Here is a 57,671-nt window from a genome sequence, read left to right as displayed (position 1 = left end):
GGTGACCAGCCGGGAGTCAGCGCAGGTCAGGAAGAGCTGCGAGGGCGTCTGACCCTCGCGCGCGAGTCTGGCCAGCTCGGGGCGGACCAGAGGTGCGGTGTGTGACTGGAATCCGCGCACGCCACTGAGCAGGCGACGGTGCGGATCGTCCTCCTGGTCGATGCAGCGGTGGCCGACCCAGGGCGTCCAGGCGCGGCAACGGTGCGGACCGGGGTTGCCGGCCGAGCGCACCGTCCCGTCCGGGTCCAGCACCGCGCCCTCCTGGCGGACGGTCAGCATCGTGACCTGGCCGCCGCGCGCCAGGTGGTCGGCGCGCCAGGACTGCAGTGCCTCGTAGGCGGCGTGGTCCAGGAAGGCGCCGTCGTGCAGGATCGTCACCCGCGCCCCGGCCGGTGGCGCGGCCAGCGCCCTGGTCAGCCTCGGCACGGAGAGAAAGGTCAACGGGCCGTGCGTGCGCACCTCGTAGGAGCCGTCCGGCTGGACGCTCACCTCGAGGTGGGCACAGGCCAAGCGGCAGAGGGCGAGCAGCGCGGTCGCCGCCGCGCCGGTGGCGACCCCCAGCGGGACTCCGAGCAGGACCACCCCGAGGACAGTGGCGAGGTAGACCGCGAACTCGCGGTGCCGGTAGACCCTGCGGATGTGTGCGAAGCCGACCATCTGCATGCCGACCACCATGACCAGGGCGGCCAGTGCGGCGAGCGGGATCCAGCGCAGGCCGCCGGTCAGCGCGACGGCGGCCACCAGCAGCCAGCAGCCGTGCAGCACGGTCGACCATCGACTCCGGGCTCCGGCACGGACGTTGGCCGAGCCGCGGATCTCCCCGCCGGCGACCGGGAGACCGCCCAGGAGGCCGCTGACCAGGTTGGCGGCGCCCTGGCCGCGCAGCTCACGGTCGAGGTTGCCGGGCGTGCCGCTCTGACGGTCGACCGAGACCGCGCTGAGCAGGGACTCGACGCTGGCCACCGCGGTGACCGTCAGGACCGCACCGAGCAGCGCGAGCGGTGCTCCGTGGGGGAGGGCGGCGAGGTCGTGCCGGCCCCAGGCGAGCTCGACCCGCGCGAGCCGGAAGTCGAAGAACATGGCCAGCGCCGTACCGGCTGCCACCGCGACCAGCGCGGCGGGGACGCGCTCGAGCAGGCCGCCCAGCCGACCGGCCTGCCCGGGCAGCAGGTGGAGCCTCGGCCACCCGCAGAGGATGGTGATGGCCAGCAGGCCCACCATCAGCGCCGGCGGATGCGGACCCGACAGCTGGGCGGGCAGCGCCGCCAGGTTGGCCACCGTGGAGCCCTGGGGCGTACCGCCCAGCACCACGTGGAACTGGGCGATCGCGATGGTGATCCCGACACCGGCCAGCATCCCGTGGACCACGGCCGGGGACAGCGCCAAGGCCGCCCGGGCCACCCGCACCGTGCCGAGCAGCAGTTGGAGCAGCCCTGCCGCGAGGGTGATCGCACAGGTGGCCTGCCAGCCGTACCGCGTGATCAGCCCGGCGGTGATCACGGTGAGCGCGGCCGAGGGGCCGCTCACCTGGAGCGGTGTCCCGCCGAGCAGGCCGGCCGTGATCCCGCCGGCGGCGGCAGCGACCAGCCCGGCCGTCAGCGGGGCCCCGGCGGCCAGCGCGATGCCCAGGGAGAACGGCAGCGCCACCAGGAAGACCACCAGGGAGGCGGTCAGGTCCTGGGCGGCGGGGCGGCGGTGGCGTGCCGCTCCCGGCGCCGCACCGAGGGGCGGCGCGTGGCTGTCGCTGGAGTCGTCGGTGCGCGGCGGGGGAGGGGGTGTGTCGAGGGCCATGGCTTCCCGTCCTTCCGTGGAACGGACGCGGTCTGGTCCGTTGTCGCAGTCAAGTCCTCTGGTGGTGTGGGTGATCGGCTCGGCCGTCCTGCCGCCTGGAGCGGCTGGACGGTGTGTGGGACACGCCGGCAGGCGCGGGTGCGTCGCCCCGGCAGGAGTGGCGACGCACGGACCCATCCATCTCCCGCACCAAGAGTTGGTAAACGGTGAGTAATGGAAGCTTTGCATAGCGTAAGAGTGTGCGGGAGTCCTCGGGGCGATATTCACCCCTGAGAGTGGCCTGCGGCGGTCGTGCTGACGCATGGACGGCGGGGCCGGCGCTACGCGCCCGGTGCGGGTGCGTACCGTCGGCCCCGCCGTCTGGCGCCCCGGGGCGAGGCGGGTGGGGTGGCCGGGTGCCGTGTCAGACGGTGGCACCGGCCGGGTCGGCGGCGTCCTGCGCGGCCGATGCCTGGTCGGGCAGGCGTTCTTCGGTCCCGGGGTGCGGCGCGGCGGCCGAGCCCAGGACGAAGGACGGGTCGACCTGAGTCGCCAGATCCACGCCCGCCTTGGCGTTGCCCCAACTCTCCGCGTTACGCAGGTGGAAGTGGACGGCCTGCGCGGTGTACCGCCGCGGGTCCCGGAGCGGGAAGGCCCCGTCCGCCTCGGTGCGCAGCAGTTCCAGGACGGCCCGGTTCTCCGTCTCCAGGGAGCTGAGCGGGGGTTCGGCCCCCTGCTCCAGGCGGCGCACCCACTCCGAGTGCCCGAAGGTCGCCACCAGGTCCTCGCCCACCTCCCGGCGCAGGAAGTCCAGGTCGTCCGGGCCCTGGACCTTGTTGCCCACCACGCGCAGGTGTACGTCGAAGTCCCGCGCGTACTCCTTGTACTGGCGGTAGACCGAGACTCCCTTGCGGGTCGGTTCGGCCACCAGGAAGGTGAGGTCGAACCGGGTGAAGAGTCCCGAGGCGAAGGAGTCCGAGCCCGCGGTCATGTCGGTGACCAGGTACTCGTCCGGGCCGTCCAGCAGGTGGTTGAGCAGTAGCTCCACCGCACCGACCTTGGAGTGGTAGCAGGCGACCCCGAGGTCCTCCTCGGTGAAGGCGCCGGTGACCAACAGGCGCACCGAACCCTCGTCCAGCGCCACCGGGCGGGCGCAGCCGGCGTACACCGGATTCTCCTCGACGATGCGCAGCAGTCGGGAGCCCCGGCCGGGCGGCGTGGTCTTGATCATCTCGGCTGCGGAGCCGATCCGGGGGTTGCTGCCGCGCAGGTACTCCTTGATGGCCGGCAGCTGGGCGCCGAGGGCGGGCAGCTCGGCGGCCTGGTCGTCGGTCAGCCCGAGTGCGGGGCCGAGGTGTTGGTTGATGTCCGCATCCACCGCGATCACCGGACGTCCTGCGGCGGCTAGATGACGGATGAACAGGGCCGACAGCGTGGTCTTGCCGCTGCCGCCCTTGCCGACGAAGGCGATCTTCATCTGGACTCCCGGCTCTCGCGCCGTCGACCGTCGCGTGGGCCCCGGCGGACTTGTTGATAATCGTTATCGTCTCCGATAGCGGTCATAGTAATCGTGGTTTGGTCCACCGCGCCGGAGGGAAGTGCGGATTGCCTCGAACGGGTGATGACGGGGTTGCTGTGCGGCCCGGACTGCCTGGGTCGTTACTCTCGGGTAGGTGAGCACTGGAACTGATCCGCTGGCCCCGCTGGCCGAGCTTCCCGGGGTGTCCGAGTCCGTCGCCGAGGTCCGCAAGGCCGTCGACCGGCTCTACGGCCACCGCGTCATGCGCCGCCGTGCGCCCGAGGTCACCGGGGAGGCCGCGCTGCGCGGAGCCCGCGCGTCGGCGGCGCTGTCCGGCGCGGACTGGCCGCTGGAGGAGGTCCGGCGGCGCAGCGACTTCAGTGCGGGCGCCGAGGAGCGCACGGTCGGTGGTGCGCTGCGGATCTCGGCGGAGGCGGGTCAGCTGCTGAGCGTCTGGCGGACCTCGCCGCTGCAGGTCCTGGCGCGGCTGCATCTGCTGGCCGCGAGCGACCCGGGCGCGGCTGCGGGCCCGGGCGCCGCCACCGCGGCGGCCGGCCGGCCGCGGCGGGCGGGCGAGTCGCCCGAGGAGCTGTTCCCGTCGGAGCTGAGCCCTGTGGAGGGCGTGGCGGCGGCCCCCGGCGATCCGCTGCTCGGAGAGTTCGAGCCGTCTGCCGATCAGGGCCAGCGGGGGGTCGGGGCGGCCCTGCCGCCCGCGCCGCCGGCGGACGAGGTGGCGGCCAGGCTCGACCAGCTCGCGCAGCTGTTGGCGACGCGGCCGTCGGGTGCCCAGGGTGGCGCTCCCGCGCTGGTGACCGCGGCCGTGGTGCACGGCGAGCTGCTCGCGCTGCGGCCGTTCGCGAACTACAACGGACTGGTCGCCCGGGCCGCCCAGCGCATCGTGCTGATTGCCGAAGGCCTTGACCCCAAGGCGATCTGCCCGGCTGAGGTCGGTCTGGTCGAGCTGGGCACGGCCGCCTACCGCGAGGCGCTGGCCGGCTATGTCTCGGGTACGCCGCAGGGGCTGGCGCGCTGGATCGCGCACTGCGGCCTGGCGTTGCGGCTCGGTGTCCGGGAGAGCACGGCGGTCTGCGAGGCGATGCAGCGCGGGATGGTCTGATCGGAGGCCGGCGGCACCGCCTTCGGCAGGCAGGGCCGGCGGACGGAGTTGCGGCGACATCCCGACTGCTGATGTCGCCGCTGGTACAACGATTCGGGTGACCATGCGTGCACCGGATTTGCCCATCAGGCGGGGATCCTGCCCGTTCGCCTGGTGCGGCGGCCCGATCGCGGGTCGGCTGCACGTGGGTGCTCGAAGGCTGTACGCGGTCCGTGGGCCTGAACTGCGGTGTCGGTCTGACCTCTTCGGGTCCTTCCGGGTCTCGCGGGCCGTGAGTCCTTTGTATCTCGGAATCAGGGCAAAGGGAACTCGAAGGGCGAATTCTTTACCTTTGCCCGATTTGGCATGAGCTGAGCGGCCCGCCCGGTCGGTGGCCGGACCACCCGCCGCTCAGGCGACGGGGCGCTGCCGCTTGGCGAGTTGCCAGACCAGGCCGGCGCTCAGGCAGGCGGCACCGACCGCGACGGCGGCCAGTACACCGCGGCTGGGCGTCTTGAACTCGGGCAGCCGGCGGTGCAGTTCGATGGGGCGATCGAAGACCAGGATCGGCCACTCGCGGGCCGCGGCCTCCTTGCGCAGGCCGCGGTCCGGGTTGACGGCGGAGGGGCGGCCGACGGCCTCAAGTAGCGGCAGGTCGGTGATCGAGTCGCTGTAGGCGTAGCTGTCGGCCAGGTTGTAGCCCTTGCGTCCGGCCAACTCGCGGATCGCGGCGGCCTTGTTCTCCGCATACGCGTAGTACTCGATCTCGCCCGTGTAGCAGCCGTCCTCGATCGCCAGTCGGGTGGCGATCACGTGGTCGGCGCCGAGCAGGGTGCCGATCGGCTCGACCACTTCGGCCCCGGAGCTGCTGACGATCACCACATCCCGCCCGGCGGCGTGGTGTTGCTCGATCAGGGCCGCCGCCTCCTCGTAGATGAGCGGGTCGATCATGCCGTGCAGGGTCTCCGCGACGATCTCGCGGACCTGCTGGACGTTCCAGCCCCGGGTCAGCGCGGAGAGGTACTGCCGCATCTTCTCCATCTGGTCGTGGTCCGCGCCGCCGACCAGGAAGACGAACTGGGCATAGGCGCTCTTGAGAACGGCTCGACGGTTGATCAGGCCGCCTTGGTAGAAGGGCCTGCTGAAGGCCAGCGCGCTCGACTTGGCGATGATCGTCTTGTCGAGGTCGAAGAAGGCAGCGGTGCGGGCCGGGCCGAGTGGCGAGGGTCCGGCGACGGTCCGGGGTGCGCCGGCGTGCCCGGCGCCGGCCTCGGCAGGCTGATCGGCGGCGTCCGCCGCGATGACCGGAGCGGCCTCGGGGGGCTGCTCGGGTGTCTGCGGGACAATCGGGCTACCGCTCGGCGCGGGATTCGGCGCGGCCTGCGGCCCGGAGTTCTCGGCACCGTTGGCGATGTCGGCGTTCTCGGTGGTGTCCACAAGAACCGAGGATAGATGGCGGTCTCACGGGCGCCGCCATTCGGTGGACCCGGGGGCGTGCTGGTTTGTGTTTCTGGCCGGTCGGGTACACCATGGAAGTCACGGATCGTTCGCGACCGTGCTAACCCGGTCCGGCTCCTCCCCCCCGAGTCGGGCTGTGGATAGACGACCCCCGCTCTCCCCCCCGGCGGGGGTCGTCGCATGTTCAGGGCCATTCTTCGGGCCTCTGGCGGGGGGTGCCCAGCACGTGGGCGAGGGTGAGCATCCCCTCGGGCGATCTGATCGGCAGGCTCATGCCAAGCTATTTTCGTCACTCTATGTAGCTGGTCGAGTGGTACCTGCTTACGTGTTCAGAAGCGCGTCAATTTCGCTGTTGCGGACTCCTCGCACGAGTGAAGTAGGAGCCAATCGGGCGAGCGTGGATATCCACATGGGCCGGGTTATCCACAGCAAATGATGAGTCGCTGACGCAATTGGAACGAGGCGGCACGGTTGGGGCCGAGCCGAAGCCGTGGGCCCGGACCGATGAGGCACAGAGCGCCGATCGAGACGCCGGCGCACGGTCGAGGTCCCATCGTCCTCGCTCGCCTCGTACCGCTCTCCCGGAGCCCGCCGTCCGACGCCTCGCGCGTCGGTCCGACGGGCGCGGCCGACGGTCCGTCAGCGGGCATCCCTTCCGGGGAGGCAGCCATGCCGGCACTCACCATCGACCAGTACGGATCGGCGTCCGACGATCCCGGCGCCGCCGGGCCCCTCATCCTGACCGAGGACGAGGCACTCACGGAGCAACTGCTCCGGCTCTGCGCAGCCGCCGGTGCCCAGCCCCAGCTGCTGGGCGGGGCACCACCGCTCCCGCGCTGGGAGACCGCGCCGCTGGTCCTGGTCGGCGACGACCAGTCCAAGCGGTGCGCGGAGCTCCCCCGACGGCCCGGGGTGGTGCTCCTCGGCCTTGATCTCGACGACTGCGAGATCTGGGTCCGGGGCGTCCAGCTCGGCGCCGAGCAGGTGGTCTTCCTGCCGGACGCGCAGGCCTGGCTGCTGGACCGGATCGCCGACGCGGTGGAGGGCTCTGCCAGTCCGGCGCTGACCGTGGCCGTGCTCGGCGGTCGGGGCGGCTCCGGGGCCTCCACGCTCGCCTGCGCACTGGCCGTCACAGCCGCCGGAGCGGGCCACCACACGATGCTCATCGACGGGGATCCGATGGGCGGCGGGCTCGACGTCCTGCTCGGCGGGGAGAGCGCCGATGGGCTGCGCTGGCCCGACCTGGCCGGTACGCGAGGCCGGGTCAGCGGCGCCGAACTCGCCGCCGCGCTGCCGAGGTTGCACCAGATCAGCGCACTGTCCTGGGATCGGGGCAGTCCGCTGCAGATCTCGCCGATCGCGATGCACAGCGTGCTCGCCGCGGCTCGGCGCCGCGGCGGGCTGGTGGTCCTCGATCTGCCACGACATCTCGATCCGGCCGCCGCCCACGCGCTGGAGCAGGCTGACACCGGTCTGCTGGTGGTGCCCGCCGAGCTGCGCGCGATGGCGGCGGCGGGCCGGGTCGCGGCGGCGGTCGGCATGCGCCTGGCCGACCTGCGGGCCGTGATCCGGTGGCCGGGGCCGGTGGGCCTGCGGGGGACGGAGATCGCCCATGGCCTGGGCCTGCCGCTGGCCGGCGAAATCACCCACGAAGCGGGCCTGACGGTCGACGCGGAGCGCGGCAGGCCACCGGGGGCACGGGCTCGTGGCCCGCTCGCCCGGTTCTGTTCCGCGTACCTGGCCGCGGTTCTGCCCAGCACGTCCGTCACCGAAGGAGGAATGGCGTCATGAGCACCCGCACGACGTACACCAGGAACGACCTGGGCCGGCCTGCCGACTGGGGCCCGAGGCCGCACCGGCCGCGAGCGGCCACCGCGGCGGTGCGACGGCACTCCACCACTCCGGCCGCCGCGGCGGCGTCGGGGGTGACGGCGGCGGGGCGCGCGACGGCCCTGCTGGATGCCGTTCGGCTGAGGCTGGCCGAGGCGGGCGCGGTGCCCACGGCCACCGAGGTCACCGCCGCATTGCGCTCCGAGCGGCTGCCGCTGGGTGGCGACGACCTGCTCGAGACCGTCAGCACGCTCCGCTCGGAGCTGGTCGGTGCGGGCCCGTTGGACGCCCTGCTGAGCGCGCCGGACGTGACGGATGTGCTGGTCAACGGGCCGGACGAGGTCTGGGTGGATCGCGGCGGCGGGTTGTGCCGGGAGAACTCCGTCGGTTTTCCCGATGCCGAGGCGGTGCGTCACCTCGCGCATCGGCTCGCCACCGCGGCCGGCCGCCGGCTCGACGACGCCCGGCCCTGGGTCGACGCCCGCCTCCCCGACGGCACCAGGCTGCATGCGCTGCTCCCGCCGATCGTCAGCGACTGCACGCACCTCTCGTTGCGGATCGCTCGCCAGCATCCCTTCACGTTGGACGAGTTGGTGGCGGCCGGGGCGCTGCCGCCGGGGGGCGCCGAGTTGCTCGCCGGCATCGTCCGGGCCCGGCTCTCGCTGATGATCAGCGGCGGGACGGGCGCCGGCAAGACATCCTTGCTGGCCGCGTTGCTGGGCCTGGTCGGGCACCAAGAGCGGATCGTCATCGCCGAGGACTCTGCGGAGCTGCGGCCGGCTCATCCGCACGTGGTCCGGCTGCAGGGGCGGCCACCCAACCAGGAGGGGATCGGTGAGCTGACCCTGCGCGATCTGGTGCGGCAGGCGCTGCGGATGCGCCCGGACCGCTTGGTGGTCGGGGAGGTGCGTGGCGCGGAGGTGACCGAGTTGCTGGCCGCCCTCAACACCGGCCATGAGGGCGGTTGCAGCACCGTGCACGCCAATACGGCGGCCGACGTGCCGGTCCGCCTCGAAGCGCTGGGGTCGATGGCGGGCCTGGACCGCTTCGCCCTGCACAGCCAGCTCCGCGCCGCCCTGGACGTGGTGATCCATCTGGTCCGCGATCAGCGGACCGGGCAGCGACGGGTCGCCGAACTGCACACGCTGGCCGAGGATCGCGCCGGTCACGCCGCCACCGTTCCCGCGGTGGCCTTCGGCCCGGACGGTTCGATCGCACGGGGGCCGGGCTGGGAGCGGTTGGTGCGGCGCTGTGCCGAGCGCGGCGTCGCCGTGGAGCGGGGGCGGCGATGACCGGGCGTCAGGTGGATCTCGGGCTGGCCCTGCTGCTCGGCGCGATCGCGACAGGCGCGTGGGCCTGGCTGAACCGGCGGGTGCGGCTGCGGCGGCGCTTCGGGGCCCTGTTGCCGAGGCGGCCGAGCGGTCCCGCGGTGCTGGTCAGGATCGGCCTGCGACGGCTGCGCTGGTTCTACGGCTGCGGCTGGCCCCGGCCACGCTGGCTGGTGGTCGAGCTCTGGCTGCTGCCAGTCGGGTTGGCCATCGGCTACGGCGCCCGTTCGCCGATTCCAGCGGTGGCCGCGGTACTGCTGATCTTTCCCAGCTGTCGGTGGCGGGAGCGGCACGGGGCGATCCAGGAGGAGCGCTCGCGGGCAGCCGCCGTCATCGAACTGTGCGCCGCGCTGGCGGGCGAACTGCGCGGTGGCGCAACGCCCGAGCAGGCGCTGGAGACGGTGACTGCCCCGGGCCGGGCGGCTGGGAGCGTCTTCGGCCGGCTGGGTGACGAGGCGCTGGCCCGTCTGGCGGCCGGCCGGTACGGCGCGGATGTACCGGCGGCGCTGCGCTGGCTCGGGACCCTGCCCGGGGGTGCCGGGGCCTGCGCGATCGCGGCCTGCTGGCAGGTGACCGCGGACAGCGGCACGGGGCTCGCCGCGGCCCTCGACCAGGTGGCCGAGGCGCTGCGGGCCGATGGTGCGCTGCACGAGGAGGTCCGGAGCGAGCTGGCCGGGCCGCGGGCCACCGCGGGCCTGCTCGCGGCTCTCCCGGCCTTCGGGCTCCTGTTGGGCGCCGCCCTCGGGGCCCGGCCACTGTCGGTCCTGCTGCACACCCCCTTGGGGTGGGGGTGCCTGCTGGCAGGCCTGCTCCTGGAGGTCGCCGGGCTGCTGTGGACCGGGCGGATCGTGCGCGCGGCGCTGGCCGACGTGGGCGCTCCGGCCGGGGCCGTGGCCCGACCGCCGGGGCAGCGGGCACGGCCGGAGCGACCGGGGACGGCTGCCGCGCCGCGGTGGTCCTGCCGGGCGGGTGGCGGCGGGCCTGGGGGCCCGCACACGCGGCGGCCCCGGGCGGTCCCGTCGGCCCGGCGGCGGTCGAGCACGACGGTACGGCGGCGGGATTGCACGGGGTGGCCGACGCATCGGGGGCTGCCTCCGGTCGGCGAGGGCGTGCTGGGGGCGTCGTGGTGAACACGGTGTCGAGCCTGGCCCAGGCGCTGCCGGTGCCGTTGCCGCTGGTGATCCTGACGGGGGCGTTCACGCCGGTGCTCGTGCTGGTGGCAACCGCTGGCCGATTGCTGCGGCGTCGGGCCCAGCGCCGCCGGGCGGCTCGGGTGGGGCTCTTCGGGGAACGGGAAGGAGATCGGCCGACCCGGGCCGCCGGCGGCACCGGGCGTGGCCGGCCGAGGGGCCGCTGGCGGATGAAGGCAAGGGGCGGGGTGCCGCTGCTCGTCGGCGCGCTGGTGGCTGCACTGGTGCCTGGCGCGGTGGGCGTGCTGGGGGGAGTGCTGGCGGCGGTGCTGCTGCTGTGGCGGGGGCCGCCGGTGTTCCGCTCGGGCCGCGCCGGTCGGGCGTCGGGCGAGCCGGGCGCGCTGGTGGCTCAACTTCCCTTGACCGCGGACCTGCTGGCCGCTTGCCTCGGGTCGTCCGCCTCCCCGGCGCAGGCCGCCGAAGCCGTCGCGCGGACGATCGGTGACCCGATGCGGACACGGCTGGCCGCCGTGTCGGCGGAGTTGGCCCTGGGAGCGCCGCCGGCGCAGTGCTGGCAACGGCTGGGCGCTGACTGCCCGGCGCTGGCCCCGCTGGCCCGATGCCTGGTGCGCGCCACCGTCAGCGGCGCGCCGCCGGCCGCGGTGCTCGCCGGTCTGGCCGTCTCCCAGCGGTCAGCGGCGGCTCGCGCCGCGCACACCCGGGTGCGTCGTGCAGGAGTGCTGGCGACCGCGCCGCTGGGTCTGTGCTTCCTGCCGGCGTTCGTACTGATCGGCATCGTGCCCGTGGTCACGGGCCTGGCGGCGGCGTTCGGTCGGCGGGTGTGACTGGCAAGTCTCTTGCTGGAAGCAGCAAGTGACGTGACGTCAGACATGAAATCGAGAACTCCTCAACGGAAGGCAGTGAGAACGATGAGTGGAACGAACGGAGCCCGTGGCAGGCGCAGGGCCAGCGCGATGAACCGTGGTGCCGGTCGGGGCGGTCCGGTGGTGACCTTCATCGCGTCGCCGTCGCACGAGCGGTCGGGAGAGGGCCGAGCGGCGACCGGTGGACTGGCGGCCGTCCGGCGCCTGCCCGTGCCGTCGGCGGTCGGGCCGACGGCCGAAGTCCCGGATGAGGTGCGGTCCCTCGGGCGACCGGGGCGGGCCGGGCCGGCGTCCGCACCCACGCACCGCAGGCCGCGGCGGCGGGTGCGCGAGTCCGTCCGCTACGCGTTGCACCGGTTCCTGCGCCTTCTTCGTCGCAGCTTCGTCGACGCCGGCGACGAAGGGATGTCGACCGCCGAATACGCGATCGGAACGGTGGCGGCCTGCGGGTTCGCGGCCTTGCTGTACAAGGTCGTGACGAGTGATGCGGTGACCACCGCGCTGACCGAGCTGGTGAATCGGGCGCTCCATGTGGTCTGACGGGCCGGGGCCGCCGGTTCGGCGTCGGCGGCTCACCGCCCGGTGGCGCCGCGCGCTCCTCGGCCGTGTCCGTGCCAGGCGGGCCGGGCGGGCCGGGCGGGCGGGCCGGGCTGCCCACGAGGCGGGGTATGTGACCGCGGAGACGGCGGTGGTGGTGCCTTCACTGGTGCTGCTGCTCGCGATGCTCCTGTGGGGCGTTCTGGCCGGGGCCGCGCAGCTCCGGTGCATCGACGCCGCGCGGGTCGCGGCCCGGACGGCGGCACGGGGTGACGCCGACGCTGTCGCCAAGGCCGCCGTGGTCGCCCCGCCGGGGGCGACCATCCAGGTGCTCGCGGGCGGCGACACGGTCTCGGTCCTGGTGGAAGCGAAGTGTCTCGGGGTCGGGCGGCTGGCATCCGCGCTCTCGGTGACGGTCTCGGCAACAGCCGTGGCCGCACGGGAGGACCGGATCGGAAGGGAGGTGGAGTGATGCTGTCCGACGGACCGGCGCCGGCCGGTGTCGGTGCTCGGGACGGGTGCTCCGGGCGGGGCCGGGGCCGTGGGCCGGGCGGTGGCCGGTGCCGGGATCGGGATCGGGACCGCGGGTCGGCGACGATCTGGCTCTCGGGGTTGCTGTTCCTCGGGTGCGCGGTCTTCGGGCTCGCCCTTGCCCTGGGGTCGGCGCTGGCCGCCAGGCATCGCGCCGAGTCCGCCGCCGACCTGGCGGCGCTGGCGGCGGCGGACCACCTCCTGTTGGACGCCGACGGCGGGTGCGCCCGGGCCGCGGCGCTGGCGGCGGCCCAGCGAGCCCAGCTGGTCTCGTGCGTGGTCGACCTCGGCACGGACAGCGTCGAAGTGGCCGTCCAGGTCCCGGTGCGGGGCGTCCGGATCCCGGTCGGACCGGCGACCGCACGGGCGCGGGCCGGGCCGGTCTGGGCCCCGGAGGGGGTGGACGAGGCGGCTCCGGCCCCGCCCGCCCCGCCGACCGCGGCGGCCCTGGCGATCCGTGGCGGCGCGCCCGTCGGGTGGGGCGCCCGTCGGGCGGGAGCCGGGATCGCCCGGCGTCAGGCGCTACCCGGGTTCGACCTCGGCACCGGGCTCCTCCCCGGCACCGGGCGCGCCGGCGAGGAGCGCGGTCAGCAGCCGGACGGCCCCGGCCTTGTCCAGCGGGTCGTTGCCGTTCCCGCACTTGGGCGACTGGACGCAGGACGGGCAGCCGCGCTCGCACTCGCAGGAGGCGATGGCCTCGCGGGTTGCGGTCAGCCACTGCACCGCGCGTCGAAATCCGTGCTCGGCGAAGCCGGCCCCGCCGGGGTGGCCGTCGTAGACGAAGACGGTCGGCAACTGGGTGTCCGGGTGCAGCGGCACCGAGACGCCGCCGATGTCCCAGCGGTCGCAGGTCGCGAAGAGCGGCAGCAGACCGATCGAGGCGTGCTCGGCCGCGTGGGCGGCGCCGGGCAACTGGTCGTAGGGGATCAGCGCGTCCAGCAGTTGCTGCTCGGTGACGGTCCACCAGACCGCCCTGGTCCGCAGCGTCCTGGGCGGCAGGTCGAGCTTGGTCTCACCGAGGATCTCGCCGGTGGAGATCCGCTTGCGCAGGAAGCCGACCACCTGGTTGACGACCTCGACCGAGCCGAAGTTGAGGCTGCCCTCGCCCCAGGCCACGGTGCGGTCGGTGGCGAGGATCGAGATGGCCGTGGTGTCGCGGGCCGAGGTGGTGTACGAGGGGTTGGCGAGTTCGACCAGGGCCGCCGAGGCCTCCAGGTCGAGGGCCCGGACCAGGTAGGTGCGCCCCTGGTGGAGGTGGACGGCGCCGGTGTGCACCGTGGTGTGCGCGGCGGCCGCGTCGACGGTGCCGAGCAGTCGCCCGGTGGACGCCTCGACGATCTGGACCGGATTGCCGCCGCTGCCGCGCAGGTCGACCGCGTCGACCGCTCGTTCACGGCGGGTCCAGTACCAGGAGCCGTCGGTCCGGCGACGCAGCAGCCCCCGCTGTTCCAGCACCGGCAGCAGCTGGGCGGTCGTGGGACCGAACAGCTCCAGGTCGTCCGGCCCGAGCGGGAGTTCGGCGGCGGCGGCGCACAGGTGCGGAGCGAGCACGTGCGGATTGTCGGGATCGAGCACCGTCGCTTCCACCGGGCGGGCGAAGAGCGCCTCCGGGTGGTGCACCAGGTAGGTGTCCAACGGATCGTCGCGGGCGATCAGGACGGCCAGCGCCCCCTGGGCCTCGCGCCCGGCCCGTCCAGCCTGCTGCCACAGGGAGGCGCGGGTGCCGGGGTAGCCCGCCATCAGCACGGCGTCCAGGCCGGAGACGTCGACGCCCAGCTCCAGCGCCGAGGTGGAGGCCAGACCGAGCAGCCGTCCGGAGTGCAGGTCGCGCTCCAGGGCGCGGCGCTCCTCGGGCAGGTAGCCGCCCCGGTAGGCGGCGATCCGGTTGGCGAGCGGTGCGTCGAGGTTGTCCTGGGCCTGCAGCGCGACCAGTTCGGCGGCGCGCCGGGAGCGTACGAAGGCCACGGTCCTGGTGCCGGCCGCCACCAGGTCGGTGAGCAGATAGGCGGCCTCGGTGGTGGCGGTCCGCCGGACCGGGGCACCGTGCTCGCCGACGTGTTCGGTGAGCGGCGGCTCCCAGAGGGCGAAGACCAGGGGGCCGCGGGGCGAGGCGTCCTCGGTCACCGCGACCGCGGGCAGCCCGGTGAGCCGTTCGGCGGCCGCGGCCGGACCTGCGGTGGTCGCGGAGGCGAGCAGGAAGGCCGGGTCGGAGCCGTACCGGCGGCAGAGCCGGCGCAGTCGGCGCAGTACCTGGGCGACGTGGGAGCCGAAGACGCCGCGGTAGCTGTGGCACTCGTCCACCACCACGTAGCGCAGCGCCTTCAGGAAGGAGGACCAGCGGGGGTGCGCGGGCAGGATGCTCCGGTGCAGCATGTCGGGATTGGTCAGCACGTAGCTCGCGTACTGGCGGACCCACTCGCGCTCCTGCGGCGGGGTGTCGCCGTCGTAGAGCGCGGCGCGCACCCGGTCCGGGGCGAGCTCGGCGGCCCGGCGGCGCTGGTCGGCCGCGAGGGCCTTGGTCGGGGCGAGGTAGAGCGCGGTCGCGCCGCGGCCGTTCGGCGCCTCGGTGCCGTCCAGCAGATCGCTCAGCACCGGTGCCAGGTAGCCGAGCGACTTGCCCGAGGCGGTCCCTGTGGCGATCACCACAGTTTGGCCCTCCTTGGCCAGATTCATCGCCTCGGCCTGGTGCGCCCAGGGCCGGGAGACACCGAGCTCCGAGGCGGCGGCGCGGATCTCGGGGCGAATCGAGTCGGGCCAAGGGGCATAGCGCGCCTCGCGCGCGGGGAGATGCTCCGTATGGGTGAGCCGGTCCGAGCGGCCCCGGCTGGCGACCAGGGTGTCGAGCAGGGCCTCGGGCAGGCGATGGCTGGGCGGCATGGAGACCCAGTGTGTCACTGGAGTGACGGACAATCGCGGCAAGCCATCGTGCGGGCATGCTGCCAGGTGGTTGAATGATGCGGTGGCGGCCAGCTGGCCGGACCGGCGGCACCTGGGCCGGTTGCTCGGCCATGCGGTGGAGACCGGTTCAGACGGCGCAGGCCGGCTGGCACGGTGGAGATCGCTGGTCGGGAGCGGTGGCCGAACGGCCGATGCCGCCCGACTCGCCGTAGAACGCAATAGACGTAGCAAGGCAAGGTGCTGGAGGTTCCGTGGACCTGTCCCTGTCGACCCGTACAGTCGGCGACCGCACGGTCGTCGAGGTTGGCGGCGAGATCGATGTGTACACCGCTCCTAAGCTTCGCGAGCAGCTGGTCGAGCTCGTCAACGACGGCAGCTACCACCTGGTCGTCGATATGGAGGGTGTCGACTTCCTGGACTCGACCGGGCTGGGCGTGCTGGTGGGCGGCCTGAAGCGGGTCCGTGCGCACGAGGGTTCGCTGCGCCTGGTCTGCACTCAGGAGCGCATCCTGAAGATCTTCCGGATCACCGGTCTGACCAAGGTCTTCCCGATCCACTCCTCGGTGGACGAGGCCGTCGCCGCGACCGACTGATCCGGCTGGCCCGGGGCCGTCCCGTTCAGCGGGGCGCCCCCGGTGCCCGGCCGCATGAGTTTTCCTGGCCGCACGCGGTTCTGTCGCGGCCTCATGTAGTCCGGTGCGTCCGCTGCGGTGCGTCGGCCGGTGATTGGCGCCCCCTCAGGGTGCTCGCGCCGCAAAAGTGGTGGCGTCGCGTCAGGATGCCGGGTCATGGTGCCGGTTCTGGTGCCAGGGCGGCGGCCGTTGGCGAGTGCCGAGCCGCGGCTTGGCGGCAGTGTGCCCCTGGAGACGACCCCGAGAGGGAGAGATGGCAACCGTCGAACTGCGATTCAGCCCCCTTCCCGAGCACGTGCGGACGGCACGGCTGGTGGCGGCGGCGGTGGCCAGACGCGCGGGCGTGGACGAGTCGGTGCTGGACGAGCTCCGGCTGGCCGTGGGCGAGGCCTGCTCCCGTGCCGTGGGCCTGCACCAGCGCGGCGGCCTCGCCGGCGCCGTGCGGGTCGCGCTGACCGACCAGGAGAAGCGTTTCGTCATCGAGGTCGGTGACGGCGCCGGCGAGCTGAGCGAGTTGGCCGCGCCCACCGACGACGACTCGGGGGACGGCTCCGACGACACCCTCGGCCTCGCGGTGATCACCGGACTGGTGGAGGACGTCGAGGTCGGCCGGGACGACGCCGGCGGCCTGATCCGGATGGCCTGGCCGGTCCACCCGGCATAGCGGTGGTTCAGGAGGCCCAGTGCGGCCCCTGATGTACCCCGCACGTGAAGTGACAAGAAAAAGAATCATGGGCGGCCCCGAAAACCAAGGTTTTTCGGGGCCGCCCATGATTCTTTCTGTTCTGTGCTGCACGCGGTCTATATCAATCCCGCGTTGATTCCTACACTCGCTCCTGGATATCCGGTCGGACCGACTGATCCGGTCCGGTCGCCTGTGCCACCAGAGCCACGTGCGCGCCGTCCGGACCGTTCGGCGTGCCGGTTTTCGGGGAGGACGCATGGCGGGAATCACGATCATCGCGACTGCTTCAAGCGCTATCGGCGCACTCACCTCCGCTCCAGCCACTCCAGTTCCAGCTCTCTCCGCGCCAGCCTCGCACGCGCTTTCAGCCTCGTCCGCGCCGCTGGCCACACTTTCCGCCGGGGCACCGGTGCGACCACGAATCTTGAACGTTCTGGCCGACGGTTCCACCGGCAACGCGGTACTCACCGGTGGCAACCGGCTGGTGGTGGTGATCATCGGTCTGATCGCCCTGGCCGCCCTCGGTGTCGCCGTCCTGCTGGTCCGCCAGGTGCTCGCGGCCGACGCCGGAACGCCGGTCATGCGGCGGATCGCGGGAGCCGTCCAGGAGGGGGCGAACGCCTACCTGGCCCGGCAGTTCCGCACCCTGGCGGTGTTCGCGGCCGGCGCCTTCTTCCTGCTGATGCTGCTGCCGGCGGACAACTGGTCGCAGCGCCTCGGACGCTCGGTCTTCTTCCTGGTCGGCGCCGTCTTCTCGGCGGCCACCGGGTACCTGGGCATGTGGCTGGCGGTGCGGGCCAACGTCCGGGTGGCCGCGGTGGCCCGGGGCGTGTCGGCCGGTCAGGAGCGCTCGGCGCAGCACCGGGCGATGCGGATCGCCTTCCGCACCGGCGGCGTGGTGGGCATGTGCACGGTGGGCCTGGGCCTGTTCGGCGCGGCCGTGGTCGTGCTGATCTACCAGGCCGACGCCGCCCGGGTGCTGGAGGGCTTCGGCTTCGGCGCCGCGCTGCTCGCGATGTTCATGCGGGTCGGCGGCGGGATCTTCACCAAGGCGGCGGACGTCGGCGCGGACCTGGTCGGCAAGGTCGAGCAGGGCATCCCGGAGGACGACCCGCGCAACGCCGCCACCATCGCGGACAACGTCGGCGACAACGTGGGCGACTGCGCGGGCATGGCGGCGGACCTCTTCGAGTCCTACGCGGTGACCCTGGTGGCCGCGCTGATCCTGGGCCGCGCGGTCTTCGGCGACGTCGGCCTGGTGCTGCCGCTGATCGTGCCGGCGATCGGCGTGCTCACCGCGGTGCTCGGGATCGTGGCGGTCGCCCCGCGCGAGCGCGACCGCAGCGGGATGTCCGCGATCAACCGGGGCTTCTTCCTCTCCGCCGCGGTCTCGCTGCTGCTGGTGCTCGGCGCGGCCTACCTGGTGCTGCCGTCCAGCTTCGCGGCCCTGCACCACGTGCCGGACGCGATCCGCGGTCACCACGGCGATCCGCGCCTGTTCGCGCTCGCCGCGGTGGTGATCGGGATCGTGCTGGCCGTGCTGATCCAGCAGCTGACCGGCTACTTCACCGAGACCAACCGCCGGCCGGTGCGCGACGTCGGCCGCAGTTCGCTGACCGGTCCGGCCACCGTGGTGCTCTCCGGCGTCTCGCTCGGCCTGGAGTCGGCGGTGTACTCGGCGGTGCTGATCGGTGCCGCGGTCTACGGCGCCTACCTGCTGGCGGGCGGCTCGATCGTGCTCGCGCTCTTCGCGGTCGCGCTGGCCGGCACCGGCCTGCTGACCACGGTCGGCGTGATCGTGGCGATGGACACCTTCGGGCCGGTCTCCGACAACGCCCAGGGCATCGCCGAGATGTCCGGCGAGGTCGAGGGCCTGGGCGCCCGGGTGCTGACCGAGCTGGACGCGGTCGGCAACACCACCAAGGCGATCACCAAGGGCATCGCGATCGCCACCGCGGTGCTCGCCGCGACCGCCCTGTTCGGCTCGTTCACCGACGCGATCAACGAGGCCGTCGCCAAGGCCGGCGGCAGCGCGGTGATCGGCAGCCCGGCGGGGCTCAGCCTGGACATCTCGCAGCCCAACAACCTGGTCGGCCTGCTGCTGGGCGCGGCCGTGGTCTTCCTCTTCTCCGGACTGGCCGTCAACGCGGTCTCCCGCTCGGCCGGTTCGGTGGTCTTCGAGGTGCGCCGGCAGTTCCGTGAGCACCCCGGGATCATGGACGGCAGCGAGACCCCGGAGTACGGCAAGGTGGTCGACATCTGCACCAGGGACGCGCTGCGCGAGCTGGCCACCCCCGGCCTGCTGGCCGTGCTGGCGCCGATCGCGGTGGGCTTCGGCCTGGGGGTCGGCTCGCTCGGCTCCTACCTGGCGGGCGCGATCGGGGCGGGCACCCTGATGGCGGTCTTCCTGGCCAACTCGGGTGGCGCCTGGGACAACGCCAAGAAGCTGGTGGAGGACGGTGCCCACGGTGGCAAGGGCAGCGAGGCGCACGCGGCGACGGTGATCGGCGACACCGTCGGCGACCCGTTCAAGGACACCGCGGGGCCGGCGATCAACCCGCTGCTCAAGGTGATGAACCTGGTGTCGCTGCTGATCGCGCCGGCCGTGGTGCGGTTCAGCTACGGGGTGCACGCGAGCGCGGGCGTGCGCGCGCTGGTGGCCGTCGTCGCGGTACTGGTGGTGGTCGGCGCGGTGTACGCCTCCAAGCGCCGCACGGTGGACGTGGCGGGCGGCACGGACGCGCCGCAGGGCGTCGGGGACGGGAGGGTGGCCCCGGCCGGGGGCTGAGCGTCGCCCGGGGGCCTCGCGTCGCCCGGGGCCGAAGGCCGGTCGAGGTCGTCGGGTAGGTTCACCCGGGACGGATCGCGACGTGACTGAAGGGCTCCCAGGTGGACGAGCGAGTGCTGGCGGACGGGCGTGCCCAGGCGGCGGGACGGGGCGGCGGTACGCGCTCGCGCACAGGCGGACCGACCCGCCGCCTGCTCGGCCTGCCGCTGCTCGGGGTGCTGCTCGCCACCGGCGCGGCGGCCTGCTCCAGTGACAACAGCGGGCAGCTGAACAGCTGGGCGAAGCAGGTCTGCGACGGGATGCGGGACCCGGTGACCCAGTCGCAGAACGCGCTGAAGGACACCGGACAGGTCAAGCAGGGCGAGGCGCCGGCCGATCTGCAGAAGCGACTGGCGGCCGACCTGGGCGCCCTGGGCACGTCCAACCAGCAGATCGCCGACGCGATCGACAAGGCCGGCGCTCCCAAGATCGACAATGGCGCCGGCCTGCAGAAGGACGCCGTGAGCGAGCTGCGGCAGGCGGCGCAGGGGTACCAGGACGTCCAGAAGAAGCTGTCCGGGCTGTCGACGGACGATCAGGGGAAGTTCGCCGACGGGCTGAAGAGCGTGGGCGACCAGGCGCAGCAGCTGTCCAAGCTCTCCACCGTGGCGCTGGCGAAGGTGCAGACCGGCGACCTGGGGAAGGCCCTCGCCAAGCAGCCCGGCTGCAAGAGCCAGGGGTCCTCGACGGCGGGTGCCGGCGGGGCCGCGGGTGCGAGCGCGGGTGCGTCGGCCGGCGCGGGTGCGTCGGGCAGTCCGGCGTCCTCCGGCAGCCCGGCGGCTCCCGGCAGCCCGGGCGGGTCGCCCAGCGCGGGCGGGTCGCCCAGCGCGGGCGGATCGGCGAGCCCCGGCGGCGCGGGCAGCCCGAGCGGGTCGCCCGGCCCGGGCGGTTCGGGGTCGCCGGCCGCGGCCGGCAGCCCGGCCGGCTCCGGCTCCGGGAGCCCGGCGGCCTCGGGCAGCCCGTCCGGCAGCGCCTCGCCGAGCTGAGCCGTGGCCCCGCGCGCCCTGACGGCAGGTCAGGGCGCGCCCGGCTCGGCCGCCCGGCTCGCGGGCGGGACAATGGCGAGGTGACCAAGCTCCCCAATCCCGACCCCGCCCACCTCGCCCGACTGCGTGAGGCGCTGCTCGCCGCCTCGTACACCGCCGACGGCTGCCTCGACCTGCTCGGCCCCACGGGCTACGCCGCGCTCGCGCGCAGCGAGGCCGTGCCGGCGCTGCGCGCGACCAGGGGCGGCACGCCGCTGGAGACGCTGGTCCGGCTCTTCCTGCTCCAGCAGCCCGTCCCCTACGCCGCCGCGGCCGCCGCGCTGCCGGTCCAGGAGTGCCTGGCGGACGGCTGGCTGGAGCGCTCCGCCGACGACGCCGAACAGGTGCGGGCGACGGTGGACGTCCGTCCGTACGCCAACGAGGTGGCGGGACTGGAGAGCGCGGACTCCTGGGTGGTCTCCGACCTGGGCTGCGCGGTCGGCGGCGCCGGCGGGATCGGCTCGGGCGGCAGTGCCGCCGGGGTGGCCCGGCGCGAGCTGGTGCTCGGGGTCGGCGGCGCCTCCACGACGCTGGCCGGTCTCGCGGTGCGCCGGCCGGTGCGCGCCGCGCTCGACCTCGGCGCGGGCTCGGGGGTGCAGGCGCTGCACGCGGCCCGGCACGCCCAGCGGGTGACCGCCACCGACCTCAACCCCCGGGCGCTGGCCTTCTCGCGGCTCACCCTGGCGCTGTCCGGCTTCGAGAACACCGACACCGCCGAGGGCAGCCTCTTCGAGCCGGTCGGCGAGCGGCGCTTCGACCTGATCGTCTCCAACCCGCCGTTCGTGATCTCGCCCGGCAGCCGGTTCGTCTACCGGGACGGCGGGATGGCCGGCGACCAGCTCTGCCGCGCCCTGGTGCGCGGCGCCGCCGCCCACCTGGAGCCCGGCGGCTACTGCCAGCTGCTGGCCAACTGGCAGCACGTCAAGGGCGAGGACTGGCACGACCGGCTGGCCGGCTGGGTGGCCGGCACCGGGCTGGACGCCTGGGTGGTGCAGCGCGAGGTGCAGGACGTGGCGCAGTACGCGGAACTGTGGCTGCGGGACGGCGGCGACCACCTGGCGCCGCGGTCCGCCTACGAGGAGCGCTACAACGAGTGGCTGGACGCCTTCGAGACGGCGAAGGTCGAGGGCATCGGCTTCGGCTGGATCACCCTGCGGGCCTCCGGTGCCGACCGGCCCGCGGTGCGGATCGAGGAGTGGCCGCACCCGGTCGAGCAGCCGCTCGGCCCGCACATCGAGCAGTGGTTCGCCCGGCAGGACTTCCTGCGTTCGCACGACGACGCCGGGCTGCTGGACGCCCGCTACCTGCTGGCCGACGACGTGGTGCAGGAGCAGGTCGGCCCGCCCGGTGCCGAGGACCCCGAGCACGTGGTCCTGCGGCACAACCGGGGCATGCGGCGTGCCACCAAGGTGGACACGGTGGGTGCTGGTTTCGCCGGTGTCTGCGACGGCACGCTGACCGCCGGGGAGATCCTGGACGCGATCGCACAGCTGCTCGGCGAGGAGCCGGCCGGGCTGCGGGAGCGGGCTCCTCAGTCGCTGCGACTGCTGCTGGAGCAGGGCTTCGTCGAGCCGGCCGCGGCCTCGTGGTGATGATCTGACGATCAGTCAGTCATGCTGGCTGCTACGGGTGGTACTGCTGGGTGATGCTGGTGATCACGTTCTGGCTGTTCGCCGTGATGCTGTACTGGTTCCCGTAGCAGTAGTTCGGCGCCTGCACGGCCGACGGGTTGTGCAGGCAGTCGTCCACGAGCTTCATGAAGGTGTTCAGATCGACCGCCTTGGCCTTCATGTCGGACAGGACGGTGGTCTTCACATCGTTACTGAAGGTGAACACCGTGGGGTCGCCGTAGCTCGCGAAGTAGCCGTCGTCGGGGATGTCGGCGCCGCAGACGAACTTGGTTGCCTTGGCGCGCATCCAGACGTGGGTGAGGTAGCCGTCGTCGGTGGCCTCGACCACCCGGTTGCCGGCGGCGTTCGCGGTGCAGTCGGCCGTCGGCGAGGCGCCGCCGGTGCCACCGGCGGGCTTGGTGCTGCTGGGCCGGGCCGGAGTGCTCGGCTTGGCGGGCGCGCCGGTCGGAGCCTTGGCGCTGGGCGCCGCAGCGGGGGCCGAGGCGGCGGCGGGCGCGCTGGCGGCGGAACCGGCGGTGGGCGCGTTCGACGCGGTCACCTCGTCGGGCCCGCAGGCCGTCAGGGTCAGCGCGGCGGTGGCCAGCAGGGCGGCGGCGCAGACACGGTAGGCCTTCATGGTGTTCCCCCCAAGGGATCGGTTCGCTGGTGGCGGCTCGTGCGGCCCGCCGTCTGTGCACACGGCGGCGGCGGGGCGGCGGGTTTCCGCTGTTGCGGTGCTGTGACAGCCGTTCACCGATCCGTGACCCGGCCTTTGCCCGGGCGACAGCGGCTGTCGGCCCGGGGTTGTCCCCCCGCTGCCACGTTCGCAGGGGGCGGAGCAGGCCGCCGGCCGGGGAGGACCAGGGGGTCAGGGGTGGAGACGCCGACGGTGACGGTGGCGGGGGGCGTACTCGTGCTTTTCGGAGGCGCACTGTTGTTCTGGTGCGCGGCCGAGCTGCGCCTTCGCCACCACCTGCGCCGGCACGGCGTTCCGGTGACCGCCCTGGTGGTCCCGGATCCGACCCCCGTCCAAGCGCTCGACCCCGCTCCGCTGCTCGCCTACGCCACCCTCCCCGCCGTCGGACTGGCGGCGGACGCGGGCCGGGCCGACCCGGTCTCGGTGCTCGCCCGTCCGCGCGGCAGCACGCCGCTGCGCCGCCCGGCCCAGCCGGCCCCTGGCAGCTCCGTGCGGGTCTCCTACGATCCGCTCCGGCCGGCCCGGGTGGTGCTCACGGGCCGGGGCATCGCCGCCTCGCTGCCACGTGACGTGTTCTGGATTCTTCTCGGTACGAGCAGCCTGGCCGGCGGACTGAGCCTGCTGGCCGCCGCCCTGCTGCGCTGACGAGCGCGCCCAGCGGCTCTCGCCGGGCCCGCTCCCGGCCCCGTACACCGGGCCTGGCCAGGCCTTACGCACCCGGTCGGCGACACCCCGCCGGAATAACAGCGGGGCGGGAACCTCCATCATGGGGTTACCGTTCGAGTGGCGTCGGTCGGCCTTGCCGGTGAAAAAGCGGGATCCGTCCGTTTGACAAGGGTGACCAGGGTACGGTCACACTCCGCTGGTGGGGTCGTCGCGATGCGGCAGCCCCAGGCGGTGGTGTGTCGGGCGGCCAAGAGCCCGCGCTGCCCTCGGAGGCCGGTCCCGTGACCGGTCGGCAGGACCGGGGGCCAGCCGTCGGCCAGCACACCAGGAAACGACCGGGAGAGAAGAGCGAAGGTGTCCCCGAGCAGCGAGACCGCGCGCAACGGCAAGCGACTCGTCATTGTCGAGTCGCCGGCCAAGGCGAAGACGATCAAGGGCTACCTCGGCCCCGGCTACATCGTCGAGGCGAGCGTCGGGCACATCCGCGACCTGCCCGGGACGGCGGCCGAGGTGCCGGACCAGTACACCGGCGAGGTGCGCCGGCTCGGCGTCGACGTCGACCACGACTTCGCGCCCATCTACGTGGTGAACGCGGACAAGAAGTCCCAGGTGTCGAAGCTCAAGGCGCTCCTCAAGGAGTCCGACGAACTCTTCCTGGCCACCGATGAGGACCGCGAGGGCGAGGCGATCGCCTGGCACCTGCAGGAGGTGCTCAAGCCCAAGGTCCCGGTCAAGCGGATGGTCTTCCACGAGATCACCAAGGACGCCATCCAGCAGGCCGTGGCCAACCCGCGCGAGCTGAACCAGCGGCTGGTGGACGCCCAGGAGACCCGCCGCATCCTCGACCGCCTCTACGGCTACGAGGTCTCGCCGGTGCTCTGGAAGAAGGTCATGCCGAAGCTCTCGGCCGGCCGCGTCCAGTCGGTGGCGACCCGTCTGGTGGTCGAGCGTGAGCGGGAGCGGATCGCCTTCACCTCCGCCTCGTACTGGGACCTGGTCGGCACCTTCGGCACCGGCCGCACCGCGGTGGACGCCGCCAACCCGGAGAGCTTCGGCGCCCGGCTCGCCACCGTGGACGGCAAGCGGGTCGCCAGCGGCCGCGACTTCGGCCCGGACGGGCGGCTGAAGACGGCCGGCACGATGCACCTGGACGAGCAGGCCGCCCGCGCGCTGGCCGCCGCCCTGGAGCAGACCGCCTTCAGCGTGCGCAGCGTCGAGTCCAAGCCCTACCGCCGCTCGCCGTACGCGCCGTTCCGCACCACCACGCTGCAGCAGGAGGCCAGCCGCAAGCTGGGCTTCGGCGCCAAGCGGACCATGCAGGTGGCCCAGAAGCTGTACGAGAACGGCTTCATCACCTACATGCGCACCGACTCCACGACCCTCTCGGAGACCGCGGTCGCGGCTGCCCGCGCCCAGGTCACCCAGCTCTACGGGGCCGACTACCTGCCGGACGCGCCGCGCGCCTACGCCAGCAAGGTCAAGAACGCCCAGGAGGCGCACGAGGCGATCCGCCCCTCCGGCGACCGCTTCCGGACCCCGGCCGAGACGGCACTGGGCGGGGACGAGTTCCGCCTCTACGAGCTGATCTGGATGCGCACCGTCGCCTCCCAGATGAAGGACGCCGTCGGGCAGTCCGTGACGGTCAAGGTCGGCGGCCTGTCGGCCGACCGCCGGGACGTCGAGTTCTCCGCCTCCGGCAAGATCATCACCTTCCACGGCTTCCTCAAGGCCTACGTCGAGGGCGCCGACGACCCGAACGCCGAGCTGGACGACCGCGAGCGCCGGCTGCCGCAGATGACCCAGGGCGACCCGCTGGCCGCCGAGCGGATCACCTCCGAGGGCCACAGCACCAAGCCGCCGGCCCGCTTCACCGAGGCCTCGCTGGTCAAGGAGCTGGAGGACCGGGAGATCGGCCGGCCCTCGACCTACGCCTCGATCATCGACACGATCATCAACCGCAAGTACGTCTTCAAGAAGGGGACGGCGCTGGTGCCGTCCTTCCTCTCCTTCGCCGTGGTCAACCTGCTGGAGAAGCACTTCGGCCGACTGGTCGACTACGACTTCACCGCCCGGATGGAGGACGACCTCGACCGGATCGCCAACGGTGAGGCGCAGTCCGTGCCGTGGCTCAAGCGCTTCTACTTCGGCGAGGGCGAGGGCCACGCGGTCGGCGGCGCGGCGGAGGCCGGCAACGGCGACGGCGACCACCTGGGCGGGCTGAAGGAGCTGGTCACCGACCTCGGCGCGATCGACGCCCGGGAGATCAGCTCGTTCCCGCTCAGCGAGGAGATCACGCTGCGGGTCGGCCGCTACGGGCCGTACGTCGAAAAGGCGGCCGCGGTGGAGGGCGAGCCCGGACAGCGGGCCGACATCCCGGACGAGCTGCCGCCGGACGAGCTGACCGTCGAGCTGGCCGAGGAGCTGCTGGCCAAGCCGAGCGGTGACTTCGAGCTGGGCACCGACCCGGTCAGCGGCAACCCGCTGATCGCCAAGGACGGCCGCTACGGGCCCTACGTGACCGAGGTGCTGCCCGAGGGCACGCCCAAGACCGGCAAGAACGCGGTCAAGCCGCGCACCGCCTCGCTCTTCAAGACCATGTCGCTGGAGACGGTGACGCTTCAGGACGCGCTGCGGCTGCTGTCGCTGCCGCGGGTGGTCGGCGCGGACGCCGAGGGCGTGGAGATCACCGCGCAGAACGGCCGGTACGGGCCGTACCTCAAGAAGGGGACCGACTCGCGCTCGCTGACCAGCGAGGACCAGCTCTTCACGGTCACCCTGGAGGAGGCGCTGGCGATCTACGCCCAGCCCAAGCAGCGTGGCCGGGCCGCCGCCGCGCCGCCGCTCAAGGAGCTGGGCACCGACCCGGTCAGCGAGCGTCCGGTGGTGGTCAAGGACGGCCGGTTCGGGCCGTACGTGACCGATGGTGAGACCAACGCGACGCTCCGCAAGGACGACGACGTGGAGACCATCACGCCCGAGCGCGGCTACGAGCTGCTCGCCGAGAAGCGGGCCCGTGGGCCGGTGAAGAAGGCGGCCAAGAAGGCGCCGGCCAAGAAGACCGCCGCGAAGAAGGCGACCGCGACCACGACCGCGGCGAAGAAGACGGCGGCGAAGAAGACGACGACCGCCAAGACGGCGGCCAAGAAGACGGCGACCGCCAAGACCGCCGCCAAGAAGACCACCGCGAAGAAGGCGGTGGCCGAGGAGACCGTGGCCGGTGCCGCTGACGAGGGCTGACCTCCCCTCAGGGGCCCCGGGCGGCCCCGGACCGATCGCGTTCCGCGGCCGGTCCGGGGCCGCGCCCGTTGCCGGGCGGGGTGGGTGGAGTGCGTCACAACCTCGTCATGGCCCTGATCCGGAACGCGATGAGCCCTTTTGGGGCAGGCACCGCCCGCTACGCTGACCGTATGACGAGCGAGGAGCAGCCCACCCCCACCGCTGAGGCCGGCGCCGGATCCCCCGACCTCCCCGAGGTGGCACCGGCCGGTACTCCAGGCGAGCGGGCCAGGGCGCTGCTGCGGCTGCGCCCCTACCGGCGGCTCTGGGTCACCCAGCTGCTCGGCGGCACCGCCGACCGGCTGGCCTTCCTGGTGCTGCTCGCGCTGACCGTCGCCGTGGCGAGCCAGGCCGACCAGTTCGGTGGCGGCTACCGGGGCGTGGCGTTCGCGCTGACCCTGGTCTTCGTCGTCCGGCTGGCGGCCGCCGCGCTGGCCGGCGTGCTGCTGCTCACCCCGCTGCACCGGCTGCTGACCGGCCGGCTCGACCGGCGCTGGACGCTGATCGGTGCCGACGGGCTGCGCGCGGTGCTGGTCGCGGTGGCGCCCTGGTGGCCCGTCTGGGTGCACGGCGGCGGTGCGACCTACGCGCTGCTCGGCACTGTCTTCGCGGCCGGTGTGGCCGAGCGGGTCTGGTCGGTGGCCAAGGGCGCCACCGTGCCGACCCTGCTCCCGCCGGCCAATCCCAACGCACCGGCGGCCGAGCAGCGCCCGTCGGCCGGCAACCTGGCCACCCTGCGCACCCTGGACATGCGCACCGGCTGGGCCACCGTGCCGCTGGCCTCGCTCGCCCTGATCGGCCTGACGCTGCTCAACAACCTCTTCGCGGCGCTCGGCTCGCACTGGCTGCGCGAGCACCAGGTGACGGTGGCCGCGCTGGGCGCGGCCGGGCTCTTCGCCGCCTCGGCCGCGCTGCTCTACCTGCAGGACCTGCCGGCCAACCCGTCGGGCTTCGCGCCCAGCTCGCCGCTGCGCGGGCTGCGGGCACCGACCGACGCCACGCCGGGGCCGGCGCTCGGCAAGGGCCGCACCGGTTCCGCCCCGTACTTCACCTTCGCCGTCGCCGCCGCCTACGCCTCGATGGCCGGGGTCGCCGCGCTCGCGCTGCTCACCGCCGCCGAGCACGGGGCCGGGCCGGTCGGCTACGGCCTGCTGGTGCTCGCCGCCACTGGGCTGCCCTGGCTGGGCCTGCGGCTCACCCGGGTGACGCTGCCCGCGCTCTCCCGGCGCCGGCTGCTGGCGGTGGCGCTGCTGACGCTCGGCGCGGCGCTGATCCTGGCCGGGCTGGTCTTCGACTTCGTACTGATCCTGCTGCTCACCATGGTGGCCGGTACCGCCGCGGGGATCGTGGTCGGCGTCGGCCGGGCGCTGCTGGCCCAGGAGGTCGAGGAGGCCCGGCTGGCACGGGTCACCGAGCACCTCTACGCGGTGCTGCGCACGGTGGTCGGCGGCGCGCTGGTGGCGCTGCCGCTGCTCGCCGCCGGTTACGGCGAGATCGACTACGGCGACCGCGGGCCCGGCGACTTCACCTTCATCCACGGCGGCGCCGCGCTCGCGGTGGCCACCGCCGGGGTGTTGACCCTGGCGCTGGCCGGGGTGGTGCTGCTCAAGACGGACGACCAGCGCGGCACCGTCCCGTTCGGGCGCGAGCTGCTGGAGGCGCTGGGCCGGGGCCGTGAGGTCCCCGAGCACCGGGCCAGCGGCACCGGGTTCTTCATCGCCCTGGAGGGCGGCGACGGGGCCGGCAAGTCCACCCAGGCGCAGGCGCTGGCCGAGTGGATCCGCAGCAAGGGGCACGAGGTGGTGCTCACCCGCGAGCCCGGCGGCAGCCCGGTCGGGCAGCGGCTGCGCGGCCTGGTGCTGGACGTCGGCAACACCGGCCTGTCGCACCGAGCCGAGGCGCTGATCTATGCGGCCGACCGCGCCGAGCACGTGGAGAACGTGATCCGGCCCGCGCTGGCCCGGGGCGCGGTGGTGATCACCGACCGCTACATGGACTCCTCGATCGCCTACCAGGGCGCCGGCCGCGACCTGGCCGCCACCGAGGTCGCGCGGATCTCGCGCTGGGCCACCGGCGGCCTGGTGCCCGACCTGACGGTGGTGCTGGACGTCGACCCGCTCAGGGCGCGGGAGCGCTTCACCGAGGCGCTGGACCGGCTGGAGTCCGAGCCGACCGAGTTCCACGCCCGGGTGCGGGCCGGGTTCCTCGCGCTGGCGGCGGCCGACCCCGTGCGCTACCTGGTGGTCGACGGCAGCTCCGCGCCCGCCCTGGTGACCACCGCGATCCGGCACCGGCTCGACCGTGAGCTGCCGCTCTCCGACCAGGAGAAGGCGGCCCGGATCGAGCAGGAGCGGCTGGCCAAGGAGGAGGCCGAGCGGCAGGCCGCCGAGGAGGCGCGCAAGAAGGCCGAGGCCGAGGCCGCCGAGCGCAAGCGCCTGGAGCTGCTGGAGCAGCTGCGCGCCGAGCAGGCGGAGAAGGAGCGGCTGGCCAAGGAGGAAGCGGAGCGCAAGGCCGCCGAGGAGGCGCGCAAGCGGGCCGAGGAGGCCAGGCTCCGGGCCGAGGAGGAGGCCGAGCGGCGGGCGGCGGAGGAAGCCGAGCGCAAGGCTGCCGAGGAGGTGCGGCTGGCCGCCGAGGCCGCCGAGCGGGCCCGCCAGGAGGCGGAGGCCGCCCAGCAGGCCGAGCTGCAGCGCCAGCGCGAGGTGCAGCGGGCCGAGCAGCGCCGCCGCGCCGAGGAGGCGCTGCAGCGGGCCGAGGCGGTCAGGGTCGCCGAGGAGGCCGCGGCCGCTGCGGCCGCGGCGAACGACGCCGCCGCGGTCACCGCGGAGCTGCCGCGGGTGGCCGGCACGGAGGAGCTGACCGAGGAGATCTCGGAGCAGGACCGGCAGGCGGCGGTGGCGGCGGCCGAGGCGGCTGCGGCTGCGCAGGCCCGCCGGGCCGGGCAGGCAGGGCAGGCCGGGCAGCCCGGCCCGGGGCAGGCGGCTGCCAAGGGCGCGGCGCCGGAGCAGGTGGTGGAGAAGACCGCGGTGCTGCCCCGGGTCACGCCGGCCGGTCCGCCCACGGCGCGTCCGGCCGACGCGAGGCGTCCGGTGGACCCGGTGCGCCCGGTCGAGGAGCGGGTGCCGCCAGGTCTGTGGCGGGCCGAGCCGCCGGCGGGCGATCCCACCCGGGAGCTGCCGAAGGCGGCGCCGGGCGAGCCGCGCCAGGCGCCGCGGCCACCGCGGCCGTCCTGGGCCGAGGAGACGCCGATGGACGACCTGCCCTCGCTCACCGACTCCCTGCTCGGTTCGCGCGAGGAGTGGGCTCGCTGGGAGCAGGCGGACCCGGAGGACGACGGGCCGCATGACGAGGGCGACGGCGGCAAGGGGCGCAAGCGGCGCAAGTGAGGCCGGCCACCGGCGCCGCGACCCTCGGTCGCCGGCCGGTCGCGGTCCGGTCGGGGGCCGGAGCCGGGCCGGCCGGGGTGTCGTCGGCGCGCCGTATGCTCGGGAGCGGAACGTCGGGTAGCGGACCGGGCGTCCGACAGCGGAGCGGGTGGGAGCAGCGGTGGCCGTCTGGGACGACCTGGTGGGTCAGGAACGGGTGGTCGAGCAGCTGACCGCTGCCGCCCGGGCCGCCCGGGCCACGGTGCTCGCGGGGCGCTCGGGGGCCGCGCCCGCCACCGCCACCGCCACCGGCGAGCCGGCGGTCAACGCCTCGCTGATGACGCACGCCTGGCTCTTCACCGGCCCGCCCGGCGCGGGCCAGACCACCGCCGCCCGGGCCTTCGCCGCGGCCCTGCAGTGCACCAGCCCGGATCTCGACATGGGCGGCACACCCGGTTGCGGGTTCTGCGACGGCTGCCACACCGTGATGTCCGAGAGCCACGCGGACGTGAAGTTCGTCCGCAGCGACGGCCTGTCCATCGGCGTCGGCGACATGCGCGACCTGGTGCTGCGGGCGTCCAGCTATCCGACCGGCGGGCGCTGGTCGGTGATCCTGATCGACGCCGCCCACCGGCTCACCGAGGCTGCCGCGAACGCGCTGCTCAAGGGCGTCGAGGAGCCCTCGCCGCGGACGGTGTGGCTGCTCTGCGCGCCGTCCGTGCAGGACACCCTGCCGACCATCCGTTCGCGCTGCCGCCACCTGGTGCTGGGCACCCCCTCCGCCGACGCGGTGGCCGACCTGCTGGTGCGCCGCGACGGGGTGGAGCCCTCGCTGGCCCTGCTGGCCGCCCAGGTCGGACAGGGGGACATCGAGCGGTCACGGCGGCTCGCGGTGGACGAGCAGGCCCGCAGCCGTCGGCTGGACGTGCTGCGGATCCCGCTGGAGGTGGCCGACATCGGGGGCTGCCTGGCCGCCGCCCAGCGGCTGGTGGACACCGCCAAGGCGGACGCCGAGGCGCTGGCCGAGACCCGGGACGTCAAGGAGACCGACGACCTCAAGGCCGTGTACGGCGCGGCCGAAGGGCTCGGCGGCAAGGCCCCGCGCGGGATGGCCGGGGCGGTCAAGGAGCTGGAGAAGCGGCAGAAGAGCCGGGCCACCAGGACGCGCCGCGAGACCCTCGGGGTGGCGCTGCTCGACCTGCTGGGGTTCTACCGGGACGTGCTGGCCCTGCAGTTGGGCTCCACCGGGGCGCTGTCCAACGAGGACCAGCGCCCGGCCCTGGACAAGGTGGCGTCCGCCGGCCCGCCCGAGGGCACCCTGCGCCGGATCGAGGCGATCCTGGACTGCCGCCGGGCGCTGGACCGCAACGTCGATCCGCTGCTCGCGGTGGAGGCGATGACGGTGGCGCTGCGCGCGGGCTGAGGCCGCGCCCCCGGCGGGACCGCTGCGGGCGGTTGACGATCCGTCGCACGAGGAGGGCGCCGTGGCGGGTGGCGATCCGTCGGCCGAGGGCGCCGTGGCGGGTGGCGGCTCGCTCGTTCGAGTGAACGTGCGCATTCGCGCGGGACGCTCCACGGGATCGGCGGCGCTCTCTTGCAGGCTGGGGAAGGCCGCGTCCAGATCCTCTTCGAGGTGGTGTCCGTGCTCCGTCCGCCCCTGCTGCTGCTCGTGCTGGTCCCCGTCCTGCTGCTCGCCTGCTGGCTGGCCCATGGTGCCTGGCGCCGCTGGCGCGGTGAGAAGCTCGGCCTCGCCTACGAGTTGACCGCCGATCCGCGTCCGGCGGTGCTGCGGCTGATCGGCGCGGTCTGCTGTGGGCTGTGCGCCACCGGGCTGGCCGTGGTGGTGGTGCTGAGCGCCCAGACCGGTCGGACCGGTCACGGCGCCGGGACGCAGCGGCAGGCCGAGGCCGGTGCGGCGGCGGATGCCGTCCGGGCCACTCCGGCCGCGGCTCGGCCGGCCCCCGTGCCCGGCGCCTCGGCGGCCTCCCCGGCGGCCGGCTCCCCGTCCGCGGCCTCGCCCTCGGCGGGCTCCCCGTCGGCGTCCCGGTCGGCCAGCCCGTCGGCGACGCGCTTCGTGACCGTCGGCCACCCCGCCGAGGGGGAGCTGCTGCAGGCCGACCTGCCCGGTGCCAACGGCCGGCTGCGCGCCGTACGGGTCTGGCTGCCGCCGCACTACGCCGACGATCCGACGGCCCGGTACCCGGTCATCGTGCTGCACGCCGCGACCCCGGGGCGGACCGCCGACGCCGAGCTGCCGGACATCTACGAGGGCGTCGCCTCCGCGATCAAGCTCGGCCGGGCGCACCCGTTCATCACCGTCGCACCGGCCGCGCCCACCGGCACCGCGCACCCCTGCGACCTGGTCGCCGCCGCCCCGCAGGCGCTGGGCGACGACGAGGTGGTGCGCGCCGCCGTCGCGGCCGCCTTCCACACCCTGCCGGCCGGGCCGCAGGGCTGGGGCGCCCTCGGCGTGGGGGACGGCGCGCCCTGCGCGGTCGCGGCCGAGCTGACCCGGCCGGACCTGTACGGGGCGGCGGCGGCCGTGTCGGGCCGCTACGACGCGGTCGCGCTGGCCCAGGCGGCGGCCGACGCGCCTGCGGGCCCGGCGCCGCGGCAGTTGTTCCTGGCCGCCGCGAAGGCGGACGGCGAGGGGCAGAACTCGGCGCACAAGCTCTCCGACGCGCTGCGCACGGGCAAGGGGCCGGCGGCCAAGGCGGTGGTGACGATCTCCAACGTGGTCCAGGACTTCACCCCGGAGCGGGAGCGGCTGCGCCTGGTGCGGCTGGCCGCGCAGTACCTGAGCGACACGCTGGTCCGCTCCGCTGGCTGACACCCCGGCGCCGCTTTCCCGGCGCTGCGCTGTGCCCTGATCCGGTTACGCTCAGTACTAGCCGCTGCCCGGCCGGTGCCCATGAGGGAGTCCCGTATGCGTTCTGCCCAGCCCGCTGCTCCGCTGCGGACGCTCCTCGTGCTGGCCGCCGCCGGGCTGCTGCTCACGGGATGCTCCGGCGGGGGCAGGCCGAACGGGCTGCCGGGCGACACCCCGCCCTCTCCGGGCGGCACGGCCTCCGCCGTACCGGCCGGCGCTGCGCCGCTGCAGCCGCTGCCCGAGGCGGTCCCCGCCGAGCTGGACTCCTACTACCACCAGCAGCTCTCGTGGCAGCCCTGCGACCAGGGCTTCGAGTGCGCCACCTTCAAGGCCCCGCTCGACTACGGCCACCCGGCGGGCGGTGACCTGACGCTCGGCGCCGTCCGCCGCCCGGCCGATGGCAGCGGGGGCGCCAAGCGGCTGGGCTCGCTGCTGCTCAACCCGGGCGGCCCCGGCGGCTCGGCGGTGCAGTACGTCGAGGCGGTGGCCGCGGGCTACCAGCCGCCGGTCCGGGCCGCGTACGACCTGGTCGGCCTGGACCCGCGCGGGGTCGGCCGGAGCAGTCCGATCACCTGCTTGAGCGGTGATCGGATGGACGCGTACACCGCCGTCGACAGCACCCCCGACGGTCAGGCCGGGATCGACCGGCTGGTCGCCGCCGACCAGGAGTTCGCGGCCGGCTGCCAGCAGCACGCCGGTGCGCTGCTCAGCCACGTCAGCACCGTCGAGGCGGCCCGCGACATGGACGTCCTGCGGGCGCTGCTCGGCGACGCCAAGCTCAACTACGTCGGCAAGTCCTACGGCACCCTGCTGGGCGCGACCTACGCCGGGCTCTTCCCGTCCCGGGCCGGCCGGCTGGTGCTGGACGGTGCGATGGACCCCTCGCTGACCGCGCTGAGCGGCAACCGCGCCCAGGCCGGCGGCTTCGAGACGGCCTGGGGCTCCTTCGCGCGGGACTGCGGCACCCACGAGGACTGCCCCGTCGGCCGGGACGAGCAGCAGGCCGGGCAGCAGCTCGACGCGCTGCTCGGCTCGTTGCGTTCGCAGCCGCTGCCGGGCGGCGGGGGCCGGCAGCTGACCGAGGCACAGGCGGTGACCGGCGTCATCGAGGCGATGTACGCGGAGTTCCTCTGGCCGCAGCTGCGCACCGCGCTGGCCGCCGCCAAGACCGGCGACGGGGCCCCGCTGCTGCGGCTCTCGGACTCCTACTACGAGCGCGGCAGCGACGGCGGGTACCCCAGCCTGATGTACGCCAACATGGCGGTCAACTGTCTCGACCTGCCGCCCGCGTTCGCCTCCCCCGCGGACGTCAGCCGTGCGCTGCCGGACTTCCGGCAGGCCTCCCCGCACTTCGGGCAGGACATGGCCTGGATGGGGCTGACCTGCGCCTACTGGCCGGTCAAGGCGACCGGCGCACCGCACACCGTGCGGGCGGCCGGGGCCGATCCGATCGTGGTGGTCGGCACCACCAGGGACCCGGCCACGCCGTACGCCTGGGCGCAGTCACTGGCCGGGCAGCTGGCGTCCGGACGGCTGGTGACCTACGACGGCGACGGGCACACCGCCTACGGGCGGCACAACGACTGCGTGGACTCGGCGGTCAATCACTACCTGCTGGAGGGCCTGACACCGGCCGAGGGACTGCGCTGCCCGAAGTGACCGGCGCCCCGGGGGATGCCGCTGCCGCCAACCAGTCGTCCACCAGCTTGATCTGGCGCTCCGGCGGGAACTCGGCCGGGGCGAAGAGCGCCTGCACCACCAGGCCGAGCGTGAAGGCCTGGGCGGCGGCGGCCAGGTCCTCGGCGGGCGCCGTGGCGGGCAGCTCGCCGAGCGCCTGGGCGGTCTCGACGTGCCCGGTGAGCCTGACGCGTGCGCGGCGGTAGCGCTCGGCGTGCTCGGCTGCGAGCTCGGGGTCGGCCAGGGCGACGTCCCAGGAGCTGACCCAGATCCGGTTGGCGTCGGCGCCCTCGGCGGTCAGCGGCAGCACGTCGAGCAGGTGGGCACGGAGCGCGGCCAGCCCCGCCGGTGCCGCGCGCCGGGGCCGCTCCTGGTTGTGCTGGTCGAGCACCTCCAGCGCGGTGCGCAGCAGCGCCTGCTTGTTGGGGAAGTAGTGGGTGAGCAGCCCCGTCGAGGCACCCATCTCGGCGGCCACCGCCCGCAGCGTCAGCGCGCCGAAGCCCCGGCTCGCCAGCACCCGCCAGACCGCGGCGGAGACATCACGGCGGCGGGCTTCATGGTCTCCACGGGCGGGCGTCATGCGGTTATGGTACCTACCAAACGTTTGTTATGTACGCCCGTCGTGATGCCCAGGCCCGCCCGGAGGTAGTCAGCATGTTCGCCATCCCCCTCTCCGACACCCTCCCCGCCGAGCTGCGCCCCCTGGAGCCCTGGCACGCCGAGGAGTTCCTGGCCCACATCGACCGCGCCCGGGAGAACCTGAACCAGTTCATCGCCTTCGCCTCGCTGACCACCGACCTGGACTCCGCCCGCGCCACCCTGCGCCACTACGCCGACAAGGCCGCCGCCGACACCGGCGCGATCTACGGCATCTGGCTGGACGGCACGCTGGTGGGCGGGGTGATGTTCCCGCACTTCGACGTCAAGCACCTCAACTGCGAGATCGGCGTCTGGGCCGAACCGGCGGGCGAGGGCCTCGGCCTGATCACGGCCGGCGTGCGGCAGCTGATCGAGCACGCGGTGGCGGAGCGCGGCATGCAGCGCATCGAATGGTTCAGCAGCACCCGCAACACCCGCAGCCGCGCGGTCGCCCAGCGGGTCGGCATGCGCCTGGACGGCGTGCTCCGCTCCTACTACCTGCACAACGGGGTCCGCCAGGACAGCGAGGTCTGGTCCCTCCTGGCCGACGAGTGGCTCACCTCCCCCCACCGCCCCACCCGCTGACCCGCCCACCGGAACCCGGTACGGATCACCCCGCGGACCTGTGTAGACTGGCCCGCGTTGCCGATGCGAACCGCCCCTGGCGGGGGAGCTCGGGCAGCGGCGCCGCCTTAGCTCAGTTGGCCAGAGCAACGCACTCGTAATGCGTAGGTCATGGGTTCGAATCCCATAGGCGGCTCCGAGAAGGCCCAGGTCATATAGCCCATGACCTGGGCCTTTTGCTATTCCTTGACGTGTGAGCAGGCGTCAGCGACGCGCTACAAGATCGCTTGCGTGAGCGATGCGTGAGCGCGGCTGTTGATCTTGGTCTAACCCTTGGCCTTCTTGGCCTTGGACTTCGCCTTCTTCGCCGCCTTCCGCTTGGCCTTCTCCGCTTCGGCTGCGGCCTTGGCGTGAGCCTCGGCTTCGGTCTTCCGCTGGAGGGGGACGAGCTTCGCGGCGGCCTCGGCGGCGTCCTTGGCGATCTCGGGCAGGACGCTGGTGTAAATGTCCGAGGTGATCTTGATAGAGGAGTGGCCGAGCATGTCGGACACCACCTTCATGTCGACTCCTCCTGCGAGCGCGAGGGTGGCCGCGCCGTGGCGGAGGTCGTGCAGCCGGATCGGCGGCAGGCCGGACGCGGTCACGAGCCGCTCGAACATCTCGGTGACCTTGCCCGGGTGGAGCCAGGAACCATCCTCGTTGGTGAAGACCCGGCCGGTGTCCTTCCAGGCCGGCCCCCAGTCGGCCCGCTCCTTCTGCTGCCGATCACGGTGGCGTCGCAGGACGGCCACCGTGTCGTCGTCCAGCGCCACGGTCCGGAAGCTTCCGTCGGTTTTGGGGTCGGACTCCTCGACCTCCCAGCCGTCCTGCACGAGCTGCGCCGTCACGGTCAGCGAGCCGTTGTCGAGGTTAGTCTCGGACCACAGCTGGCCGCACGCCTCGCCCCGGCGAAGCCCGCGGAAGGCGATCACGTGCCACATCGCGTACAGGCGGTCGGCAGCAACGAAGTCGAGGAACGAGCCGGTCTGCTGCGGCGTCCAGACCATCACGGGGGAGGGCTTCACGCCGGTCGCCTGCCACTGGGCGACTCGCTCCGGCGTCCAGACCAGAGCCTTCGGCTTGGCGGCCGGGTCGAGCTTGACGTGGGCGGCCGGGTTGAGGGTGATCAGGCCCTCGGGGATCGCGTCGTTCAGGGCGGTCCGGAGCGTGGCCCGGATGCGCTGGCGGGTGGCGGCGCCGGTCGTGCGCCGGAACGGCGGCATCTCGGCGAGTTCGGCGTGCAGAGCCTTGCGGCGGGCGCGGTTCTCCGCGCCCTTGATCGGCACCGTGGCGAGCTCGGCCTTCAGCGCGTGCCGCAGGGCGTTGTTCTCCAGGATCTCCTCGTTGGCGTCGGCGATGGCCGTGAACATCTCGGCGAGCGTGCTCACCCGCAGCCGGTCGACGCGGATGTGCCCGATGCGGGGCTTGAGGTGGACCCGCACGTCACATTCGTAGCGGGTGATCCCGGACTTGCGGATCTTCTTGCCGGCCAGCCAGGTGTCGAGCCACTCGCCGACGGTGACGCGGGAAGAGAGGTCCTGACCGGCCTTCAGGCGGTTGCGGGTCTCCTCGATGTCGGGCAGTTGAGCCTTCTCGTCGGCGACCTTCACCAGGAGCTCGGCGACCAAGGCCAGGTCGTCCGGATCCTCCTTGCCGAGGGCGAGCAGGCCGCGAACATGATCGAGGTCGGCCTGAGCCTCCTTGAGCGTCTCGTAGCCGGCGCGGTTGAACGAACGGCGCGTGCCGTCCTCGGCGTTGGGCAGCTCCTGACGTATGGAGTAGGCGCCGTGCTTCCGGCTGCTGAGCTTCGGGCACGCCTTGCCGAGCGGCTTGCCGGTCTCGGCATCGCGGCAGTAGCAGCGGTGGTAGGTGGAACCCTTCATTCGTCCTCCAGGTCGAAATCGGTTTTGAGAGGGGGGAGTTCGGCGTCGAGAAAACCGAGGCTTGGTGCGAGGGGCGGAACTTCCAGGCCGATCTCGCGCAGGCGTGCCCTGACGGGTTGAAGCCGCTCGCGGACGGCGGCGACGAAAGCGTCGAGTTTCTCCTGTGAGCCGGGAGGCCATTCCTCCCGGAACAACTTGAACTCCAGCTGGAACGCATCGTGATGCTCCTCCTGGAGCTCTTGCCAGATCCGTTCGTGCTCCCGGTAGAGGCGGAGCCGGTACGTCCCGAGCGAGTGGCGAGCCTCTCCTGTGAAGTGGGTGAGCGCCGACCAGCGGTCGCTGGGCATCTCTGGCAGGTAGTCGACCCAGCCGCCTAGGGCTGGGGAGAAGAGCAGCTCGACCGGTGCGATGTCCAGGGCCTCGGCCACGACGATCAGCTCGGGAATCGTGATCGTCTTGCGCCTGCCGGACTCCCAGTTGGCGATGACGTTCCGGGGTACTTCGTAACCCAAGACCCCTGTTTCGTCAGCCAGATCCTGCGCGGACAGTCCAAGGTCTTTCCTCCTTCGGGTGATTGCTTGGATCACGTCCTTGGTGATCCGTTCGGGCCAGTCGAGCGCGTCTTCGTCGTCGGTGGACCAGTGTTCCTCGCGGCGTTGTGTCATATCGACACAGTAGCCACTGGCAAGCTCCTCTCCGTTGCGGCACTCCGTCGCAGCCCCCCGCTCGGGGGGAGCCCGGATTTGGAGTTCATGTGCGAACTGGTGACATATCGGCGACGGCGCAGGGGATGGGTCGGGCCGAACTTCTCAGGCTGCCGGCGGCCATCGACCTCGACACCGCAAATAGGGCCATCGGTCTCGGGCGGAGCAAGGGCTACGAGCTGGCCCGCCTTGGCGCCTACCCCTGCCGGGTCCTGCGGCTGGGCAAGAAGTACCGCGTGATCACGGCGGACCTTCTGCGCCTGCTCGGCATCGACGCGGCGCTCGGCGAAGGCGCGGCGGCTGATGCAGCTTGACGTGATGAGAGCCCGATCCACAAGCCTGTCTGCCGTGGGCGTACTTGCCCGATTGGAGTGGATCTTCCAGCGGCATGGCCGTACGTTCGTGGTCCCTCGGCGGCCTCGGCCGCCGAGGGACCACCACCAAGGTGCAAGCAGTCCCTGTGAGTTGAGAGGGCCAGGATCCTCGGCTCGACCGCCTCAGGACGCACGAAGGCCCCCGGTGCTGCGAACACCGAGGGCCAGGCGAAGTCCTTACCCACGACCTTCATCGGCGGCGCGCGACGGATCAGGTCCCGCGCCCCAGTCTGGAGCTTCAGCATGGAGTCTACGTCCCACCAGCCCGATCCGGCAGCTTCCACCGTGAGTTGGCCGCCGGTCGCCAAGCCGGGCGAGCCCGGATCCTTCCTGCCGGGCCAACAGCCCGAGCCTGTGTCCACAACCTGCGGACACGGCGCCGATGAGGCGCCTGCCGAGCCCGCCGTCCCGGACGGGACCGACCTGATGCCCGACACCGAGGCGACCGAGGGCGCCGACCTGCTCACGCAGCTGAGGGCCCAGATCGCGAAGTTCGTGATCCTTCCCTCCGACCAGGCCCTGGACGCCACCACGTTGTGGGTCGCGGCGACCCACCTGCAGTGCTCGTGGCAGCACGCCCCGCGCCTGGCCGTGGTCGGCCCGGCCAAGCGCTGCGGCAAGTCCCGCCTGCTCGACGTACTCGCCGAGACGGTCCATCAGCCGATGCTGACGGTGAACTCTTCTCCGGCCGCCATCTTCCGCACGATCAGCGAGGAGCCGCCCACCCTGCTGGTGGACGAGGCGGACACGATCTTCGGCAGTCCAAAGGCGGCGGAGAAGAACGAGGAGATGCGCGGCCTGCTCAACGCCGGGCACCAGCGCGACCGCTACGTGCTGCGGGTCGTCGGCAACGACCACACCCCGCGCAAGTTCCCCACCTTCGCCATGGCGGCCATCGCCGGAATCGGCGACCTCCCCGACACGATCATGGACCGCTCGATCGTGATCCGCATGCGCCGCCGAGCCGAGGGCGAGCGCGTCGCCCCGTACCGCACCCAGCGGGACCGGCCCGCCCTGCACGCGATCCGCGACAAGATCGCCCGCTGGGCGGCACCGCTCGCTGACCGGGCCCTGCGCCTGCAGCCCGCCATGCCGGTCGAGGACCGCGCCGCCGACACCTGGGAACCCCTGGTGATCATCGCCGACCTCGCCGGAGGACCCTGGCCCCGCCTGGCCCGCCAGGCGTGCAAGCGCATGGTCGACGCCGAGGTCCAGACCGAGGAGGACAACCCCGGCGGCGCGCGGATCCTCGCGGACATCCGGCGGATCTTCCACGCCGCCGGTGAGCCGGACAGCATCGCCACCGACCAACTGCTGTTCAACCTCAACGGCGACCCCGAGGCCCCCTGGGCCGAGACCAGCCGAGGCGGGCTGACCCCGCGCGGCCTCGGCGCGATGCTCCGCGAGTTCGGCATCTCCTCCGGCAACGTCCGCATGCCCGATGGAACCCAGCGCAAGGGCTACCTGCGCAACAAGTTCCTCGACGCCTGGCGGCGCTACTGCCCCGCAGTCCACCCCGTGAACGCCACCGCAGCGGGCAGCAGAGGCTGACCACCCTCCCCGAAATGCCGTCCCTGCCGTCCCAGCCGTAACACCGCAGGTCACCACACCTGCCGCCAAGACGGAACGGCACCCCAAGACGGCAACGGCATCCGCACCAAGACGGATCAGGCCCACGCCAAGACGGCAGCCGTCCACTCCCACCAGCGGCCCGCCGCCGCCCCCGTCTGGGGCGCGAGCGGCGGGCCCTGGCCGGGACGGGAAACACATCCGTCTTGTGCAGTCCCAGCCGTCCCTGCCGTAAAACCGCAGGTCAAAGGCCATGCCTTCGGGACGGATACGAGCCCCAAGACGGATACCGCACCGTCACGAACCCGAACTCCGCCGTGTCCACGGCACCACCCGGGCAGCCGAACCCGCCCCAGCCCACAGACCGTCCCACAGCACCAAGACGGCAAGACGGCAAAGACGGCAATCCCACAAACCACCACCGCCCGACCCGCGAGGACCACCTTCCGCATGACCGCCACCACCCGAACGCGGCGTCTGCTCCGCCCGGACGCCGTCCTCGTTCAGGCCGCCATCGCAGGCGCCCTGTCCTTCGCCCACCTCCACGACATCGCCGAAGCCGCCGGACAACACGGCTGGAAAGCCTGGGCCTACCCCGTCTCGGTCGACCTGCTGCTCGTCGCCGCCTGGCACCGCATGCGAACCCTGCGCACCACCGGACACCCCGCCGGCACCGCCTGGACCTGGTTCGCCATCGCCCTGACCGCCTCCCTCGGCGCCAACGTCGCCACCGCCGGCCTCCTCGACCTCGCCCACGTCCCCGCCTGGCTACGGATCCTCGTCGCCGGATGGCCCGCCCTCGCCTTCTTCGGCGGCACCCTCCTCGCCCACAACACCACCGCGACCGCGACCACCATCGACCCGAAGCGCGCCGAGGGCGAACTCCCGCTCCGCGAAAACCCCGAGCCTGCACCGGTAACCGAGTCCGCACCGGTGACGGACGCGGAGCAGTACGACCTACCCGCCGACGAAGCGGTGCTCGAGCCCGACCACGACCTCCGGCCCGACAGCCGGAAACCGGTGGTGGGCACCAAGCGCACCGGCCGCAAGCCCGCAGCCTCGATGGACGAGCTGGCCGAGATCGTCCGGCCCGCCGTCCAGGAGCATGGCCCCACCCAGGCCGTGATCAGGACAGTCCTGCGCGAAGCCGGCATACCCATCGCCAGCGACCGCCTCGGCAAGCTGACCCAGCGCTTCAAGGACGAACAGGCCAGCCAGCAGGCCGACGCGCAAGCCAGCGCCTCGGCGGCCTGACGCCCCCGCCGCTCGCCCGAGCACCGGCCCGCTTCCGGACCGGGCGAGCGGCCCCTCACCGACGCTGACCGACGCTCACCGGAACTCCCCCAGCGCCCATCCGGAGACCCCGGAAGTCCTGAACCGGCGACGTCTACACCAGAACTCCGGCACCGCCAAACCCCTCTTCCGCCGGACCATCACCCCGCATCCGGCGAACACCCCACCAACCGACAACCACCTGCCCCGACAGAAGAACCGGAAGATCCCCGTGCCCGACCAGCAGCACCACCTCGACCCTGCATTCGCCTCGCCCGAGCAGGACGCCCAGCAACGCGGAGCCGGTGGCGACAAGCCCGGACGTGGCGGCATATTCGCCCGCGTCAAGCAGGCCCTGCCCTGGACCAGCCACGGTCACGACAACGACGGAGCAAGCTGGGGCAAAGTCCACAACGCCGTTGGCGCCGCGGACTTTGCGCTTGACCCTGCCCCAGGGGTGGCGGGGCAGGACCGGCGCGAGGGCGCGCCGGACCAGGAGGTCGCGACCGAGGGCGGCCACGACCAGGACCAGCTTCCCGAGCACGATGCCGAGCCGCGCAGCGACATCGACGCCGAGCGTGCCGACGCCGCCGACCGCGTCGTGCGTGAAGCGCCGACCGTCACCGCCGCCGAGTTCATCCATGAGCGCGTTCCGGTTCTCGACCGCTTCGTACTTCCGGTGGACGACACCTCGCTTCCGCTGGCGGTGCGGATGTACCGGCCGCGTTCCGGAACCAAGCGCGATGACCAGGTGACCTGCTCGGTGGAACCGGCCGAGAAGGAACTGCTCGACTTCGTCGCCAAGAAGCTCAAGCGCTCGCGCTCCTCCTTCCTGGCGGATTCCGCCATGAGCGTGGCCCTGGAGTACCTGAGGACCGGCCGCCGCGACGCCTTCGTCCCCATGCCCGACTACGAGGCCGTCACCCTCCTCACCGAAGCGGTCGGTACCCACCAGCGGGCGATCGACCGGGCTGGCAACAACCTCAACCAGCTCATGGTCGAGATCTACCGAGGCGAGATCCCGGAGCGCGCCATGGAGACCCTGGACGCCCTTCACGCCTGCGCGATCGAGGCCCGCCACGCCTACCAGCGCGTCCTGCCGGGAGGCCGCCGTGGTGCCTGACGTCTCCACCGGCTCGCGCACCCGCGGCCTGCTCTCCTACCTCTTCGGCCCCGGCCGGCGCGACGAGCACACAGACCCGCACATCGTCGCCGCGTTCGCAATGCCCGGCGTGCCCGACCCCGGCCGAGCGCCCCTCGACCAGCACCACGCCCTCCTCGACGAGCTCGCCGACTACCTCGACCAACCCGTGCGCGCACGCGAGAGGCGCGTCGGCACGAAGGTGCCGCAGCACGTGTGGCACTGCCCCGTCCGCACCGCGCCCGGCGACCGGTACCTCACCGACGCCGAGTGGGCCGAGGTCGCCCGCCGCATCGTCCACGCCACCGGCATCGCCCCCGATGGCGCCGACAAGGGCTGCCGGTGGATCGCCGTACGCCACGCCGACGACCACATCCACATCATGGCCACCAGCGTTCGCGAGGACGGCCGCCGCCCCCGCAACAAGCGCGACGGCCAACGCGCCCAGGCCGAGTGCCGCAAGATCGAGAAAGAACTCGGCCTGCGCCAGCTCAACTCCGGCGACCACACTGCCGCCCCGATGCCCACCAGCGCCGAGCAGGCCAAGGCCCAGCGCACCGGCCACGAGCAGACCGCCAAGGAGTGGCTGCAGGAACAGGCCCAAGCCGTCGCCGCCGCCGTCCGCGACGAGCAGGAGTACTTCTCCACCCTCACCGCCCTCGGCATCCAGGTCCGCTACCGCATCGGACCCGAGAGCGGCGACGTCATCGGCTACAGCCTCGCCCGACCCGGCGACGTCAACGCCCAAGGCGAACCCGTCTACTTCGGCGGCTCCAAGCTCTCCCCCGACCTGTCCATCAACCGCCTGCGCGAACGCCTCTCCGCCCAGCAGCCCACCACGCCCGCACGGGGCATGGTCGAACCGGACCGCTGGCGACAGGCCGAGACCACCCTGCGGGAGACCGCCCGCTTCGCCTTCCAGGACCAACACCACCCCGACGTGCCCGACGTCGACGCGTTCGACACCGTCGTCCAGGCCCAGGCCGCCGCTTTCGGCGAACTCCTCCACACGGCCGCCCTCACCGCACCCGCCCACACCCGCGCCGAACTGCGAGCCGCCGCAACCGCGTTCAACCGCGTCACCCGATCCAAGGTCCGTGCCGAACACCAGCAGGCCGCAGCCCTCCGCACCGCCGCCAAGCAACTCCTGCACACCGCCGGCTCCGGCGAGGACGGCGCCACCGTCGCCGCCCTGCTGTCCACCGCCGTCTTCGTCGTGATCGCCATTGCCCGCTGGCACCAGACCCAAGGCCACCAGCAGCAAGCCCACGCGGCCCAGCAGTCCCTCGTCCACCTGCGAACCGCCTACCGGCAGACGGCCGAGCCGGTCATCGCCGACCTCACCCGCCGCACCCCCACCCCCAAGACCACCGACCGCCTCGCCGCCCACATCCACGCCGCCGTCCCCGACCAGGCCCAGCACATCCTCGCCGACCCCTCCTGGCCTGCCCTGGCTACCGCGCTCGCCCAGGCCGAATCCGCCGGCCAACCACCGCACCGCGCCCTCAGCGAGGCCGCCCAACAGCGGGAGCTCACCACCGCCGACCGCCCCGCCGAAGTCCTCCTCTGGCGCCTCCGAAACTCCACCAACGACCGCGTCGAGCAGCGGACCCAGGCCGCACGCGCCCGTACCGGCAGCCGCACCACCCCGACAACCGTGCCCGCGTTGCCAGCCGTGGCGACCAGCACCAGGGCCGCCAACGGTCCCAACCGCCGACGCTGACCGACCGAGACGACGAGATACCCCGGCCCCATCCTGGTCGGGCTTGAGCGTCGGGGCACCGGGCTGGTGCCCCGGCGTGACTCGGCCTGGCCTGGGTGCCAGGGCCGCCAGGGCGGGGCCAGAACCTCGCCAGCCTTCACCGCCGCTGACACCGCCTAGCGGTGGCCGGTCAACGAGAGCGAGCCAGGCCCGCGGTCGGTCCGTTGGGGCAGGCTTAGGTCCCCTCCGATGTGCGGTACGGGATCTCCAGGGAGTGCTCCTCCAGGCTTCGGAGGATCACTTGCCCGTCTCTTACCTGGTTGAGGAGAAACAACTCCCGCGTCCGGCAGTGCGGGCAGAGACTAACCATGGCCAACGGCCACAGATCAACTGGCCCGCCTGAAAGATCGCTGTCGACGTAGATCCGGTCGGGGCGCAGAGGGTAGGTGGTAGGGCGCTCGAATGGCTCCCAGCTCGGATGGCTCCCTCGAAGTTGCAGGCCCACTGTGCGATAGGAGGACTCGTCGAGGTACTCGCAGCGCTCCACCCAGTACCACTGGATCCCGGCCAACCAGTTGACCGAGCTGATGGCTGAGACCACGCGCGGTTCGAGCTTTTCGACGTCCTCGTCGATCTCGTGGCTCATACGGACGCCGTGGGCATGATGGGAGTGGTTGCGGAAGTCCTTGATCTCTTCCAGGAGCGTGCGTGTCGCCTCACGTTCCTGGATCGCTGCCAATTCCGGCAGGACGGAGGTTCTTCCCACCTCGTCCATGAAGCGGTCGATGAGCCAGAGCCAGGTGCCGAAGGTCGCCCCATTGCGGAACTGCTGGCGAAGCGATCGGGTAAAGCCGTTGTGGTGTGCGATGAGTGCACTGAGTGCGAGGATGCCCAGTGTGCGTGCAACGCCCTCGCCGAGCTTGAGTAGCCCGTCCTTGCGCTCGGCCGGATGGGTGCTGACGCGGTAGCGGCGGGCGAGGGCGGCCATGTGGAAGGGGTAACTCGACTCCGCCCGCCAGATTGGGTCGTCAAAGGGGCGTACCAACTGGCTCGCGAGTCGTGCCTCATGGGAGGCGAATCGTAGGGCGGTTCGAATCTCCTCGCTGAGGGTCTCGCTGCCTGAGAAGATGTTCGGGAGGATGCCCTCGGTCGCGGCGCGTAGGGCACGGCGGCCTTCCTGGACCTCCTCTAGGAGGTCGTTGACAGCTGTGTCGGTGACCAGGTCAACTGGTACGGGCGTATCGAGCAGGTCACGGACGCGCGGGAATGCGCTGCTTTCCTTGCGGGAGTTAAGCCACTCGCACAGCACTCTGCCGCGCCCCTGTAGTGGGTGCAGCACAAAGAGCGGTGTGACGGCTTCGCCGAACCCTGAAGGCAGAAGCCTCCAATTTCCGAAGCGCCCTACAAGGTCACCGCCTGAACACGGGGTCAGTTCGGAGTCATCCATTTCCGCGTCAGGAAGCTCCAGGGCTGAACCGACGCTGTGCAGATGAGGCGTGGTCAGGTGCTTGGGCGGCGGCGGTGCGTCATCGCCCGGCTCCGGGCGGTGCAGCTTGACCCGGTTCATTTCTAGCCGGGCGAAGTTCTGAAGCGGTTCGAAGAGACCGTCGAACTCCGCAACGTAGAAGAGCGCGGACGGAACCTCGCAGCCCAGTCGCGTCCGGGCAGGGTCGATCCAGGCATCGGGCGTGTGGGGCAAGATCTTGGTCCGGAAATACTCCTCCGGTTCTTCCTGGAACGGCAGGGAGACCACGCTCCGCAGCTCCGGGTCGGGCTCCTTCGCTCCACCGCGCTGTTGAAGCTCACCTTCATCGTCGCGCACACCGATTGCGTTTCGGACAGCCTTCTCGAATGCGGCTCCGCCGGGCCAGGCCAGGCCCACGGCCTCTGTGGCGCGGCGCAGCGCTGCACGTACGTCGGAGCTCGCTTTCCACGTCGTACCGATGAGGCCCCGCAACGCCGATACCAAGGCCTCGGGATTGTTGGTCCGCTGGACCGGCCGCAGAGCCGCGAGCCGGACGAGGGCTTCCTCGGAGAGCTCGAAACGCAGTCGCAGTGGGCGTTCGATGACGATCTGGTGATAGAGCAAATCCTCCTTCCGCACGACGCGTACGAGGTCGCGCTGAGACCGGGTCAGGGAAGGAGGGGAGGACGTGGCTTCGCTGTAGAGCTGGACAATCTCGGTTAGCTGGTCGGGCCCGAGGTACTTCCGCTTACTGCCGACCGACTGGCGCATCTTCTGCCAGTGGTCCTGTGCTTTGACGAGAATCACGCGCCCCTGGCGGTGGGCGGGCTTCCGGTTGCTGAGCACCCAGACATACGTGCTGATGCCGGTGTTGGCCATAAGCTGGTCGGGCAGGGCGACGATGCCCTCGAGCCAGTCGTTCTCGACGATCCACCGTCGGATGTCGGACTCTCCTGAACCGGCAGAACCGGCGAACATGGGAGAGCCGTTGAAGACGACCGCGATCCGGCTTCCCCCGCGGCCGGAGTCGTCCACGGGCTTCATCTTCGCGAGCATGTGCTGGAGGAACAGTAGGGAACCGTCGTTGATACGAGGGAGGCCGGCACCGAAGCGACCCTTGCGGCCGAGGTCCTCGTGCTCGGCACGGACGTGATCCTCGACCTTCTTCCATTCGACGCCGAACGGAGGATGGGCCACTAGGTAGTCGAATCGTTCTGCTGCGAATACGTCCTCGCGCAGGACGTTTCCCAGAGCCATCTGCTCCGGGTCGTGCCCGCTCATCAGCATGCTGGAGCGAGCAATCGCCCAGCTCTCAGAGTTGAGTTCCTGGCCGGATGGCTGAATCTGGGCCTCGGGATTGACGGCGCTGATGCGCTCGGCCAGCTCAAGAAGCAAGCCGCCGGTGCCGCAGACTGGATCGTGGATCTTCCTCACCACGCCAGGGGCCGCGATCTGCCCCAGATCGGGTTCCATCACGAGTGCAGCCATAAGCTGGCTGGCGTCGCGTGGCGTGGTGTGCTCGCCGCCGAGCTCGCCCGCTCGCTCGGCAAAGGTCCGTACCAGTTCCTCGAAGATGAAGCTCATCTCGCGTGCTGGAATGGCCGACCCCAGATCCAGATGCTGGAATTGAGCGACGATGGGGTAAAGCAGATTGGAATCGGCCAGGCGTTTGACCGTGATATCAAATTCGAAATGTTCGAAGATCTCCTGGACGTTTCGGGAGAAGCCGCGCACATAAGCGAGCAGGTGACGATCAGCTTCTCGCGGGTCACCGGCGACGCTCGCCAGGGTGAAGGGGCTGATGTTGTAGAAGGGGTAGCCGGAGGCATCCCGGAGCTTGGCGTCCGAGTCCTCGGTGTGCGAGAGCTCCTCTGCGGTGGCGAGCACGGCTTGCCGGGTGGGGGCAAGGAGGCAGTCCAGGCGTCGAAGCACTGTGAACGGCAACATGACCTTGCCGTAGTCGGACCTCTTGAAGTCTCCGCGAAGCAAGTCCGCAACTGACCAGATCAGTCCGGACAGCTGCGTCACCGAATCACTCATGTGCTCCCCGTTGCTGGACACGTGGTTCTTCTGGGCTCACCTGGCCATCCACCGTGATGGGGCCAAGGTCTTGTAGGTGGTCACCAGCCGGCGGCCCGCTCGCAGAGCCTCTTAGCGAAGTCGGTCAGCTCCTGAGTGTGGCGTCCAGGAACTCCTGCACCGGTTCGTAGAGTCCGTACGGCACGTACTCGGGGATCTCGGCGAGTGTCACCCACGCGAGGGCGTCCAGCTCGTCCGTGTCGACCACCTCGGCGGTGCCGCTGACGGCCTCGCAGGCCGTGTACGACATCAGCCGACCGGTCTTCGGATGCACTCGCTCACCCAGGAGCTTGACGGCGGCAACGTCCAGTCCGGTCTCCTCCGCCGTCTCACGGACAGCCGCCTGCTCGGGCGACTCGCCGGCCTCGATCTCACCGGCCGGGAACTGCCAGGAGAGCTGGCCCTCGCTCACCCGTCGCCTCACCATCAGAACGCGGCCTTCGTGGACCACGATCGCGGCGGCAATGCCCGGGCGTTCCTCCGCAGTCTGCTGTGTCACGTCTGCTCCTCCAGGGCGGCCAGGATGGGTGGGAAGATCGTATCGGCGTCGATGAAGCGGGTCACCGAATTTCGAGGAACCCACATCACGTCGACGTTCTCGACGGCGTCGCTGTTGGTGGCCTCGCCGGCCAGGTACTCGCACAGGAAGTACTCGCACAGCACGCCCGTCACGGGATGGAGACGGCTGCCGAGGTTCCGGCGGACGGCACAGTGGACCCCGGTTTCGTCCAACGTTTCCCGGACGGTCGCAGTCTCCGGCTTCGCTCCGGGCTTGATCACCCCAGCCGGGAACTGCCAGGTGATCCCGGACGCGTCGTCATCGCGCCGACAGACCAGCAGCACGTCGCCCTGCCGGAGGACAACCGAGATGGCCACCCGTAGGGCCTGCGCAGTCGGCGCGCCGGACTCGGGTGCTTCGCCGCCTTCTTTCGCTGCCAGGAGGGCGAAGCGCTGACGAGCCGTGTCGGTAGCCCTCTCGTGTGCCGCGTCGAGGAGCTGCTGCATCTCGGCTCTCGGTACGACGGAGGGGTCAGCGTGCCACGCGGCCACCGTTCTCACCGCGATCCCGAGCTGATTGGCGAAAGCCTCGTTGGTGAGGCGGAGGGCGGACTGGAGCAGGCAGGCGTAACGGCCGCTCCAGACCTCGATGACGTCCAACGCCGTTCCCTCTCGGTCGTGGTCGCTGCAGTGCAGGAAGCGCGCGGCGAAGATGCACATCGACTGCACTGGCGCTTCATCGCTGCGCAGCGTGGATACCGGAAGACTTGCAGCCGGCACCCCAAGGTCAGGCTCATCTAGGCAACTTGAGCTCTGGGAGGTGCCTGGGAGCGACAGGACACACACGCCAACCCCCTCGGAGATTCTAGGTGAGTGCCCAAAGCAGGGCAGCGAGTTGGGCGATTGCGCCTGTGAGATCGCCGTGTCGGCAGGATGGCCGATCGAACACCACCGAGCTGCGCAAGGTTCACCCGTTCGGGGGGTAGGTCGGAGCGCCGAAAGTGGCTCGCCAGCGCCGGTAACCTCAGTTCATGACGTGCTGACTATTCGTCATGATCGTTATGCTGGAACGCTGAAAGGGAACTGATGGCCGAGGACCAGGTCCACACGGTCGAGCGCACGCTCGTCCTGCTCAAGCCCGACGCGCTGGTACGCGGCCTCGGCGGGAGGATCATCTCGCGCTTCGAGGACGCCGCTCTGAAGATCGTCGGCGTCAAGATGAAGTGGATGGACGAGGAGTTCACCCGCAAGCACTACTTCGACCTCGAAGAGCGGCTCGGGGCGGACGTCTACAACCTCACGGCCACCTTCATGCAGCAGGGGCCGGTCATCGCCCTGGTGCTGGAGGGCTACGACGCCATCGCCACCGTTCGGAAGATCGTGGGCAGCACCTACCCGAACCAGGCTCCGGCCGGCACCATCCGCGGCGACCTCTCGCACATGAGCTCCGTGGGCAGCGTGGCAGTCGGCAAGGCCGTGGCCAACCTGGTCCACGCCTCCGGCAACAAGGAGGAGGCCGCACAGGAAATCGAGCTGTGGTTCGACAAGGACGAGCTGCACGAGTACCGCACGCTGGCCGAGATCTTCACCAACTGACGGCCCATCGCGGCGTCACCACTGGGACGTCGCCGCGTTGACCACCACCGGGGCACCACCGTCCGATCTGAGAGGGCACCATGACCAACCAGACCCGCCTGGCCTCCGCCGAGGAGCTGGAGTCGATCTTCCAGCGTGAGCTGGCGACCGACCGGTGGGCGGCCACCGAGACCGCCTACGCGCTGGCGGTCCGCCTCCGGGACGCCGGCGACTGGCCCAAGTCCCGTGAGTGGGTGCAGCAGTGCCTCGAGCTGCTGGAGGGTTTCCCGAGCGAGACCGAGGACCAGGCGGCGACCACCCGCGTGGCGGTCGGCGGCGTCCCGCTGCCGAACTACCTGCACGCCGGTGTGATCCGCGACCGCTTCGGCGACCTGGGCTGATCCAGCTCGGGTGGTGCGGCCGGCGAAGTGACGGCCGGCCGCACCACCCGGCACTACCACCAACTCCATACCGCCCCATCCGAACCAGCCAGGGGCCACCCCACGTTGGTTCGGCTGGATCCGCCATGCCTGAAACGAGGAGACACGACCGTGGCTGTCGAGATCGAGATGCGCGCCCGCTTCGACAAGGAGACCCATGTCCGGCTCATGGACCGTCTGAGGAAGGGCGGCGAGGACCTGGGCGACGACGCCAAGCACATCTACTTCTACGTGCTGCCCGAGCAGCTGCTCAAGGTCACGGACAACACCGCTGCCGGTACCGCCAAGATCACCCTCAAGGGCAGCAAGATCGGCCGGGGCGCGGCCTTCCCCGAGACCGAGTTCGCCATCGCGCGTGAGGACGTCCCGGCGGCCGTGAAGGTGTTCAACGCGCTCGGCTTCGAGTCCGCGATGCACGAGGCGTTCAACTTCCGCCACAACTTCCGCTTCCAGGGTGTGGAGATCGCGCTCAAGTGGAGCGAGGCGTGGGGCTACCACGCCGAGTTCGAGGTGCTGCTCGACGACGGTGCCTCGGGCGCCGCCCGCGACGAGGCGTCCGCCCAGATCATCGATGTCGCCGCCGAGCTCGGCGTGACGCTGATGAGCGAGCAGGAGCTGGCCGACTTCGCCGCCGCGTTCGAGGCCGCCGAGCAGGAGCGCAAGGCCCGCGAGGCACAGGCCGCGCCGATCCGGTAGGAGCCCTTCACCGCGGTAGACCACCAGAAGGGGGTGGGCACAGATGAGCACGACCCCGACGACCACGAGCCTGGTCGACCTGGCTGCCCGCAAGCAGCTGCCGCACCACCAGTACATGGACCCGGCCACCGTCGAGTGGATCAAGGCCAACCGGCCGGACCTCGGCGCGGCATGGCCGCCGCCCCTGCGGCCGAGCTCGAAGCAGTTCCTGAGCCGGTCTGCCCTTCCGGGGGCGTGGCTGGTGGAGCCCCGCCTCCAGGATTCACTCCACGGCATACGGCACGGCATGCGGACCGCCGCGCTGGCCGCCCTGCTCGCCGAGATTCACGGGCTGGACGACGTCGACATCGCCACGGTCGTCCTGGCCGCCGCTGTCCACGACTGCCAGCGCCTGCACGACCAGGACGACCGAGGGCACGGCGCCCGTGCGGCCATCTGGCTGGCCGCCAACGCCGATACAATCTGGACCCATTTCGGCACGGTGGCCACGCCCCGGCGGATCATCCAGGCAGCGACCGCCATCCGCCTGCATGATCTGCCGTACGACACCTTCTGCTCGGACGATCGAGCCGACTACGCCCGCGCCGTACTCATCTGCGACCTGGTGAAGGCCGCCGACGCGCTCGACCGCTACCGTCTGCCCAAGCTCAACTGGTGGCCCGACGCACGACACGTTCGTGAGCCGGCCTTCGACCAGCTCCGCGCCCTCGCCTTCGACCTCGTCGTCATCTCCGAGACCGCGCACCTCGCCGGAGCCAGCAGCGCCGAAGCCGTCCGGTTCGCGCTCGCCGAGAAGGGCCTGGTGCAGCCGTGAACCTCCGCGACGCCTACGACCTGTGGGCCGACGCACACGCCTTCTTCGACTCCGCGCTGCTGCCCGAAGCCGGGCACGACGACCCGCTGACGGCTCAGACGGCCGCCTGGCACAGGCGCCTGACCGACGAGACGCCGAACGGCAACCTCCTCCGCAAGAACGCGCTCTTCGACAGCCTGAGCAGCGACGGCAAGCTGCACCTGCTCCACGTCACTCACGCCTTGGAAGAGATCAGCAGGGAAGGGGTGCTCTACCCCTCCGGCGGATGCCTCGTCGGCAGCATCTACTGCGCGCCACTTACCCAGACGGACCATGGCTTTCGCATGCACAACCTGGCCGCCTATGTCCTCACCAAGGAGGCCCCGGCCTTCCTTGCCAAGGTCGGCCTGAGCGAGCGCACGCCCACGCCGCTGATATTCGAGATCACCACGCCACCCCAGGCGTACCGCGGATTGGCGGGCGTGGACTATCTGCGGCTGGGCTCGATCCACCTGCAGATCTACACCGACCTGGAGTACCTGCTCAGCAAGACCGAGCGGCACCACCTGCGCGAGACCGTCGTCGGCCGGATCAAGAACTCGGCGGCGTTCCTGTCCCTGGCCGCCGGCATCGTCTACCAGGGCTCGACCGTGGCCACGGGGGGCTTCTTCCAGCTGCTGGATGCGGCCATCCCCCGGCTGCCGATCCTCGGCTACCTGTACTTCGAGGCCCTCGCCGAGTACTTGATGCTCCACTCCACCTCCGCACGCACCCGTCAGCTGGCCGACCTCGGGGAGTTCAACAACTGGCTCTACAAGGAGATGCTCTTCGCCTCCTTCCCGGACATGGCCGGCAAGTTCAACCTCGCCAGGTTCCGCCCCCGCCCGCAGCAACTGGCGGCGCTCCTGCAGCGAGTGGACTCGACCATCGACGCCGACCACGCCAGCGCCTACATGGTCGAGCGGATCAGCTACCTCGTGGCCGCCCGGCTCTTCACCAGCGGGCAGGTGCCCGAAGCCTGGCACCGGACGCGCTGGGAGTTCGACAGCCTCGCCACTCAGCTGGGCCCGTTGCTCGGCCACCTCATCCACCGGGAGCTCCGCAGCTTCGGCCGCTACCCCGACTTCTACTTCTACTTCGACCAGCACAAGGCCCTACAAGCCTGGAACTACTGGAACCACATGGACATCGTGGTGCCGTTCAACGGCACGATGCCCAAGGGCGAGATCGGCATCAACCCGGCCTACCCGAACCTGGATTACCGCGTCTGGCGTGCCGAGCCGGACGGCTCCGGGCACCTCCACCCGACCGAGCAGCTGGCGCTGAGCATCGCGCCGCGCCTGGTCGACATCAAGTACACGCTCATGCGCAACAGCAGCCGCTGACCGCTGCCCCACACCCCTCGACGACCGATCGCGGAGGAGACGCATGCCCACCCACGACCCCACCACCCCATCCACCACTGCCTGGCCGGCGCCCACCCAGCCCGCCGAAGCGCTCTTCAGCGAGACCTACCGCACCAATCACTGGGGATCCCCCGAGTCGGTCTCCGGGCCCGGTTCCGAGATGCGCCAGACCGAGGCAGCCCGAGCCGCCCTCACCTCGGTGCTCGCGCGCTACCCGATCCGCACCGTCACGGACGCCGGGTGCGGCGACGTCAACTGGATCCGCCACGTCGACGGATTCGACCGGCTGGACGCCTACCTCGGCCTCGACGTCGTCCCCGACCTCGTCCAGCTCAACCAGGAACGGCACGGCAGCGAGCGCATCTCCTTCCGACAGGCCGACCTGAGCAGGGACGACATCCCGACTGCGGACCTCGTCATCGCACGGGACTGCCTCGTCCACCTCACCCACCATGAGGTACTCGCGTTCCTCGACCGGGTGGCGGCCAGCCGCTCGACCTACCTACTCGCCACCACCTACGTCGGCGAAGCCGAGAACCGCGACACCACGGACACCCAGTGGCGCCCGCTCAACCTTCAGGCGGCCCCGTTCCACCTGCCCGAGCCCGTCGAGTACTTCGATACCGACTTCACGGACGGCGGCCGGCACCACCCCGGCAACGGACTGGGCCTGTGGGCGATCGACCAGCTCAGCTCCCGCACCATCTGACCTTCACCCCAGGCGACCCAGGAAGCGACACGATGACGCCTCACGACCAGCAGATAGCCGCCCTGTGCGCCCAGCTTGACCAGGCCCTCAACTCGCCTGCGACCACGCACGGTCTCGCCCGCACCCTCCGGGCAGCCGTAAAGGAAGTCGAACTGCACCGCCACCACCGGGCCAGCGTCGCCGCCCTGCCGGATGGCTTCCTCGAGCCCGGCCCCACCAAGGTCCAAATCGGCGGTGGCGGCCACCGCATCGACGGCTTCTTCAACATCGACATCATCCCGCCGGCTGACCTCCTGTGGGACGTTCGCGAGGGCATCCCCCTCGCCGACGCCACCGCCGAGACGATCTTCTCCGAGCACTTCCTGGAGCACATCGACTACCCGCGCTCCGCCAAGTCCTATGCCCGCGAGGCCCACCGCGTCCTCGCGTTCGGCGGACAGCTCATCACCGGCGTCCCCGACGCCGCCTTCGTCCTGAACCAGTACCCGGCGCCGCCTGACCAGGCCGCCGAGATGATCGAGCGCTGGTACGCCAAGCGGCAGTGCCGAGGCGACATCGACACGTACCTCGACCTCATCAACTACGTCTTCCGCGACCAGGACGACGACCCGACTTACAACCCCCACTACTGGGCGTACGACCACGAGAAGCTTGCCCAGCTCTTCACCGAGGCCGGCTTCAATACCGTCAAGCCGTGGACCTTCGACCCGACCATGGCCAACCCGAAGCGCCAATGGGCCAGCGTCTACGTGGTCGCCACGAAGTAGCTGCGTAGCCCGCGAGCGATCCGCACGGGAGCGCATAGGACCACCGCCCGTGGTGGCCAGCGACCTGGTCACCACGGGACGGCGGGACCAACTGATCGACGCCAGCAGCAGGCACCCGCACGCCTAGCAGTCCCAAAGCGGGAGGCACCTCATGTCTCAAGGCCATTCGTACGTTAGCCACCTGACCCTGGCCGACACCCCCAACGCGGTCCCTTGGGCCCGTCGGCACACCGCCGACATCCTGCGGCGCTGGCGGATTCCGGACGCCATTATCGAGACGACCAACCTCATCGTCTCCGAGCTCACCACCAACGCGGTCCGCCATCCGGCTGGTAGCGAACCGCAGAGCACCGAATACCCGAGTCTGGCCGACGTCGGCACATTTACCCTTGTACTCGAGCTGACAGGGACGGGCTTGCTCGTCCAAGTTGCAGACTGCGATCCCAGGCTGCCAGTACGGCGAGAGGTGGGCGTGGAAGCCACTGGCGGGCGCGGACTGTTCTTGGTGAGCGAGATGGCCAACCGCTGGGGCTACTACCCCGCGACGGCGGCCGGGAAGGTCGTCTGGGCTGAACTTCTCCTTCACGGTTCCAGGCGATCTAGCCCAACCCACACGGAGCAGGCCAAGGAGTGCGGGCAGCCAAGCGAAACCACCGGCCCGACCTCCGACCCGCTATTAATCGGAAGAGTGCTGGTCGGACTGCGTGAGCTGTAGCTGTGCACGGACGCTCAGACGAGAGCGCCCCTGATCCGGGTGGCATGGAGTCGAGGTTGGGCGGGTTCTCGGACGGGACGGCCAGCATCGTGCGTGCCTGGCCGAGGAGTTCGACGGTGTGGCTCGGACGACAGTGTGCAGGAGTGGAAGGGAGATCAACAGGCGGGGCTTGTCATGGGGGAGGGATATCGTTGGCGGGTCGCCCGCACTGGGATGTACGACGCCCCGCGTGGGTTCGCCCAGCAGGACGTGCCCGGCCTGTACATGCCGAGCACGCCCGAAACCGGGGGGACCAGCAGGAACATCACGGCCTTCGGGTCGCCGCCCTTTGACGAGCAAGGACACCCCCCGACTGATGGCAGTGACCCAGCAGGAGATCGAGAACCGGTTGTGGGACGCCGCCGACGAGCTGCGTGTGGCGATGCCCGAAGCGCAGTACTCCTCGGTCGTCTTCCCGCTGATGTTCTGGAAGTACCTGTCGGACACCTGGGAGCACCAGCACCAGGAGTTCCTGGCCGAAAACGAGGGCCTGGACGGCCTCTCTGTCGAGGAAGCCCACGAGATCGAGTACCGCGACTACCAGTCGTTCGAGATCCCGTTCATCCACCCTGGTACCGTCCAGAAGCGTCGCGCCTCCTGGTCATCCATCCTCGCCACGATCACCCAGCCTGGCCTCGGCCAGCGGGTCCGCGCCTCCCTGCAGGCCATTGAGACGGCTAACCCAGACAAGTTCTCCCGCCTTTTTGGATCCATGACCTGGACCTCCGAAGAGGTGTTGTCGGGGGAGGTGCTGGCGGCGGTCATGCAGGCTATGGACCGCACCCCGAAGATGCACGAGGGAAACATGTCCCACGACGTGCTCGGTGGGGCGTACGAGTACCTGCTGAAGCGGTTCTCTGACGGGTCCGGCACCCGCGCCGGCCAGTTCTTCACTCCGCGCGAGGTCGTCGAGCTGATCGTCGAGGTCCTGGACCCCAAACGCTTCGAGTCGGTGTACGACCCGACCTGCGGGTCGGGCGGCATGCTCATCGCTTCCGCGAATCTCCTGAAGGCCCACGGCGGGCGTGGCTACACGCTCAGCCTGTACGGGCAGGAGGCCGTAGCGGACACTGCGGGTGTGGCACGAATGAACCTCTTCATGCACAACCTCACCCAGTTCCAGGTCGAGGTCGGCGACACCCTGAAGGACCCGCGTTTTAAGAAACCAGACGGGGCCATCGCGCAGTTCGATGTGATCGTCGCCAACCCGCCCTACAGCCTGAAGTGGAAGCCCTGGATCAAGGACCCGCGCGCCCTCGGTGGGGTCGCCCCGCAGTCGTCGGCGGACTGGGCGTTCGTGCAGCACATGATCGCCAGCATGGGCCCGACGAAGGGGCGCGCCGGCGTCGTCTTGCCGCACGGCGTTCTCTTCCGCGGCGGCCAGGAAGCAGCCATCCGCCAGCGCATCCTGGACGAGGACCTACTCGAAGCGGTAATCGGCCTGCCTGCCAACCTCTTCTACAACACCAGCATCCCCACGGCGATCCTCGTGTTCCGTGCGCCCAGCACCAAGGTCCCGGAGCGGCAGGCCGGCGTGCTGTTCATCGACGCCTCCAAGCGGTTCACCAAGGCCAAGAATCGCAACATCCTCACTGCCGTCGACATCGCTGACGTCGTGACTACCTACAACTCAAAATTCGACGCCGACGGTAACCTGGTGGACCTCGGCGGCGAAGGCGGTCTCGCGGCGCGATTCGTCCCCACCACGGAGATCGCGGCGAACGGGTACGACCTCAACATCGGCCGTTACATCAAGCAGGCCGCCGCCGAGCAGGAAGACCTCGGCAGCCTAATCGATTCGTACAACTTGGCGCGTGCCGAACGCCAGAAGGCTGAGCAGCGGATGCTCGCGGTTCTCGCGGACGCTGGGATCGAAGGTTTCGATGAGTGAGACGTGGATTGAGACGCGGCTCGGGGAAGTCGCCGACACACTCCTCGGGAAGACGCTCCCAAAGGGCAGTGGAAAGGATGTAGACGGGTTCCCGTACCTTCGGAACGTGAACGTCCAGTGGCACCGCATCACCTCCACCGGCCTCAACACAATGTCGTTTAACGAGGCGGAACAGGACAAGTACCGACTCTGCGCCGGCGATATCCTGCTCTGTGAGGGTGGCGAAGTTGGGCGGCTCGCGCTGGTCCGCGATGACCTGGACGGTATCTACTTCCAGAACGCCCTGCACCGCGTCCGTCTTCGCGCTGACGCCCCAGCATCTCCCGATTTCATCGCCCTGGGGCTGGAGAACGTAGTGAGGCGAGGTCATCTCGACACGCTGGTCACGAAGACGACGATCGCTC

Annotated in this window: 45 protein-coding genes, 1 tRNA gene and 1 pseudogene (2 of these 47 only partly in view); 36 read left to right on the top strand and 11 right to left on the bottom strand. The window is 71.6% G+C overall.

Going from position 1 to position 57,671, the window contains the following annotated elements:
• A protein-coding gene (locus OG500_RS17945) for a SulP family inorganic anion transporter (RefSeq protein WP_329581473.1) crosses the window boundary here: on the bottom strand, nucleotides 1-1,791 show its 5' portion. Its footprint begins 528 nt before the window's first position; 1,791 of the gene's 2,319 nt are visible here — the first part of the coding sequence; its start codon is at nucleotides 1,789-1,791; the stop codon falls past the left edge of the window.
• Between the two features lie 403 nt (nucleotides 1,792-2,194).
• Nucleotides 2,195-3,247: an ATP-binding protein gene (locus OG500_RS17940; protein WP_329581471.1), complete on the bottom strand. Its 1,053-nt coding sequence runs from the start codon at nucleotides 3,245-3,247 to the stop codon at nucleotides 2,195-2,197.
• 196 nt (nucleotides 3,248-3,443) lie between these two features.
• Between OG500_RS17940 and OG500_RS17935 the strand changes: the two genes are divergently transcribed.
• Complete coding sequence (locus OG500_RS17935) at nucleotides 3,444-4,406, top strand: oxidoreductase (protein WP_329581469.1); 963 nt, start codon at nucleotides 3,444-3,446, stop codon at nucleotides 4,404-4,406.
• Between the two features lie 390 nt (nucleotides 4,407-4,796).
• On the opposite strand, the gene OG500_RS17930 is transcribed toward OG500_RS17935, so the two are convergent.
• Nucleotides 4,797-5,822, bottom strand: a complete 1,026-nt coding sequence (locus OG500_RS17930; protein ID WP_327067680.1) for an HAD family hydrolase — start codon at nucleotides 5,820-5,822, stop codon at nucleotides 4,797-4,799.
• Between the two features lie 690 nt (nucleotides 5,823-6,512).
• Between OG500_RS17930 and ssd the strand changes: the two genes are divergently transcribed.
• The 7 genes and pseudogenes from ssd to OG500_RS17895 all read left to right on the top strand — a co-directional run.
• Nucleotides 6,513-7,634 (top strand): septum site-determining protein Ssd, encoded by a 1,122-nt coding sequence (gene ssd, locus OG500_RS17925; protein ID WP_329581466.1) that lies wholly within the window; start codon nucleotides 6,513-6,515, stop codon nucleotides 7,632-7,634.
• A complete protein-coding gene (locus OG500_RS17920) occupies nucleotides 7,631-8,965 on the top strand; it encodes a TadA family conjugal transfer-associated ATPase (RefSeq protein ID WP_329581463.1) in 1,335 nt (444 codons plus the stop codon). The genes ssd and OG500_RS17920 overlap by 4 nt, the downstream gene beginning before the upstream one ends.
• Nucleotides 8,962-10,131: a type II secretion system F family protein gene (locus OG500_RS17915; protein ID WP_329581460.1), complete on the top strand. Its 1,170-nt coding sequence runs from the start codon at nucleotides 8,962-8,964 to the stop codon at nucleotides 10,129-10,131. The genes OG500_RS17920 and OG500_RS17915 overlap by 4 nt, the downstream gene beginning before the upstream one ends.
• A complete protein-coding gene (locus tag OG500_RS17910) occupies nucleotides 10,128-10,976 on the top strand; it encodes a type II secretion system F family protein (RefSeq protein WP_329581457.1) in 849 nt (282 codons plus the stop codon). The genes OG500_RS17915 and OG500_RS17910 overlap by 4 nt, the downstream gene beginning before the upstream one ends.
• 159 nt (nucleotides 10,977-11,135) lie before the next feature.
• Nucleotides 11,136-11,555 (top strand): DUF4244 domain-containing protein, encoded by a 420-nt coding sequence (locus OG500_RS17905; protein WP_329581454.1) that lies wholly within the window; start codon nucleotides 11,136-11,138, stop codon nucleotides 11,553-11,555.
• Nucleotides 11,556-11,685: 130 nt separating this feature from the next.
• Nucleotides 11,686-12,024 carry a TadE family type IV pilus minor pilin gene (locus tag OG500_RS17900; protein WP_329581452.1) on the top strand — a complete coding sequence of 113 codons (339 nt, stop codon included), beginning with the start codon at nucleotides 11,686-11,688 and terminating at the stop codon, nucleotides 12,022-12,024.
• Nucleotides 12,024-12,452, top strand: a pseudogene (locus OG500_RS17895) (Rv3654c family TadE-like protein); the annotation flags it as partial. The gene OG500_RS17900 and the pseudogene OG500_RS17895, both read left to right, overlap by 1 nt.
• Before the next feature lie 153 nt (nucleotides 12,453-12,605).
• Here the strand turns inward: OG500_RS17895 and OG500_RS17890 are convergent.
• Nucleotides 12,606-14,960, bottom strand: a complete 2,355-nt coding sequence (locus OG500_RS17890) for a DEAD/DEAH box helicase (protein WP_329581450.1) — start codon at nucleotides 14,958-14,960, stop codon at nucleotides 12,606-12,608.
• Nucleotides 14,961-15,232: 272 nt separating this feature from the next.
• On the opposite strand from OG500_RS17890, the gene bldG reads away from it, so the two are divergent.
• The 5 genes from bldG to OG500_RS17865 all read left to right on the top strand — a co-directional run bounded on the left by bldG (nucleotide 15,233) and on the right by OG500_RS17865 (nucleotide 21,742).
• Nucleotides 15,233-15,574 carry an anti-sigma factor antagonist BldG gene (gene bldG / locus OG500_RS17885; protein ID WP_327067672.1) on the top strand — a complete coding sequence of 114 codons (342 nt, stop codon included), beginning with the start codon at nucleotides 15,233-15,235 and terminating at the stop codon, nucleotides 15,572-15,574.
• 292 nt (nucleotides 15,575-15,866) lie between these two features.
• Nucleotides 15,867-16,277 (top strand): ATP-binding protein, encoded by a 411-nt coding sequence (locus OG500_RS17880; RefSeq protein WP_327067671.1) that lies wholly within the window; start codon nucleotides 15,867-15,869, stop codon nucleotides 16,275-16,277.
• 445 nt (nucleotides 16,278-16,722) lie between these two features.
• Nucleotides 16,723-19,086 (top strand): sodium-translocating pyrophosphatase, encoded by a 2,364-nt coding sequence (locus tag OG500_RS17875; RefSeq protein WP_327067670.1) that lies wholly within the window; start codon nucleotides 16,723-16,725, stop codon nucleotides 19,084-19,086.
• Nucleotides 19,087-19,187: 101 nt separating this feature from the next.
• The gene (locus OG500_RS17870; RefSeq protein ID WP_329581447.1) at nucleotides 19,188-20,111 is read left to right on the top strand and encodes a hypothetical protein; all 924 of its coding nucleotides are present in this window, start codon (nucleotides 19,188-19,190) and stop codon (nucleotides 20,109-20,111) included.
• An 80-nt stretch (nucleotides 20,112-20,191) separates the two neighbouring features.
• Nucleotides 20,192-21,742 (top strand): DUF7059 domain-containing protein, encoded by a 1,551-nt coding sequence (locus OG500_RS17865; protein ID WP_327067668.1) that lies wholly within the window; start codon nucleotides 20,192-20,194, stop codon nucleotides 21,740-21,742.
• 31 nt (nucleotides 21,743-21,773) lie between these two features.
• On the opposite strand, the gene OG500_RS17860 is transcribed toward OG500_RS17865, so the two are convergent.
• Nucleotides 21,774-22,397 (bottom strand): hypothetical protein, encoded by a 624-nt coding sequence (locus OG500_RS17860; RefSeq protein ID WP_329581443.1) that lies wholly within the window; start codon nucleotides 22,395-22,397, stop codon nucleotides 21,774-21,776.
• 297 nt (nucleotides 22,398-22,694) lie between these two features.
• On the opposite strand from OG500_RS17860, the gene OG500_RS17855 reads away from it, so the two are divergent.
• The 6 genes from OG500_RS17855 (at nucleotide 22,695) to OG500_RS17830 (ending at nucleotide 34,289) form a co-directional block, all read left to right on the top strand.
• Nucleotides 22,695-23,102 carry a hypothetical protein gene (locus OG500_RS17855; RefSeq protein WP_329581440.1) on the top strand — a complete coding sequence of 136 codons (408 nt, stop codon included), beginning with the start codon at nucleotides 22,695-22,697 and terminating at the stop codon, nucleotides 23,100-23,102.
• Between the two features lie 375 nt (nucleotides 23,103-23,477).
• Nucleotides 23,478-26,360, top strand: a complete 2,883-nt coding sequence (topA, locus tag OG500_RS17850; RefSeq protein ID WP_327067665.1) for a type I DNA topoisomerase — start codon at nucleotides 23,478-23,480, stop codon at nucleotides 26,358-26,360.
• 170 nt (nucleotides 26,361-26,530) lie between these two features.
• Nucleotides 26,531-29,782, top strand: a complete 3,252-nt coding sequence (tmk, locus tag OG500_RS17845) for a dTMP kinase (protein ID WP_329581435.1) — start codon at nucleotides 26,531-26,533, stop codon at nucleotides 29,780-29,782.
• A 160-nt stretch (nucleotides 29,783-29,942) separates the two neighbouring features.
• Nucleotides 29,943-31,184 (top strand): DNA polymerase III subunit delta', encoded by a 1,242-nt coding sequence (locus OG500_RS17840; protein ID WP_329581432.1) that lies wholly within the window; start codon nucleotides 29,943-29,945, stop codon nucleotides 31,182-31,184.
• Nucleotides 31,185-31,403: 219 nt separating this feature from the next.
• Nucleotides 31,404-32,591, top strand: a complete 1,188-nt coding sequence (locus OG500_RS17835) for a hypothetical protein (RefSeq protein WP_329581429.1) — start codon at nucleotides 31,404-31,406, stop codon at nucleotides 32,589-32,591.
• A gap of 96 nt (nucleotides 32,592-32,687) precedes the next feature.
• The gene (locus tag OG500_RS17830) at nucleotides 32,688-34,289 is read left to right on the top strand and encodes an alpha/beta hydrolase (protein WP_329581426.1); all 1,602 of its coding nucleotides are present in this window, start codon (nucleotides 32,688-32,690) and stop codon (nucleotides 34,287-34,289) included.
• Here the strand turns inward: OG500_RS17830 and OG500_RS17825 are convergent.
• Nucleotides 34,231-34,887: a TetR/AcrR family transcriptional regulator gene (locus OG500_RS17825; RefSeq protein WP_329581423.1), complete on the bottom strand. Its 657-nt coding sequence runs from the start codon at nucleotides 34,885-34,887 to the stop codon at nucleotides 34,231-34,233. The two genes, OG500_RS17830 and OG500_RS17825, sit on opposite strands and share 59 nt — an antisense overlap.
• Nucleotides 34,888-34,961: 74 nt before the next feature.
• On the opposite strand from OG500_RS17825, the gene OG500_RS17820 reads away from it, so the two are divergent.
• Nucleotides 34,962-35,531 (top strand): GNAT family N-acetyltransferase, encoded by a 570-nt coding sequence (locus tag OG500_RS17820; protein WP_329581420.1) that lies wholly within the window; start codon nucleotides 34,962-34,964, stop codon nucleotides 35,529-35,531.
• Nucleotides 35,532-35,632: 101 nt separating this feature from the next.
• Nucleotides 35,633-35,706: transfer RNA gene (locus tag OG500_RS17815), tRNA-Thr, on the top strand.
• Between the two features lie 130 nt (nucleotides 35,707-35,836).
• Here OG500_RS17815 and OG500_RS17810 read toward each other — a convergent pair.
• Nucleotides 35,837-37,432, bottom strand: coding sequence for a tyrosine-type recombinase/integrase (locus OG500_RS17810; RefSeq protein WP_329581417.1), 1,596 nt, complete (start codon nucleotides 37,430-37,432; stop codon nucleotides 35,837-35,839).
• Nucleotides 37,429-38,097, bottom strand: coding sequence for a helix-turn-helix domain-containing protein (locus OG500_RS17805; RefSeq protein ID WP_329581414.1), 669 nt, complete (start codon nucleotides 38,095-38,097; stop codon nucleotides 37,429-37,431). Before OG500_RS17805 ends, OG500_RS17810 begins: the two co-directional genes overlap by 4 nt.
• Before the next feature lie 125 nt (nucleotides 38,098-38,222).
• On the opposite strand from OG500_RS17805, the gene OG500_RS17800 reads away from it, so the two are divergent.
• The 5 genes from OG500_RS17800 to OG500_RS17780 all read left to right on the top strand — a co-directional run bounded on the left by OG500_RS17800 (nucleotide 38,223) and on the right by OG500_RS17780 (nucleotide 44,215).
• Nucleotides 38,223-38,450: a hypothetical protein gene (locus tag OG500_RS17800; protein ID WP_316522741.1), complete on the top strand. Its 228-nt coding sequence runs from the start codon at nucleotides 38,223-38,225 to the stop codon at nucleotides 38,448-38,450.
• Between the two features lie 303 nt (nucleotides 38,451-38,753).
• Nucleotides 38,754-40,061, top strand: coding sequence for a DUF3631 domain-containing protein (locus OG500_RS17795; protein ID WP_329581404.1), 1,308 nt, complete (start codon nucleotides 38,754-38,756; stop codon nucleotides 40,059-40,061).
• Between the two features lie 468 nt (nucleotides 40,062-40,529).
• Nucleotides 40,530-41,333 (top strand): DUF2637 domain-containing protein, encoded by an 804-nt coding sequence (locus OG500_RS17790; protein WP_329581401.1) that lies wholly within the window; start codon nucleotides 40,530-40,532, stop codon nucleotides 41,331-41,333.
• Nucleotides 41,334-41,583: 250 nt separating this feature from the next.
• Complete coding sequence (locus tag OG500_RS17785) at nucleotides 41,584-42,474, top strand: hypothetical protein (protein WP_329581397.1); 891 nt, start codon at nucleotides 41,584-41,586, stop codon at nucleotides 42,472-42,474.
• Nucleotides 42,464-44,215 carry a relaxase/mobilization nuclease domain-containing protein gene (locus OG500_RS17780; protein ID WP_329581395.1) on the top strand — a complete coding sequence of 584 codons (1,752 nt, stop codon included), beginning with the start codon at nucleotides 42,464-42,466 and terminating at the stop codon, nucleotides 44,213-44,215. Before OG500_RS17785 ends, OG500_RS17780 begins: the two co-directional genes overlap by 11 nt.
• Nucleotides 44,216-44,429: 214 nt before the next feature.
• Here the strand turns inward: OG500_RS17780 and OG500_RS17775 are convergent, their stop codons facing one another.
• The 3 genes from OG500_RS17775 to OG500_RS17765 all read right to left on the bottom strand — a co-directional run bounded on the left by OG500_RS17775 (nucleotide 44,430) and on the right by OG500_RS17765 (nucleotide 48,896).
• Nucleotides 44,430-47,720 (bottom strand): type I restriction-modification system subunit M, encoded by a 3,291-nt coding sequence (locus OG500_RS17775; RefSeq protein ID WP_329581393.1) that lies wholly within the window; start codon nucleotides 47,718-47,720, stop codon nucleotides 44,430-44,432.
• A gap of 103 nt (nucleotides 47,721-47,823) precedes the next feature.
• A complete protein-coding gene (locus tag OG500_RS17770; RefSeq protein ID WP_329581391.1) occupies nucleotides 47,824-48,237 on the bottom strand; it encodes an NUDIX hydrolase in 414 nt (137 codons plus the stop codon).
• The gene (locus OG500_RS17765) at nucleotides 48,234-48,896 is read right to left on the bottom strand and encodes an NUDIX hydrolase (RefSeq protein WP_329587617.1); all 663 of its coding nucleotides are present in this window, start codon (nucleotides 48,894-48,896) and stop codon (nucleotides 48,234-48,236) included. Before OG500_RS17765 ends, OG500_RS17770 begins: the two co-directional genes overlap by 4 nt.
• A 426-nt stretch (nucleotides 48,897-49,322) precedes the next feature.
• Between OG500_RS17765 and OG500_RS17760 the strand changes: the two genes are divergently transcribed.
• The 10 genes from OG500_RS17760 to OG500_RS17715 all read left to right on the top strand — a co-directional run.
• On the top strand, nucleotides 49,323-49,832 hold the full coding sequence (locus OG500_RS17760; RefSeq protein ID WP_329581388.1) for a nucleoside-diphosphate kinase: 510 nt from the start codon (nucleotides 49,323-49,325) through the stop codon (nucleotides 49,830-49,832).
• An 80-nt stretch (nucleotides 49,833-49,912) separates the two neighbouring features.
• Nucleotides 49,913-50,212 carry a hypothetical protein gene (locus OG500_RS17755; protein ID WP_329581386.1) on the top strand — a complete coding sequence of 100 codons (300 nt, stop codon included), beginning with the start codon at nucleotides 49,913-49,915 and terminating at the stop codon, nucleotides 50,210-50,212.
• Nucleotides 50,213-50,362: 150 nt separating this feature from the next.
• The gene (locus OG500_RS17750) at nucleotides 50,363-50,947 is read left to right on the top strand and encodes a hypothetical protein (RefSeq protein WP_329581382.1); all 585 of its coding nucleotides are present in this window, start codon (nucleotides 50,363-50,365) and stop codon (nucleotides 50,945-50,947) included.
• Between the two features lie 43 nt (nucleotides 50,948-50,990).
• The gene (locus OG500_RS17745; RefSeq protein WP_329581379.1) at nucleotides 50,991-51,761 is read left to right on the top strand and encodes a hypothetical protein; all 771 of its coding nucleotides are present in this window, start codon (nucleotides 50,991-50,993) and stop codon (nucleotides 51,759-51,761) included.
• On the top strand, nucleotides 51,758-53,125 hold the full coding sequence (locus OG500_RS17740) for a hypothetical protein (protein ID WP_329581376.1): 1,368 nt from the start codon (nucleotides 51,758-51,760) through the stop codon (nucleotides 53,123-53,125). The genes OG500_RS17745 and OG500_RS17740 overlap by 4 nt, the downstream gene beginning before the upstream one ends.
• Nucleotides 53,126-53,168: 43 nt before the next feature.
• On the top strand, nucleotides 53,169-53,855 hold the full coding sequence (locus tag OG500_RS17735; RefSeq protein ID WP_329581373.1) for a class I SAM-dependent methyltransferase: 687 nt from the start codon (nucleotides 53,169-53,171) through the stop codon (nucleotides 53,853-53,855).
• Nucleotides 53,856-53,887: 32 nt separating this feature from the next.
• On the top strand, nucleotides 53,888-54,622 hold the full coding sequence (locus OG500_RS17730; protein ID WP_329581371.1) for a class I SAM-dependent methyltransferase: 735 nt from the start codon (nucleotides 53,888-53,890) through the stop codon (nucleotides 54,620-54,622).
• Between the two features lie 151 nt (nucleotides 54,623-54,773).
• Nucleotides 54,774-55,337 (top strand): ATP-binding protein, encoded by a 564-nt coding sequence (locus tag OG500_RS17725; protein ID WP_329581368.1) that lies wholly within the window; start codon nucleotides 54,774-54,776, stop codon nucleotides 55,335-55,337.
• Nucleotides 55,338-55,692: 355 nt separating this feature from the next.
• Nucleotides 55,693-57,267, top strand: a complete 1,575-nt coding sequence (locus tag OG500_RS17720; RefSeq protein WP_329581364.1) for a type I restriction-modification system subunit M — start codon at nucleotides 55,693-55,695, stop codon at nucleotides 57,265-57,267.
• Nucleotides 57,191-57,671 carry the start of a restriction endonuclease subunit S gene (locus OG500_RS17715; RefSeq protein ID WP_329581362.1) on the top strand. 800 nt of this gene lie beyond the right edge of the window, so 481 of the gene's 1,281 nt are visible here — the first part of the coding sequence; its start codon is at nucleotides 57,191-57,193; its stop codon lies off the right edge, out of view. The genes OG500_RS17720 and OG500_RS17715 overlap by 77 nt, the downstream gene beginning before the upstream one ends.

The organism is Kitasatospora sp. NBC_01250, from assembly GCF_036226465.1.
In the GTDB taxonomy this organism is placed as follows: Bacteria; Actinomycetota; Actinomycetes; order Streptomycetales; family Streptomycetaceae; genus Kitasatospora.
Note: the sequence above shows the minus strand (reverse complement) of the source record. Positions and strands in the feature narration are given on the sequence as shown.

Coding starts and splice junctions, on each gene's coding strand:
- ssd (WP_329581466.1), top strand. CDS start 6,513: ATGCCGGCACTCACCATCGACCAGTACGGATCGGCGTCCGACGATCCC.
- OG500_RS17860 (WP_329581443.1), bottom strand. CDS start 22,397: ATGAAGGCCTACCGTGTCTGCGCCGCCGCCCTGCTGGCCACCGCCGCG.
- OG500_RS17940 (WP_329581471.1), bottom strand. CDS start 3,247: ATGAAGATCGCCTTCGTCGGCAAGGGCGGCAGCGGCAAGACCACGCTG.
- OG500_RS17745 (WP_329581379.1), top strand. CDS start 50,991: ATGAGCACGACCCCGACGACCACGAGCCTGGTCGACCTGGCTGCCCGC.
- OG500_RS17880 (WP_327067671.1), top strand. CDS start 15,867: ATGGCAACCGTCGAACTGCGATTCAGCCCCCTTCCCGAGCACGTGCGG.
- OG500_RS17805 (WP_329581414.1), bottom strand. CDS start 38,097: ATGACACAACGCCGCGAGGAACACTGGTCCACCGACGACGAAGACGCG.
- tmk (WP_329581435.1), top strand. CDS start 26,531: ATGACGAGCGAGGAGCAGCCCACCCCCACCGCTGAGGCCGGCGCCGGA.
- OG500_RS17760 (WP_329581388.1), top strand. CDS start 49,323: ATGGCCGAGGACCAGGTCCACACGGTCGAGCGCACGCTCGTCCTGCTC.
- OG500_RS17795 (WP_329581404.1), top strand. CDS start 38,754: ATGGAGTCTACGTCCCACCAGCCCGATCCGGCAGCTTCCACCGTGAGT.
- OG500_RS17825 (WP_329581423.1), bottom strand. CDS start 34,887: ATGACGCCCGCCCGTGGAGACCATGAAGCCCGCCGCCGTGATGTCTCC.
- OG500_RS17920 (WP_329581463.1), top strand. CDS start 7,631: ATGAGCACCCGCACGACGTACACCAGGAACGACCTGGGCCGGCCTGCC.
- OG500_RS17720 (WP_329581364.1), top strand. CDS start 55,693: ATGGCAGTGACCCAGCAGGAGATCGAGAACCGGTTGTGGGACGCCGCC.
- OG500_RS17890 (WP_329581450.1), bottom strand. CDS start 14,960: ATGCCGCCCAGCCATCGCCTGCCCGAGGCCCTGCTCGACACCCTGGTC.
- OG500_RS17735 (WP_329581373.1), top strand. CDS start 53,169: ATGCCCACCCACGACCCCACCACCCCATCCACCACTGCCTGGCCGGCG.
- OG500_RS17830 (WP_329581426.1), top strand. CDS start 32,688: ATGCGTTCTGCCCAGCCCGCTGCTCCGCTGCGGACGCTCCTCGTGCTG.
- OG500_RS17790 (WP_329581401.1), top strand. CDS start 40,530: ATGACCGCCACCACCCGAACGCGGCGTCTGCTCCGCCCGGACGCCGTC.
- OG500_RS17755 (WP_329581386.1), top strand. CDS start 49,913: ATGACCAACCAGACCCGCCTGGCCTCCGCCGAGGAGCTGGAGTCGATC.
- OG500_RS17820 (WP_329581420.1), top strand. CDS start 34,962: ATGTTCGCCATCCCCCTCTCCGACACCCTCCCCGCCGAGCTGCGCCCC.
- OG500_RS17915 (WP_329581460.1), top strand. CDS start 8,962: ATGACCGGGCGTCAGGTGGATCTCGGGCTGGCCCTGCTGCTCGGCGCG.
- OG500_RS17810 (WP_329581417.1), bottom strand. CDS start 37,432: ATGAAGGGTTCCACCTACCACCGCTGCTACTGCCGCGATGCCGAGACC.
- OG500_RS17725 (WP_329581368.1), top strand. CDS start 54,774: ATGTCTCAAGGCCATTCGTACGTTAGCCACCTGACCCTGGCCGACACC.
- OG500_RS17730 (WP_329581371.1), top strand. CDS start 53,888: ATGACGCCTCACGACCAGCAGATAGCCGCCCTGTGCGCCCAGCTTGAC.
- OG500_RS17800 (WP_316522741.1), top strand. CDS start 38,223: ATGGGTCGGGCCGAACTTCTCAGGCTGCCGGCGGCCATCGACCTCGAC.